This is a genomic window from Streptomyces aidingensis, assembly GCF_900112355.1.
Taxonomy (GTDB): Bacteria; Actinomycetota; Actinomycetes; order Streptomycetales; family Streptomycetaceae; genus Streptomyces; species Streptomyces aidingensis.
Window position 1 is genome coordinate 730,805 of sequence record NZ_FOLM01000001.1, and the last position, 56,998, is coordinate 787,802.

The 56,998-nt window shown below is 73.4% G+C and carries 49 protein-coding genes (2 of these 49 cut by a window edge); 20 read left to right on the forward strand and 29 right to left on the reverse strand.

Annotated features, from left to right (window positions below):
- The 4 genes from BM242_RS03250 to BM242_RS03265 all read left to right on the forward strand — a co-directional run.
- Positions 1-480, forward strand: partial view of a DedA family protein gene (locus BM242_RS03250; protein ID WP_175541229.1) — the 3' portion only. The gene continues 210 nt to the left of window position 1, outside the view; the window shows 480 of its 690 coding nt (coding positions 211-690); its start codon lies beyond the left edge, outside the window; it ends in the stop codon at positions 478-480.
- Between the two features lie 134 nt (positions 481-614).
- Positions 615-2,279, forward strand: a complete 1,665-nt coding sequence (gene ettA, locus BM242_RS03255; RefSeq protein WP_093837025.1) for an energy-dependent translational throttle protein EttA — start codon at positions 615-617, stop codon at positions 2,277-2,279.
- A gap of 2 nt (positions 2,280-2,281) precedes the next feature.
- Positions 2,282-2,833 (forward strand): acyl-CoA thioesterase, encoded by a 552-nt coding sequence (locus BM242_RS03260; protein ID WP_093837026.1) that lies wholly within the window; start codon positions 2,282-2,284, stop codon positions 2,831-2,833.
- A complete protein-coding gene (locus BM242_RS03265) occupies positions 2,830-3,519 on the forward strand; it encodes a DUF8185 domain-containing protein (protein ID WP_093837027.1) in 690 nt (229 codons plus the stop codon). The genes BM242_RS03260 and BM242_RS03265 overlap by 4 nt, the downstream gene beginning before the upstream one ends.
- Before the next feature lie 36 nt (positions 3,520-3,555).
- Here the strand turns inward: BM242_RS03265 and BM242_RS03270 are convergent, their stop codons facing one another.
- On the reverse strand, positions 3,556-3,969 hold the full coding sequence (locus BM242_RS03270; protein ID WP_175541230.1) for a globin: 414 nt from the start codon (positions 3,967-3,969) through the stop codon (positions 3,556-3,558).
- 160 nt (positions 3,970-4,129) lie between these two features.
- Here BM242_RS03270 and BM242_RS03275 point away from each other — a divergent pair, with 160 nt between their 5' ends.
- Positions 4,130-5,944, forward strand: a complete 1,815-nt coding sequence (locus BM242_RS03275; protein WP_139238248.1) for a hypothetical protein — start codon at positions 4,130-4,132, stop codon at positions 5,942-5,944.
- A 74-nt stretch (positions 5,945-6,018) separates the two neighbouring features.
- Positions 6,019-7,263: an acyltransferase family protein gene (locus tag BM242_RS03280; RefSeq protein WP_093837029.1), complete on the forward strand. Its 1,245-nt coding sequence runs from the start codon at positions 6,019-6,021 to the stop codon at positions 7,261-7,263.
- A 13-nt stretch (positions 7,264-7,276) separates the two neighbouring features.
- Here the strand turns inward: BM242_RS03280 and BM242_RS03285 are convergent, their stop codons facing one another.
- The 6 genes from BM242_RS03285 to BM242_RS03310 all read right to left on the reverse strand — a co-directional run bounded on the left by BM242_RS03285 (position 7,277) and on the right by BM242_RS03310 (position 15,900).
- Positions 7,277-8,413 (reverse strand): ABC transporter permease, encoded by a 1,137-nt coding sequence (locus BM242_RS03285; protein WP_245833772.1) that lies wholly within the window; start codon positions 8,411-8,413, stop codon positions 7,277-7,279.
- Positions 8,410-9,138: an ABC transporter ATP-binding protein gene (locus tag BM242_RS03290; protein WP_093837030.1), complete on the reverse strand. Its 729-nt coding sequence runs from the start codon at positions 9,136-9,138 to the stop codon at positions 8,410-8,412. The genes BM242_RS03285 and BM242_RS03290 overlap by 4 nt, the downstream gene beginning before the upstream one ends.
- Before the next feature lie 95 nt (positions 9,139-9,233).
- Positions 9,234-10,322, reverse strand: a complete 1,089-nt coding sequence (locus BM242_RS03295; RefSeq protein ID WP_093837031.1) for an FHA domain-containing protein — start codon at positions 10,320-10,322, stop codon at positions 9,234-9,236.
- 20 nt (positions 10,323-10,342) lie between these two features.
- On the reverse strand, positions 10,343-11,773 hold the full coding sequence (locus tag BM242_RS03300; protein ID WP_093837032.1) for a vWA domain-containing protein: 1,431 nt from the start codon (positions 11,771-11,773) through the stop codon (positions 10,343-10,345).
- 20 nt (positions 11,774-11,793) lie between these two features.
- Positions 11,794-13,737 (reverse strand): PP2C family protein-serine/threonine phosphatase, encoded by a 1,944-nt coding sequence (locus BM242_RS03305; RefSeq protein ID WP_093837033.1) that lies wholly within the window; start codon positions 13,735-13,737, stop codon positions 11,794-11,796.
- Positions 13,738-13,740: 3 nt separating this feature from the next.
- Entirely contained in the window at positions 13,741-15,900 is a 2,160-nt protein-coding gene (locus BM242_RS03310; protein ID WP_425443797.1) for a serine/threonine-protein kinase, read from the reverse strand.
- A gap of 10 nt (positions 15,901-15,910) precedes the next feature.
- Between BM242_RS03310 and BM242_RS31095 the strand changes: the two genes are divergently transcribed.
- Positions 15,911-16,249: a hypothetical protein gene (locus BM242_RS31095; protein WP_425443798.1), complete on the forward strand. Its 339-nt coding sequence runs from the start codon at positions 15,911-15,913 to the stop codon at positions 16,247-16,249.
- A 79-nt stretch (positions 16,250-16,328) separates the two neighbouring features.
- Here the strand turns inward: BM242_RS31095 and BM242_RS03315 are convergent, their stop codons facing one another.
- The 4 genes from BM242_RS03315 to BM242_RS03330 all read right to left on the reverse strand — a co-directional run bounded on the left by BM242_RS03315 (position 16,329) and on the right by BM242_RS03330 (position 21,187).
- Positions 16,329-17,555 carry a hypothetical protein gene (locus BM242_RS03315; protein ID WP_093837034.1) on the reverse strand — a complete coding sequence of 409 codons (1,227 nt, stop codon included), beginning with the start codon at positions 17,553-17,555 and terminating at the stop codon, positions 16,329-16,331.
- 149 nt (positions 17,556-17,704) lie between these two features.
- Positions 17,705-18,796 carry a glutamate ABC transporter substrate-binding protein gene (locus tag BM242_RS03320; protein WP_245833773.1) on the reverse strand — a complete coding sequence of 364 codons (1,092 nt, stop codon included), beginning with the start codon at positions 18,794-18,796 and terminating at the stop codon, positions 17,705-17,707.
- Positions 18,797-18,813: 17 nt separating this feature from the next.
- The gene (locus BM242_RS03325) at positions 18,814-20,259 is read right to left on the reverse strand and encodes a hypothetical protein (RefSeq protein ID WP_093837035.1); all 1,446 of its coding nucleotides are present in this window, start codon (positions 20,257-20,259) and stop codon (positions 18,814-18,816) included.
- Positions 20,260-20,518: 259 nt separating this feature from the next.
- Complete coding sequence (locus BM242_RS03330; protein WP_093837036.1) at positions 20,519-21,187, reverse strand: GNAT family N-acetyltransferase; 669 nt, start codon at positions 21,185-21,187, stop codon at positions 20,519-20,521.
- Between the two features lie 350 nt (positions 21,188-21,537).
- On the opposite strand from BM242_RS03330, the gene BM242_RS03335 reads away from it, so the two are divergent.
- The 4 genes from BM242_RS03335 to BM242_RS03350 all read left to right on the forward strand — a co-directional run bounded on the left by BM242_RS03335 (position 21,538) and on the right by BM242_RS03350 (position 25,423).
- Positions 21,538-22,092, forward strand: a complete 555-nt coding sequence (locus BM242_RS03335; protein ID WP_093837037.1) for an HNH endonuclease — start codon at positions 21,538-21,540, stop codon at positions 22,090-22,092.
- A 287-nt stretch (positions 22,093-22,379) separates the two neighbouring features.
- Complete coding sequence (locus BM242_RS03340; protein WP_093837038.1) at positions 22,380-22,718, forward strand: hypothetical protein; 339 nt, start codon at positions 22,380-22,382, stop codon at positions 22,716-22,718.
- Entirely contained in the window at positions 22,715-25,165 is a 2,451-nt protein-coding gene (locus BM242_RS03345) for a 4-alpha-glucanotransferase (RefSeq protein ID WP_093837039.1), read from the forward strand. The genes BM242_RS03340 and BM242_RS03345 overlap by 4 nt, the downstream gene beginning before the upstream one ends.
- A gap of 24 nt (positions 25,166-25,189) precedes the next feature.
- Complete coding sequence (locus tag BM242_RS03350; RefSeq protein WP_093837330.1) at positions 25,190-25,423, forward strand: hypothetical protein; 234 nt, start codon at positions 25,190-25,192, stop codon at positions 25,421-25,423.
- A gap of 28 nt (positions 25,424-25,451) precedes the next feature.
- On the opposite strand, the gene BM242_RS03355 is transcribed toward BM242_RS03350, so the two are convergent.
- Positions 25,452-26,189, reverse strand: coding sequence for an LppU/SCO3897 family protein (locus BM242_RS03355; RefSeq protein ID WP_139238249.1), 738 nt, complete (start codon positions 26,187-26,189; stop codon positions 25,452-25,454).
- 143 nt (positions 26,190-26,332) lie between these two features.
- Positions 26,333-28,912 (reverse strand): aminopeptidase N, encoded by a 2,580-nt coding sequence (gene pepN / locus BM242_RS03360; protein ID WP_093837041.1) that lies wholly within the window; start codon positions 28,910-28,912, stop codon positions 26,333-26,335.
- A 240-nt stretch (positions 28,913-29,152) separates the two neighbouring features.
- On the opposite strand from pepN (BM242_RS03360), the gene BM242_RS03365 reads away from it, so the two are divergent.
- Both BM242_RS03365 and BM242_RS03370 read left to right on the forward strand, forming a co-directional pair.
- On the forward strand, positions 29,153-31,021 hold the full coding sequence (locus BM242_RS03365) for a vWA domain-containing protein (protein WP_093837042.1): 1,869 nt from the start codon (positions 29,153-29,155) through the stop codon (positions 31,019-31,021).
- A gap of 31 nt (positions 31,022-31,052) precedes the next feature.
- Positions 31,053-31,886 carry a hypothetical protein gene (locus BM242_RS03370; RefSeq protein WP_093837043.1) on the forward strand — a complete coding sequence of 278 codons (834 nt, stop codon included), beginning with the start codon at positions 31,053-31,055 and terminating at the stop codon, positions 31,884-31,886.
- Between the two features lie 163 nt (positions 31,887-32,049).
- Here the strand turns inward: BM242_RS03370 and BM242_RS03375 are convergent, their stop codons facing one another.
- Positions 32,050-33,351: an FAD-binding protein gene (locus BM242_RS03375; protein ID WP_093837044.1), complete on the reverse strand. Its 1,302-nt coding sequence runs from the start codon at positions 33,349-33,351 to the stop codon at positions 32,050-32,052.
- Between the two features lie 191 nt (positions 33,352-33,542).
- On the opposite strand from BM242_RS03375, the gene BM242_RS03380 reads away from it, so the two are divergent.
- Entirely contained in the window at positions 33,543-34,346 is an 804-nt protein-coding gene (locus tag BM242_RS03380; protein WP_093837045.1) for a sulfite exporter TauE/SafE family protein, read from the forward strand.
- Positions 34,347-34,442: 96 nt separating this feature from the next.
- Here BM242_RS03380 and BM242_RS03385 read toward each other — a convergent pair whose 3' ends face one another.
- From BM242_RS03385 to pepN (BM242_RS03445), 14 genes are all read right to left on the reverse strand, one after another.
- A complete protein-coding gene (locus BM242_RS03385) occupies positions 34,443-36,530 on the reverse strand; it encodes a CotH kinase family protein (RefSeq protein WP_093837046.1) in 2,088 nt (695 codons plus the stop codon).
- A gap of 79 nt (positions 36,531-36,609) precedes the next feature.
- Positions 36,610-37,446 (reverse strand): polyphosphate polymerase domain-containing protein, encoded by an 837-nt coding sequence (locus BM242_RS03390; protein ID WP_093837047.1) that lies wholly within the window; start codon positions 37,444-37,446, stop codon positions 36,610-36,612.
- 35 nt (positions 37,447-37,481) lie between these two features.
- Entirely contained in the window at positions 37,482-38,117 is a 636-nt protein-coding gene (locus BM242_RS03395) for a DUF4956 domain-containing protein (RefSeq protein ID WP_093837048.1), read from the reverse strand.
- Positions 38,118-38,454: 337 nt separating this feature from the next.
- The gene (locus BM242_RS03400; protein WP_093837049.1) at positions 38,455-39,285 is read right to left on the reverse strand and encodes a hypothetical protein; all 831 of its coding nucleotides are present in this window, start codon (positions 39,283-39,285) and stop codon (positions 38,455-38,457) included.
- Positions 39,286-39,736: 451 nt separating this feature from the next.
- A complete protein-coding gene (locus tag BM242_RS03405) occupies positions 39,737-40,183 on the reverse strand; it encodes a hypothetical protein (protein ID WP_093837050.1) in 447 nt (148 codons plus the stop codon).
- A gap of 78 nt (positions 40,184-40,261) precedes the next feature.
- A complete protein-coding gene (locus tag BM242_RS29165; protein WP_175541231.1) occupies positions 40,262-40,402 on the reverse strand; it encodes a hypothetical protein in 141 nt (46 codons plus the stop codon).
- Between the two features lie 133 nt (positions 40,403-40,535).
- The gene (locus BM242_RS03410; RefSeq protein WP_093837051.1) at positions 40,536-40,817 is read right to left on the reverse strand and encodes a hypothetical protein; all 282 of its coding nucleotides are present in this window, start codon (positions 40,815-40,817) and stop codon (positions 40,536-40,538) included.
- 84 nt (positions 40,818-40,901) lie between these two features.
- Complete coding sequence (locus tag BM242_RS03415; RefSeq protein ID WP_093837052.1) at positions 40,902-41,744, reverse strand: helix-turn-helix domain-containing protein; 843 nt, start codon at positions 41,742-41,744, stop codon at positions 40,902-40,904.
- A 122-nt stretch (positions 41,745-41,866) separates the two neighbouring features.
- Complete coding sequence (locus BM242_RS03420; protein WP_093837053.1) at positions 41,867-42,646, reverse strand: DUF6879 family protein; 780 nt, start codon at positions 42,644-42,646, stop codon at positions 41,867-41,869.
- 267 nt (positions 42,647-42,913) lie between these two features.
- The gene (locus BM242_RS03425; RefSeq protein WP_093837331.1) at positions 42,914-43,096 is read right to left on the reverse strand and encodes a DUF397 domain-containing protein; all 183 of its coding nucleotides are present in this window, start codon (positions 43,094-43,096) and stop codon (positions 42,914-42,916) included.
- A 2-nt stretch (positions 43,097-43,098) separates the two neighbouring features.
- Positions 43,099-43,335, reverse strand: a complete 237-nt coding sequence (locus tag BM242_RS03430) for a Scr1 family TA system antitoxin-like transcriptional regulator (RefSeq protein ID WP_342746935.1) — start codon at positions 43,333-43,335, stop codon at positions 43,099-43,101.
- A gap of 176 nt (positions 43,336-43,511) precedes the next feature.
- The gene (locus BM242_RS03435) at positions 43,512-46,883 is read right to left on the reverse strand and encodes a S8 family serine peptidase (RefSeq protein ID WP_425443799.1); all 3,372 of its coding nucleotides are present in this window, start codon (positions 46,881-46,883) and stop codon (positions 43,512-43,514) included.
- Between the two features lie 284 nt (positions 46,884-47,167).
- On the reverse strand, positions 47,168-48,223 hold the full coding sequence (locus BM242_RS03440; RefSeq protein ID WP_093837055.1) for a hypothetical protein: 1,056 nt from the start codon (positions 48,221-48,223) through the stop codon (positions 47,168-47,170).
- Between the two features lie 173 nt (positions 48,224-48,396).
- A complete protein-coding gene (pepN, locus tag BM242_RS03445; protein ID WP_093837056.1) occupies positions 48,397-51,042 on the reverse strand; it encodes an aminopeptidase N in 2,646 nt (881 codons plus the stop codon).
- Positions 51,043-51,194: 152 nt separating this feature from the next.
- On the opposite strand from pepN (BM242_RS03445), the gene BM242_RS03450 reads away from it, so the two are divergent.
- The 4 genes from BM242_RS03450 (at position 51,195) to BM242_RS03465 (ending at position 54,118) form a co-directional block, all read left to right on the forward strand.
- On the forward strand, positions 51,195-51,842 hold the full coding sequence (locus BM242_RS03450) for a mycothiol-dependent nitroreductase Rv2466c family protein (RefSeq protein WP_093837057.1): 648 nt from the start codon (positions 51,195-51,197) through the stop codon (positions 51,840-51,842).
- Between the two features lie 235 nt (positions 51,843-52,077).
- Entirely contained in the window at positions 52,078-52,710 is a 633-nt protein-coding gene (locus tag BM242_RS03455; RefSeq protein WP_093837058.1) for a biotin transporter BioY, read from the forward strand.
- A gap of 63 nt (positions 52,711-52,773) precedes the next feature.
- The gene (locus BM242_RS03460) at positions 52,774-53,262 is read left to right on the forward strand and encodes a ribose-5-phosphate isomerase (protein ID WP_093837059.1); all 489 of its coding nucleotides are present in this window, start codon (positions 52,774-52,776) and stop codon (positions 53,260-53,262) included.
- A 31-nt stretch (positions 53,263-53,293) separates the two neighbouring features.
- A complete protein-coding gene (locus BM242_RS03465) occupies positions 53,294-54,118 on the forward strand; it encodes an Fpg/Nei family DNA glycosylase (RefSeq protein WP_093837060.1) in 825 nt (274 codons plus the stop codon).
- Positions 54,119-54,181: 63 nt separating this feature from the next.
- On the opposite strand, the gene BM242_RS03470 is transcribed toward BM242_RS03465, so the two are convergent.
- Positions 54,182-55,420 (reverse strand): GNAT family N-acetyltransferase, encoded by a 1,239-nt coding sequence (locus BM242_RS03470; protein WP_093837061.1) that lies wholly within the window; start codon positions 55,418-55,420, stop codon positions 54,182-54,184.
- 129 nt (positions 55,421-55,549) lie between these two features.
- Between BM242_RS03470 and BM242_RS03475 the strand changes: the two genes are divergently transcribed.
- Together BM242_RS03475 and BM242_RS03480 are read left to right on the forward strand one after the other, a co-directional pair.
- Complete coding sequence (locus BM242_RS03475) at positions 55,550-56,698, forward strand: PP2C family protein-serine/threonine phosphatase (protein WP_093837062.1); 1,149 nt, start codon at positions 55,550-55,552, stop codon at positions 56,696-56,698.
- Between the two features lie 166 nt (positions 56,699-56,864).
- Positions 56,865-56,998, forward strand: partial view of a hypothetical protein gene (locus tag BM242_RS03480; protein WP_139238250.1) — the start only. The gene runs 337 nt beyond the window's last position; only the first 134 of its 471 coding nucleotides appear in the window; the start codon lies at positions 56,865-56,867; its stop codon lies beyond the right edge, outside the window.

A 56,998-nucleotide genomic window follows, 5' to 3' on the forward strand; every position in this document is an offset into this window, starting at 1 on the left:
ATCGTGGTGGCCGCGATCCTGGGCGACCAGGCCGGTTATGTCTTCGGCCGCAAGGCCGGGCCCGCACTGTTCCGGCGGCCCGACTCGCGACTGTTCAAGCAGGAGAACGTGGTCCGGGCGCACGCCTTCTTCGAGCGTCATGGCCCCAAGGCGCTGGTGCTGGCCCGCTTTGTGCCCATCGTGCGCACCTTCACCCCGATCGTCGCCGGGGTGGGCAGGATGCACTACCGCACCTTTGTCACCTACAACGTCCTCGGCGCGGTGCTGTGGGGAGCGGGGGTCACCCTGCTGGGCGCCGCGCTCGGCCGTATCGCGTTCGTGCGCGACAACATCGAGCTGATGCTGGTGGGCATCGTCCTGCTCTCGGTGACCCCGATCGTCGTGGAGTTCCTCCGCGCCCGGCGGGCGGCCCGGCCGGCGGCCCCTTCCGCGCCGTCCGCGCCCTCCGCCGTGCCGTCCGGCGGCGGTACGGAACGGTAGTCCGCCGGGGGGCCGCTCACCCTCGGTGAATCCCCGGACCGGGGACGGGTGGGGCATTTCCGCTGCGGACGGGGCATGCGGCAGGATGGAACCGATTGCCCGCAGCCCGCTGAACTAGTGCCGGACGGTTTCTCTTGGCTGAGTACATCTACACGATGCGCAAGGCGCGCAAGGCGCATGGCGACAAGGTGATTCTCGACGACGTCACCCTGGCCTTCCTGCCCGGTGCGAAGATCGGCGTCGTGGGCCCCAACGGCGCCGGCAAGTCCACCGTGCTCAAGATCATGGCCGGTCTGGAGCAGCCCTCCAACGGCGATGCCTTCCTCTCGCCCGGCTACACCGTCGGCATCCTGCTCCAGGAGCCGCCGCTGAGCGAGGACAAGACGGTCCTGGAGAACGTCCAGGAGGGCGTGGCCGACACCAAGGCAAAGCTCGACCGGTTCAACGCCATCGCCGAGGAGATGGCGACCAACTACACCGACGAGCTGATGGAGGAGATGGGCCGGCTCCAGGAGCAGCTCGACCACTCGAACGCCTGGGATCTCGACGCCCAGCTCGAACAGGCCATGGACGCCCTGGAGTGCCCGCCGGGCGACTGGCCGGTCACCCACCTCTCCGGCGGCGAGCGGCGCCGGGTGGCGCTGTGCAAGCTGCTGCTGGAACAGCCCGACCTGCTGCTGCTCGACGAGCCCACCAACCACCTGGACGCCGAGTCCGTGGCCTGGCTGGAGCAGCATCTCGCCAAGTACCCGGGCACGGTCGTGGCCATCACCCACGACCGCTACTTCCTGGACAACGTGGCCGAGTGGATCATGGAGCTGGACCGCGGCCGGGCCCATGGCTACGAGGGCAACTACTCCAAGTACCTGGAGACCAAGGCCGCCCGCCTGAAGGTGGAGGGGCAGAAGGACGCCAAGCGGCAGAAGCGGCTCAAGGAAGAACTGGAGTGGGTCCGCTCCAACGCCAAGGGCCGGCAGGCCAAGTCCAAGGCCCGCCTGGCCCGTTACGAGGAGATGGCGGCCGAGGCCGAGAAGACCCGGAAGCTGGACTTCGAGGAGATCCAGATCCCGCCGGGGCCGCGGCTGGGCAATGTCGTGGTCGAGGTGGACAAGCTGGAGAAGGCGTTCGAGGACAAGGTCCTCTTCGACGGCCTGTCCTTCTCCCTGCCGCGCAACGGCATCGTCGGTGTGATCGGTCCCAACGGCGCCGGCAAGACCACCCTGTTCAAGATCATCCAAGGGCTGGAGCAGCCGGACAACGGCAAGGTCAAGGTCGGTGAGACGGTCTCGATCTCGTATGTCGACCAGTCGCGGGAGAACATCGACCCCAAGAAGACGCTGTGGGAGGTCGTCTCCGACGGCCTGGACTACATCAACGTCGGCAAGGTGGAGATGCCCTCCCGGGCCTATGTCTCGGCCTTCGGCTTCAAGGGGCCGGACCAGCAGAAGCCGGCCGGGGTGCTCTCCGGCGGCGAGCGCAACCGCCTCAACCTGGCGCTCACCCTCAAGCGCGGCGGCAACCTGCTGCTGCTCGACGAGCCCACCAACGACCTCGATGTGGAGACGCTCTCCTCGCTGGAGAACGCGCTGCTGGAGTTCCCCGGCTGCGCCGTGGTCGTCTCCCACGACCGGTGGTTCCTGGACCGGGTGGCCACGCACATCCTCGCCTACGAGGGCAACTCGCAGTGGTTCTGGTTCGAGGGCAACTTCGCGTCCTACGAGAAGAACAAGATCGAGCGGCTCGGTCCGGACGCCACCCGTCCGCACCGCGCCACGCACAAGAAGCTCACCCGGGGCTGACCGTGCGGCACCTCTTCGCCTGTCACCTGCGCTGGTCGGACATGGATGCCTTCGGGCACGTCAACAACGTCGCCTTCCTGCGGTATCTGGAGGAGGCGCGGATCGACTTCCTGTTCCGGCTGGCGCAGGAGGCGGCGCCGTCCGGCTCCGCCGGTGCCGCCGGCGGCTCGGCGGACGCCGGGCACGCGGCCGAGGTGGCGGACATGGCGGCGGACGCGGCCGGGGCGGCGGGGCGCGGCGGCGCATACGACCCGGCCGTGCCGTTCTCGGGCGGCTCGGTGGTGGCACGGCACGAGATCGACTATCTCCGGCCGCTGGTGCACCGCCACCGGCCGGTGACCATCGAGACCTGGGTGACCAAGATCGGCGCCGCCTCGGCGACGGTGGCCTACGACGTCCGGGACGAGGACGCCGTCTATGTCCGGGCCTCGACGGTCATCGTCCCCTTCGATCTGGAACGCCAGGCGCCGCGCCGGCTGACCCCCGAGGAGCGGGCCTTCCTGGAGCGCTACCTCGACGACTCCGCGACCGGGCGGGGGCGACGGCCGGCATGACCCTGCTCACTCTCGCCCGGCCGGAGCAGGCGGCGGGCTTCGCCGCCTTCCTCGGCCGGCAGCTCCGCTGGGACCGGGCCGCGGCGGTACGGCTGCGCGGCGCGGACGGCGTCCTGGCCGCCTTCACCCGCCCGGCCCGCTTCGACGTGCTGGCCGTCCTCCCGCTGCCGCTCGCCGGCACCGGCACCGGCGCCGACCCTGTGCCGGCCCCCGCCGAGGAGCTGGACATCACCGTCTCGGCCGGCGAACTGCTGGAGGCGGTGGACGAGGAATCCGGCACGGTGACCGTGCCCGGCGCCGTCACCGGACCGCCCTGGGCGGGGCTGCTGCCGCCGCGCGGCGGCTGGCGGCGGCTGGCCGAGCTGCCCGGCGGGCAGGTGCGGGACGCGGCGGCCTCGGTGGTCGCCGAGTTCCGCAGCCGCACCGAGGCCCTGCTGCCGCAGCAGCGCACCCGCGCCGCGCTGGACGGGCTGGCCGAGGAGGTGTGGTCCCGCCCGCTGGCCGCCACGCCGCTGCCGCTGCGGGCGGTGCACGCGGCGCACGCGCTCGGCTTTCTGCGTCCGGACGGCCCGCCGGTGGCGGTGCTCGCGGCCGGCTCCTGGCTCCGGCTGCGCACCCCGCACGGCTCCACCGCCCTGCGCCGCACCACCCGCGGCCCGCTCACCCTGACCCCCCTCCCCGGCTGACCCGCGCCCGGGCGCGGGCGTGGGTGCGGGCGCGGATCAGCCGGGGGTGTTGATCATGGAGCCCGCGGCGAAGACCAGGTAGTTCCAGAGCTGCTTCGCCGGCCCCGGATCGAGGCCGAGGCTGTCCACGGCCTCCCGCATATGGCGCAGCCAGGCGTCGTGCGCCTCGCGGTTGACCGCGAAGGGTGCGTGCCGCATCCGCAGCCGCGGGTGTCCGCGCTGCTCACTGTAGGTGCGCGGGCCGCCCCAGTACTGGATCAGGAACAGCCGGAGCCGCTCCTCGGCCGGGCCCAGATCCTCCTCCGGGTACATCGGCCGCAGCACCGGGTCCTCGGCCACTCCCTCGTAGAACCTCCGCACCAGCCTGCGGAACGTCTCCTCACCGCCCACCTGCTCGTAGAAGGTGGCGGTCGGCACACTGCCGCGCGGGATACGGGGGTCTTCGGTCACCGTTTACTCACCATCCGGTCGGCCGGCCTCGTCTCAACGTCTCCATGGTCTCAGAAGCCCGGAGCGCCCGGGCCCGGGGAGGTGGACGGACGGTCCGGCCGGGCTCTACGATCCGCACAGCGGGCCGGGGGGCGGCCCGGGGGCCGGGTCTGGGGGGATCGTGGTGTCGGGACTTCGGGTCCGCCGTGCGGCAGCACTGCTGCTGGCGGCGGCGGTGCTGGCCGGATGCAGCGGTCCGGGCGGAACGGACCGGGACGAACCCTCCGCGGCCCCGGAGCCGGGCGGCTCCGCCGAGCCCACGCCCGGCGGCGGCCGGGACCCGGCGGCGGCGCCGGAGACGGTCTGCGACATCGTCTCCGCCGAGCTGGCCGCCGGCCTGCTCGACGTCGGGCAGGACCGGCTGACCGGTGACTGCACCGCCAACCCGGAGGCCGGCGTGCACGCCTGGCGGCTCTGGACGGTGCGGGACCAGGACCAGGACCAGGACCAGGAGCAGGAGCAGGAGCCGGTGGAGGCCGCCCTGTCGGTGTTCGTGACCGACGCCGGGTCCCCGGCCGGCAGCGGCGAGTCGTTCGACACCTACCGGGCGCGGGCCGCCGAGAACCAGCGGTGCGAGCTCGGCCTCGCCGCCGGCATCCGGCCGTGCTACTTCACCGACGACTCGTTCGTGGTCCTGCTCGGCACCTCCCCTCAGCAGGAGCAGGTGCTGGTCAGCTCGCTGGGCGCGACGGCCCGGATCGATCCGGCCGAGCCCGGCTACGAGGTCAGCGGCGACGCGCTGCGCGAACTGTCCGAGCAGGTCGCGGACCGGCTCGCGGCGGGCGGAACCGTGCCGGACGCCGAGCCGGTCCGGACCACGGAGGACTCGCCGCTGGCCGGGCCCGGAGCGGCGCCGGATGACCGGCCCGCGGCCGGCACTGTCGACAAGTGTCTGCTGTACTACGACGGCCCGGCGGACTGCACCAGCGACAATCCCGAGATCGAGGTCGGCTTTGTCTCGCTGTCCAGCACCGAGGGCTGCTCGTTCGACATCGGCTTCGACTTCGGCGACGGCACCACGGCGCGGCACCGGGCGTCCGGCGGCCCGCCCGGCCGGACCAGGCTCCAGGACCACACCTACCGGGAGACGGGCACCTATCGGGTCTCCGCCACGGTGAAGGTGCTCGACGGCGGCTGCTCCGGGTTCGACGCCGGGTACACCTTCCGCCACCAGGCCGCCGCCACCCCCGCCACCTGCGCGTACAAGCTGGACGAGGACCGGGGCCGGGCCTATCTGTTCAGCATGCTTCCGGTGGGGGAGCTGAAGCGGCCGGACGGCGGCCCGGCCGGCGGCTTCCCGCACGACGACACCGACGACGGAAACAACGTCTTTGTGGACGAGGCCGGGGTCCGCTGGCACCTGTTCGCACCCGGCCTGTCCGTGTACCACCAGCCGGCCGGCTGGACCGAGGAGGCCACCCCCGGTTCGGCGCCGTTCCTGAAGTTCGTCACCGACCGGGACAGCACCGGCGGCTCCTTCGAGGCGGTGCTGATGCCCGACGGGGTGGTGGCGGGCGCGAGCTGGGACCAGATCCAGGGCCGCACCTTCACCTACTCCGACAACTGGCTCACCTACGGCCAGGGCATGCCGACCTACAACCTGATCGACGCGGACCGCACCTCCTACCTCTCCCTGCCGTCGATCGGCCACTACTTCAAGGACGTCCTGCCGCACGACGCGAACCTGTCCGGCCCCGACGCCAAGGACGACCGCTATGTCCGCCCCACCCGGTTCCTCGACCCGCGCACGGACGACTGGCGCACCTTCCGGGAACGCTTCCTCCGGGTGCGGGAACTGATCGAGGACGACGGTTACCGGTTCCCGGACGACGGCTCCGACGTGCTGCACGCGCCGGACGGCGGCGACACCCATGCGGTGGCCGCCGATCTGGCGGCCCTGGCCCGGGAGATCACCGCCTGCGCGGACGGGGAGTGACGCCGCCGGCGAAAGGCCGGTCGCCGCCCCCCGGGCATGGCGCAGCAGGCCGGGGAGGCCGGAGACTGTCCGGCATGACGACCTTACGCGGCGGGCAGACGCCGACGGGGGAGACGCCGGCCGGGGCGGCGGCCCCGCCCGAGCGGCGGAGCGAGCTGGACGCCCTGCGGGCCCTGGTCGTGATCGGGCTGGTGTTCTTCCACTCCGCCCTGGTCTTCGACAGCCGGGACGACTTCTACATCAAGAACGACACCACCACCGATGCCACCATGATCGCCGCCGGTCTGGCCGTGGTCTGGGCCATGCCGCTGCTGTTTCTGATCGCCGGGGTGGGCTCCCGGCACTCGCTGCGCCGCCGCGGCCCGCGCGGCTTCGCCGCCGGACGCCTGCGGCGCCTGGGCGTCCCGCTGCTCTTCGCGCTGCTGGTGCTGCTGCCCGTGCCGCAGTGGCTGCGGCTGCGCGCCGCCGACCCCGGCTACCGGGAGAGCTACCCCGAGTTCTGGCCGCGCTTCTTCGATGTGCACCTGGAGGCGGCCGAGTTCCCCTTCGTGGTGCAGGGCGAGCACTTCGAGACCGGGCATCTGTGGTTCGTTGCCCTGCTGTTGAGCTTCGCGCTGCTGCTGGCGCTGCCCGCCGCCCTGCTGCCGCCCGGGCGGGGCGCCGCCCTGCTGGGCGCGGCGGCCGGCGCCGCGACCCGGCGCCGTGGCCTGCTGCTGCTCGCCGGTGCCTCGCCGTTGGCGCTGATCAGCGCCCTGCTCGGGCTGGAGGAGGGCTACGGCGGCTGGCACCGTCTCGCCTACCTGCTGTTCTTCGGCTACGGCCTGGCCGTGGTGTCCGACGAGCGGTTCCGGGCGGTGATCCGCCGGGACGCGGCCCGGGCGGCGGTGCTCGCCGGGGCGCTGTTCGCCCTGGGCATGCCCGGCTTTCTGCTCACCGACGAGCCGTTCACCGAGTTCTCGCCCCTGGCCGTGGCGGCGCGGGGGCTCTACGGGGCCACCGGCTGGTGCGCGGTGGTGGCGATCCTGGGCCTGCTGGACCGCGGAGGCCGGGCCGCCGCCGCGTCCGGCGGCGGCCCGGCCGGACCGCTGCGGGACTGGTGGCGGCGGGTGTCCGGGTACCTGGGGGACGCGGTGCTGCCGCTCTACGTACTGCACCAGCCGATCGTGGTCGCGGTGGCCTACGGGGTGGTCGGCCGGGAGCTGCCCATGGTGGTGAAGTTCCTGGTCATTTCGCTGAGTTCACTGCTGCTGACGGTGGCCGCGTACGAGCTGCTGGTGCGCCGTACGCGGCCGGCCCGGTTCCTGTTCGGGATGCGGTGAGCGGCAGGGCCGCTCAGGCGGCGTCCCAGCGGAAGAGGCGGGCGGCGATGGCGGTGAGCACCGCGGCGAACAGCAGCAGCCCGCCTATGGTGGGCAGTGCCGCCCCCCAGCTCTCGCCGCGCGAGAGCACCGCCATCATGGACTCGTTGAGATACTTCAGCGGCAGCACATGGGAGACCGCGCGCAGCCAGTCGGGCATCTGGTCGGTCGGGAAGAAGGAACCCGACAGGAACGCCATCGGCAGAATGACCACCTGGAGCGCCCCGTTGGCCGCCTCCTCGGTCTTGGCCAGCGCGCCGATCAGCAGCCCCACCGCCATGAACGCCAGGGTGCCGCAGCACACCAGCGGAATCGCCAGCCACCAGGAACCGGTCAGCCGCAGCCCGTAGAACGGGATGGTGGCGATCGCCAGGAAGAGCGCGAGCTGCACCAGGGCCAGCCCCAGGCTGACCCCGACCCGGGCACCGACCACCGACCCCGGCCCGACCGGCGCCAGCCACAGCCGCCGCAGAATCCGCTTCTTCCGCCAGTTCACCAGGGTCAGTGCGGACATGAAGGAGGCGCCCATGGCGATGGCCCACCCCAGCAGCCCGGGGGTGAAGAACTGGATCGGCTTCACCGATTCGTCCTCCACCCGGGCGGTGTGCAGCTCATGGGCGGGCGGCCGGCCGGTGGCGGCCACATTGGCGTTCTGCACCAGGGAGTTGACGATGCCGCCCACCGTGCCCGCGCGGGTGGCGTCGGCGGCCGAGTAGCGAAGCTGCACGGTGCCGTCCTCGCCCTGCCAGATCGCCGCGTCCACCTCCCCCTTGCGGACGTCCTCCAGGGCCTGCGCCCGGTCCGGGACCCGGCGGATCTCCAGCACCTCGGTGACCTCCCGCAGCGCCTCGCCGGACAGCTCGTCCAGCACCTGCACCTCGCCGACCTGGGCGATGGTGGAGCGGGAGGTGGAGTCGTTCTGGAACAGGGCGCCGAACAGCAGCAGGAACATCAGCGGGAAGAGCAGCATGAAGAAAACCGCGGTGCGGTCCCGCACCATGCCCAGGTACATCACCCGGGACAGGCTCAGCAGCACGCCGAGCCGGGTGGGCCCGGGGCCGGTGGCCGAGGGGGCGGCGGGGGCCGGGTCCAGCAGGTCGGCAGGGCTCACTCGCGGTACTCCCGTCCGGTCAGCTGGAGGAAGACGTCCTCCAGGGAGGCCACGCCCAGTTCGCGGATCAGCTCGGCGGGCGGGCCGACCCGCAGGATCTTCCCGTGGTCCATCACCGCCACCCGGTCGCACAGCGCCTCGGCCTCGTCCATGTAGTGGGTGGTCAGCACCACGGTGCGGCCCTCGGCGTTGATGGCCCGCAGCAGATCCCACAGATTGCGCCGGGCCTGGGGATCGAGCCCGGTGGTCGGTTCGTCCAGAAACACCAGCTCGGGATCGTGCACCAGCGCGCAGGCGATGGACAGCCGCTGCTGCTGGCCGCCGGAGAGCCGGTCGTCCCGCACCCCGGCCTTCTCCGCCAGGCCGACCGTCTCCAGCATGGCGTCCGCCCGCGCCGCCGGAACGCCGTAGAGCGAGGCGAAGGTACGGATCTGCTCGCGGGCGGTCAGCTTCTCGAAGAAGGCCGAGGCCTGGAGCTGGACGCCGATCCGGCGCAGCAGCCGGCGGTCCCGGGGCCAGGAGGGCCGGCCGAGCATCCGGGCGGTGCCGGAGTCCGGCTCGCGCAGCCCCTCGATGATCTCCAGGGTGGTGGTCTTGCCCGCGCCGTTCGGGCCGAGGATGCCGTAGAACTCGCCCGAGCGGACCTCGAAGGTCACGCCGTCCACGGCCTGCACGTCCCCGTACCGCTTGCGCAGTCCCTCGGCCGTGATGGCTGCTGAAGTCATGTCCGCGATCGTAATCCGGTCATCCCGCACGGGGCGCCGCGGGGGCCGCCGGGACACCGGGTGACCGCGGCGGCCCGGGACGGGGCCGGGACATTTCAGGCGCGGTAGAGGGTGAGAGTAGTCCAGGCGCCGACATGCACCCGGTCGCCCTCGTGCAACTGCACCGGGATGAACGGCTGGATGGGCTCCTCGGCATGGTTGACCGTGGTGCCGTTGGTGGAGTCCTGGTCGACCACCGCCCAGCTGCCGTCCGGCTGCTCCACCAGGATCGCGTGCTGGTGCGAGACGCCCGGGTCCTCCGGCGCCCGGGAGAGGTCGATGTCCGGGATCTCGCCGGTGGAGTGGCGACGGCGGCCGATGGTGACCTGCGGGCCGGTCAGCGGGATCTGCTGCTCCGGGGCGTAGGCGGGCAGCACCAACTGGGCGGCCTCCGGGCCGGAGCGGCGCATCATCGCGGTGAAGTAGTCGCGGTCCGGGCCGACACTGACCGCCCAGCCGCCGCGCCGCGGGCCGGGGGCGGCCGGACCGTGGCCGGGGCCGGCGGCCGGCAGGGGACCGGTGGACGGGCCCGCGCCGGGCCCGGGCGGATAGCCGTAGCCGCTGCCGGTGCTGCCGTGCGCCGGGGCCGCGGGCGGCGGCCCGGCGGGCGGGGTCGGCGGCGGCAGCAGCCAGTCGCCGCTCGCCTCCGACTGGCCGGGACGCGGACGCGGCGGGGCCTGCTGCCCGCCCCCCGGGTAGCCGCCGCCCAACTGCTGCCCGTGCGCGCCGTGCTGCCCGTGCTGCCCGTGCTGTTCGTGCCGGCCCGGCGGTTCGCCGTGCCCGGTGCGGCCCGGATGGTCCGTGCCGTCCGGCTGACCGGGGTAGCCCTGCGGGCCGGTCTGGCCGTAGGGCCGGCCCGGCGGCGGGCCGTGCTGCGGGGTGGGCGGCAGATAGGTGGTGGGGGAGTTGGTCAGGAAGTTGTACCGGCATTCCTCGCAGAACGGCGCCATGCCCTCGCGGGGCGTCCGGCACTGCGGGCACAGCTCGGCGGCCATGGTCGCCTCGCCGCCGCCCCGGGTCTGGTAGCCGCCGGCCGGCGGTCCGGGAGGCGGGGGCACCGCGCCGCCGGGCGCGGGCATGCGGAGACCGCATACCGGGCACCAGTCCGCAGCCATCGACTGGTGGCCGTTCGGGCACGTCGCCATCGCGCTGCCTCCCCCTCCGCCTATTTCTTCACCCTGACTGTCTTCACCGAGCGCGTTTCCAGTGTCATCTCGTCGGCGTCGGAAACCTTCGCCTTCAAACGAACAGTACCGGTCACCGGGTCGTCAACGTCCACTACCTTGGCAAGCAGCTTCGCGGTGTCCGTATTGCCCAGGCTGTGGGCGAGCTGCACCGCCCTGCCCAGCCTGGCGGTGGCGCCCGGGCCGTCGCCGGCCTGGCGCAGATCCAGCCCCTGCTGGATCGCCTCGGCCAGCTCCGCCTGCCCGGTGTAGTGCGCCACCTGCGGCGATATCCGGGTGGAGGCGGCCGGATCGGCGGTCCACACGGCACGGACCAGACCCCGCGCCAGGACCGTTCCGGTGCCGTCCGGCTCCGTGGCCACCAGCGAGACCCGGCCGGCCAGCATCTCCTGGCCCACCCCGGCCGCCGGGACCCGCACGCACAGGTGATAGTCGCGGGACTCCTCGCCCCAGGAGCCGGTGGGGTAGTCGCCGGTGCGCGGCCCGGTTGCGGTGCGGTGCCCGGTCAGATCCGCCATGAACGGCGACACCTGCTTGAGGAAGACCACCTCGGCCCCGACCGGATGCCACAGCCGCAGGCTGACGCCGGCCACCTCCTTGCCCATGACGGCCTCCATCATGGCGGTGAAGTCGGCCGTCAGCTCCTCGGGGGCGGCCACGATGTCGGCCGAGCCGAGCAGTGCCGAGGCGATGCCGGTGACCTCGGCCACTTCCCAGTCGGTGCCCACCCCGCGGGCGTCGCAGGTGAACCTTCCGGCGCAGTGGTCCAGCGCCCGGCGCAGCTCCTGCGCGTCCTCGTGCTCATTGCGGCCGTCGGTGAGCAGGATGCCGTGCTTGATGGGGGCGGTGGTGGAGGCCAGCAGCCGCTCGGCCAGCCGGAGCCAGGTGCCGATCGCGGTGCCGCCGGAGGGGGTGAGGCGGCGCAGCGCGGACCGGGCCGCCTCCCGGCTGGTGTCGTCGGCGACGGCCAGCCGCCCGCCCCCGGGATAGATCTCCCTGGCCCGGTGGGTGCCGGCCACCACGGCGAACGCCACCCCGTCGCGCACGGTGTCCACGGCGGCCTCGGTGGCGCGGCGGGCGTGGTGCATCTTGGCGGGCGGGTAGTCCATGGAACCCGAGCAGTCCACCATGATCACCACGGCCGCGTCCGGACCCGCTGTGCCGCCGGTGCCGGTGCCGTTGCCGGTGTCGTTGCCGTCGTTTCCGCCGGGGTCCGGCGCGGCGTCGGAGACCGGCTCCGGGGCGGCGGCGCCGGTCCGCGGCCCGGCCGGCCCTGCCGGGGGGTTCCCCCGCCCGCCGCGGATGCCGCCGCCCGAGGCCGTCACGGTGACGATGGCGTTGACCTCGGTGCCGTCCTGCGGCAGGTATGCGTTCTGGTACACCTCGACCGTGAACTGCGGCGGCTGCGGCATGCGTTCGGCTCCTGCTTCGGTCAGCGTGGCTCGGCGCGGGGCATCGGGGGCGGGGCCGCGATGGGCTGCGTCGCGGTGTGCGAGGGCGCGGCGGAGCGGCGGGCCTCGGACTCCTCGGGCGCCAGGCTGATCCCGGCGGTGGGGAACGGGATCACGGCCACGGTGACATTGTCGTGTCCGCCCGAGTCCAGGGCGTAGCGCACGAGCTGCTGGGCGCCGGCCAGCGGCTGCCGGCGGGCCGCGGAGGGCACCACGGCGGCCATCTGGTCGGCGGAGTCGGCGTAGTTCCACAGGCCGTCGGTGCAGACGATCACCACTCCCGGCCGGTCCGGCTTGAACGCGGCGGTGTGCGGCTCGAGTTCGGGATTGTCCGCGCCCAGCCAGGCGGTGATGGCGTGGGCGCGGCGGTCGGCCATCGCCGCCTCCTCGGTGAGCAGGCCGGCCTTGACCATCTGGGCGGCCCAGGAGTCGTCCTCGGTGAGGCGGGTGGCGTGGCCCCGGCCGTCCATCGGCACCCAGTAGGCGCGGCTGTCGCCGACCCAGCCGACGGTGAGCTCCCGGCCCATGGTGATGGCGCTGACGATGGTGCAGGCCGGGGCGTTGCCGGCCAGCGAGGGCTGATTGCCGCCGAGTTCGGCGACGGCCGCGGCGGCGCGCAGCAGCGCCTCGTGCATGGCCTGCTGGCCGGTGACGCCCCGGGGCAGGGAACGCAGCAGGGCCTCGCCGGCCGCCTCGGCGGCGGCGGCGGACGCCTCGTGCGGGCGGCTGGAGGACGAGACCCCGTCGCACACGACGGCGATCACGGCGGGTGAGCCGTCCGGCAGCGCGGTGGCGGAAATGGTGAAGGCGTCCTCGTTGCGGTGGTGGCGCAGCCCGATGTCGCTGACGCCGGCGACGCCCTCCAGCCCGTGCTCGACATGGTCCCGGTCGCCCGGCTGGGACCGGCCGCAGTCCCCGCAGTAGCCGTCGCCGTCGACCGGCCCGGCGCCGCAGTGCACGCACTGGACCGGGACGGTGCCGGGCGCGGGCAGCGAGGTGTCCCGCAGCCGCGGGTCCGGCGCCCCCGGCGCGGGGGCGGTCGCGGGCGGCGGTGCCTCGCCGGCCTGCGGCGCGGCGGCGGCCGGCGGTGGCACCGGCAGCGGCGGCGGCAGCGTGAAGTCCCCCTCGGTGGGCGGGGGCCCGGGCCGGTCCGAGCGCAGCCGCTGTTCGTCGGGCGCGATGCCGCCGGCGGCGCCGTCGGCCGGTCCCCGGGCGGGCGGGACTGCTCCCGGGGCGGCTCCCCGCTGTGGTGCGGCCCGGCCGGCGGGCGTGGTGCCGGCGGGGGGCGCAGGCCATGCCTGGCCGGCCGGTGCGGCGTGGCCTCCGGCGTGCCCCTGGCCCGCGGCGGGCGCCCGGCCCGGTGCGGAGGCCCGGTCCGGTGCCGGCGCTTCGCGCTGTTCCCGGCCGGGGCCCGGGGCCTGGTCCGGTGCGGGCGGCCAGTCGGGTGCCGGGCCGGCGGTGCCGGCGGGCTCCTGGGGGGCGGGGAGGGAGGGCGCCGGCCAGTCGGGGAGGGTGCGCTCCGGGTCGTGGGCCTCCTCCGGCGGCGGGGCGGCCGGCTCGCGGGGCGGGCTGACCCAGTCCGGGACGGTGGGATCGGCGGGCCCGCTCCGGGCCCGCTTGTGCGGCGGGTTGACCCAGTCCGGCACGTCGAAGTCCCCGGCGCCGGCCTCGGCCCCCGCGTCCGGCGGGCCGGCCGGCGGGCGGGGCGGGGCCTGGGCCCGGGGCGGGTTGACCCAGTCCGGGATGGTCAGGTCGGCACCGCCGCCCGGGCCCGGGGCCGGAGCGGAGGGGGCCGCGGGAGCGGCGGGAGCGGTCGCCCCGGGCGGGTTGCGGAGGTCGGTGCCGCAGACGCCGCAGTAGCGGTCGTCGTGTTCCCTGGGCGCTCCGCAGCCGGGGCAGGCGGAGACTCGGTCAAGCTGCGGCATGTGTCACACCCAGGTCCTCGGGCGGAAGCGGTTGGCCGCCTCCACCAGGTCGATCCGTTCACTGCTGCTGGGGGCGAGCCGGGCCAGCACCCGGTAGGAGTGTTCCAGCCCGAGCCGGAGCCCGGTCTCGTCCAGCGGACGGCCCAGCAGCCGCCGGCCGTTGCCGTCCGGCTGCGGGCCGCCGTTTCTCCCGGCCAGATGCCAGTCCAGCGCGGTGCCCAGCACCTCACAGGACAGTTGTTCGCCCAGGGCCGGTTCCAGTCCGTTCTCCCGCAGTTCGGCAAGCTGCCGGGAGGCGGCGAGCAGATCCGGCAGCAGCGGCTCCGACGGCAGCCGCTGCCGCAGCCGCGCCCGGATCGCCGCCACCCGGGACGCCGTCCAGTGTGCCGAGGCCGCGGGCACCGACTCCAGCGCCCGCACCGCGCCCTCCCGGTCACCGCGGGCCAGCCGCACCCGGGCCAGGCCGAATCCGGCGCTGACATGGCTCGGGTCCGTGGTCCACACCAGGTCGTAGTAGTCGGCCGCGTTGTCGAGCTGCCCCAGCACCTCGGCGCAGACCGCCAGCGCCAGCTTGGGCGCCACCTCGCCGGGAAAGGCGTCGTACACCGCGTCGAAGGAGAGCGCGGCGGTCTCCCAGTCCCGGCCGATCAGCGCGGTCAGCGCCCGGTACCACACCACCCGCCAGTCGTCCGGGTGGTCGCTCTCCAGCGCGGCCAGCGCCTGCCCGGCCTCCGGCCGCGGGGGTTCGCCCGCCGCCGCGGACAGCTCCAGCCAGGCGCGCAGTTCGCGCAGCCGCCGCTCCGCGGAGTCCGCCGGTGCGGCGCGCAGCGCGTTCAGCAGATCGGCCGGGTCGGAGGCGACCAGCCCGGCGAGAAACCCGGCGTTCGGGTCCGCCGGATCCACCTTGGGCACCGGCAGGGCCAGCGCCGCCTCCCGCACGTCCAGCGGCACCACCGCCGGGGCGGCGGGCGCGGGCGGCAGCGCCCCGGCGGCGGCCGTGCCCGCGGCGCGTTCCCGGCGGCTCACCGGGCGGCGGCCCAGCCGCGACACGCCGCCGGGGCCGCCGTCGGCGCCGCCGGTGCGGGGCAGCAGTTCGGTGTCGGTGACCCGCAGCTCCGGGCCGAACAGCGGCGAGACCGCCGGTCTCGGCCGGCCGCTGTGCATGGCCGCGATCTCCCGCAGCACCCCGGTCAGCTGCTCGGCCATCTCCTCCGCCGAGGCGAAGCGGCGGTGCGGATCCGGGTCGGTGGCCCGCACCAGCAGCCGGTAGAAGGACTCGTAGCGCCGGAAGACCGCCACCTCCTCCGGCTCGGGCAGCGAGTCCGCGTACTCACCGGTGTAGCCGCGGAAGTCGAAGGTGAGCACGGCCAGGGTACGGGCCACGGTGTAGAGGTCGGAGGCGACCGACGGGCCCAGCTCGGCCACCTCCGGGGCCTGGTAGCCGATGGTGCCGTACAGCGGGCTGCTGTCGTCGTCCATCCGCCGCACCGCGCCCATGTCGATCACCTTGAGCTGGTCGCCCTGCTGGATGGCGTTGTCCACCTTGAAGTCGCAGTAGAGCAGATTGCGGCTGTGCAGATGGCCCAGCGCGTCCAGCGCCTCGATGCCGTAGGCGCACGCCTGCTCCACCGGCAGCGGGTCGCGGTGGCCGTCCGGGGTGCGCCGTTCGTTGGCTATCTCCTTCAGCGACTTGCCCCCCACGTACTCCATGACGATGTAGCCGTCCAGGCTGCCGGTGCGCCGGTCGAGATGCTCCACGAAGTTGTAGATCCGCACGATGGCGGCGTGCTCGATCTCGGAGAGGAAGCGGCGCTCGGCGATGGCGGCCTGCATGGCGTCCTGGTCGCCGGTGTCCAGCAGGCCCTTGAGCACCACCCACCGGCCGCCCACCGGATGGTCGATCGCCAGATAGATCCAGCCCAGGCCGCCGTGCGCGATGCAGCCCACCACCTCGTACTGGCCGCCCACCGTGTCCCCGGGGTTCAGCTTGGGCACGAAGGAGTAGGGGTGACCGCACTTGGTGCAGAAGCCCTCGGTGCGGCCGGGCACATCGCCGCGGCTGCGGCCCACCGGCGCCTGGCAGTCCGGATTGCCGCAGTAGCGCTTGCGCTCGGGCACCTCGGGCTTCTCCAGCACCACCGAGCGCGGGTCGGGGCGCGGCACGGTCGGCACCGTGACGATGCCCGCGCCCAGCCTGCCGCGGCCGGTGGAGGCCGAGGAGCGTGAGCTGCGGACCGCGACCGAACGCGCGGGCAGCCGCCCGGACAGCGCCCGGGAGAGCCGCCCGGAGACCGACCGCCGGGACATCTGGGAGCGCGAGGTGGACCGGGAGGACGAGCGGGAGGACGAGCGGGAGGCGGCGGAGGAGCCTGCCGAGCCGTCCCCTCCCGGGCCGCCCGGCGGATTCTCCGGCGGCCCTTCCGGCGGACCGCCGCCGCCCGGCTCCGCCCGCGGCGGCCCGGCCAGGCTCGCCGCCGAGACGACCGGAGCCAGCCCGCAGGTGTCGCAGTAGCGCTCGCCGCCGCCCATGTCCTCATACGTGCCGGGGCAGTTCGGCCGCTGGCACGACATCGCTTGCTGCTGCGCGTCGTTCAAGCTCGCTCCTCGTCGGCTTCCTTCTCCAGCGCCGCCAGTTCCTCCTGATAACGGGTCACCGCCCGCTCGGCCGCCCGCAGATCGCAGGGAGCGGACCACAGCAGCCGGCGCGCCGTGTCGTACCGCTCCACCAGCACCAGGTCCTCGGCGAGCCGCAGCCGGGCCGCCTTGGCCCGGAAGGCGTCCAGCCGGCCGCGCAGTTCGGCCCGCACGGCGAGCGGCGCGGTGACCGCGGTGAGCGAGGCGCGGGCCCGCTCCAGCTCCTCCTCGGCCCGCCGCTCCAGGGACTCCAGCAGCGGCGACAGCCGGTGCCACTGCGCCCGGCGGCGCAGTTCGGCGGCGGTGGCCAGCTCCTCCTGGAGCGCGGTCGGCGGGCCGCTCACCGCCGGCACCTCGGAGGCGGCGATCTTGGCCAGCACCTCGCCGCGCGCCGCCCGTGCCTCGGCGAGGGTGCGGTCCGCCCGGGAGAGCAGGTCGCGCAGGCGCATCAGCCGGTCCTCGGCGTCCTTGCGGACGTCCAGCACCGCCTCGATCTCCCGCCGTACCTCCTCGATGGTGCGGGCGGCCCGGTCGTAGCGGGCGGTGTCCGGACGGCCGCCGCCGGGGGCGCTGCTGCCCCCGGCCGGCACCCAGAAGGCCAGCGGATCGGCGATGACCTCCTCGCGCAGCGCGGTGAGTTCCTTGGTGACCGACTCCAGGTCGTCGCCGGCCGGGTGCTGGCCGGGCCGCACACCGACCGAGTGGGCGAGCCGCGCCACCCGCTGGAGCTCGGCGGAGAGCAGGTCGATCCGGGCGGGCAGCGCCGACCAGACGGCGTCGGCGGCGGCCACCACGTCCAGGACCGCGGCGTAGCCGGTGTTCATCCGGCGCACCAGTTCCTCCCAGCCGATGTGCTCGGCCAGCAGTATGCCGCCGGTGACCACCATGCAGTCGCCCTCCAGCAGCCGGGACAGCTCCTCCAGTTCGGCCGGGCCCGGATGGCGGCGGCGGGCGCGGACGTCGCGGGCGTCGGTCAGGGTGCGGGAGCAGACCTCGAAGTAGGACCACAGCCGGCCGATGGTCTCCTCGGCGGCGGCCCAGCGTTCCCTGGTGATCCCGCTCAGCTCGGCGCCCTCCAGCAGCCGGCGGCCGGCGTGGTCCTGGAGCGCGAGCAGGGAGCTCTCTATCGCCTCGTGCTCGGCGCCGAGCCGGGCCAGCCTGCGGTCCGCGTCCTCACGGCTCAACACCGTTCACACCTCCTCACAGTCACTCGCGTGACCGATGCACCCTGTGCCGCTTGCCTGTTGTGCCTGTTGTGTCTGCTGTGCCTGTGCTCTTCGTGCTGTTCGTTCGGTCGGTTCAGGTCTTTCCCTCCGGCCCGCCGGTCATCCGGTCAGCCCCGGCCGTAGCGCGGGGCGGGCGGTGCCGGGCTGTCGTCCCCGAGATGCCCGGCCAGCCACCGGTTGTAGGACTGCCGCCAGCCGCTGTCCGTTCCGCCACTCGTCCACTCCTCCAGCACCCGGTTGACCCGGCGGACCAGGTCCGTGTCCTCCAGGTGCATCGCTACCCCGTACGGCTCGATGGTGAGCGGCTCCCCGACGAGATGCATCGCCGGATCCTGGGCGGCGTGCCCGGCGGCCAGCGCGCTGTCCGTCATCAGCGCGTCCGCCTCGCCGAGCTGCACCAGCACCAGGCAGTCCAGATGGTTGGGGGCCCGCACGACGGTCGCGCCCAGCCCTTCGGCGTCCGCCCGCTCCAGCAGATCGGCGGCGGTGGAGCCGTCGGCCCGGCACACCCGCTGTCCGTCCAGCGACTCGTCCAGCCCGGTGATGCCCGAGTCGCGCTCCACCAGAAGCTGCTGGCCGGCCTCGAAGTAGGCGGTGGAGAAGGCGACTTTCTCCCATCGCCGGCAGGTGATGGACATGGTGCGCACCACCATGTCGATCTTCCGTTCCCTCAGCAGCGGAATGCGCTCAGAGGTCGGCACCGCCTTGAAGACGATGTCCGGGTCCGGGCCCAGCAGATCCTCGGCGATGGCCCGCACCAGGTCGATGTCGAAACCGACGATGTGGTTCTCCGGGTCCCGGAACCCCCACAGATAGCTGTTCTGGTCCACGCCCACGATCAGCGCGCCGCGCTCCTGGATGCGGCGTACCGCCTCGCCCTCGTCCGGGCCGAGTGGGGAGGGCGCGAGGCTGTCCGCGGGATCGGTGCCGTCCTCGCACACCTCGCGCTCGGCGGCCGGCCGGGTCTGTTCGCTGGCCGCCTGCTCGGCCTCCTCCACGCCCGGCAGCTCCGGGAAGGGCTCCGGACGGCCGCCGGTGCCGCCGTCCAGCACGGTGCAGACCAGCATCACCGCGGCCAGCGCCAGTCCGGCCGCGGCCAGCAGCAGGGCCCGGCCGTTGCCGGCCCGCGGGGTGCGCCGGGGCCGCCCGGCGGACGGCTCGGCCGGGTGGATCTCCGGGCGTGTCCGGTGCGTCGCCATGGCTGTCGTGCCCCCTCTCACCGGTACTCCGACAACCGGCGGCCGATGCCGAGCACCGCGCCGACGGCACCCGCCAGCCCCAGCGCCACCGCGCCGGCGGTCAGCCCGCCGAGGACCGACCGGCCCTCGGACGCGGCCTGCCGGAAGTCCCGCTGCTCGTGCTCGACCGCCTCGGCCAGGCTCTTGTCGACCGCGTCGAACAGCACCCCGGTGGACTGCTCGGCGCCGATGACGAGTCGCACGGCGCGCTCGTAGTCGCCGCCGGCCTCGGCCCGCTGCGCCTCCTCGTGCAGCGAGCGCCAGTCGGCGAGGTCCCGGCCGACGCTGCCCAGGGCGGTGCGGCCCGCCTCGTCCTCGGCCAGCGCCAGCGCGTCGGCGAGCAGACCGGCGGTGGTGTCCTCGCCGGCCGGCCCGGCGATCAGCTCCATCCGTTCCCGGAAGCTGTCGTCGTAGACCGATCCGGAACCGCGGGCCACCAGGAACAGGTTCTCGTCACCACGGGCCTGGAGACCGGCGATCCACATCTCGTTGAGCACCTGGAGCGAGCGGGCGCCCTGCTGCTCGGCGGTGCCGAGCTGCGAGCGGGCCAGGGTGTGCGCCCCGGCCAGCCAGCCCAGCAGCAGGGCGGTGGCCGCGGTGGCCGCCACCAGGCCCGGGTTCAGCACCCGGTTGGTGCGGCGCAGATGCCGCACCTGGGCCCAGCCCAGTGCGGCCAGGGCCGCGCCGCCGGCCAGCAGCGCGGGCCAGGGCCGGTCGCGGGCCTCGTCCAGTTCGCCGCGGAACCGTTCGGTCTCCAGCAGATACAGGCGCTCGGCCGCGGGCAGCAGCACCTCCTGCATCCGGGTGTTGGCGTAGCGCAGATAGGCGCCGCCCAGCGGCAGGCCGCGCCGGTTGTGCGCCCGGGCGGTTTCCACCAGGCCGGTGTAAACCGGGAGTTGCTCGCTCAGCACGCGGATCTGGGCGCGCGCCTCGGGGGAGCCGGCACTGTGCTGCGCGGCGGCGCCGAGCAGCACGGCGGCGGACCGGACGGCGTCCTCGTAGTCCTCCCGCACCGTGGGCGGCTCGTTGGCGCCGGAGAGAAAGCCGGTGGCAGCGGTGGTGTTGGCGTCGGCCAGCGAACGGTAGATGCCGGCCGCGTCCGCGGTCAGCGGCTGGGTGTCGTCGATCAGCCGGCCGGTGCCCTGGGTGCGCTGGCCGGCCTGCCAGGCGGTGACCGTGCCGAACAGCAGGATCAGCGCGGCCAGTACGGCGCCGATGATGCGCAGCCTGCCGGGCTCGGTGCGGGCCGCGGCGCGCAGCCGCTCCAGGCCCTCGGCGAAGGCGGTGCGGCGGTGCTCGCCCGGCGGCGGCGCCGGGGGCGCGGGCGGACGCGGCGGGGGGACGGCGGGCGGACCGGACGCAGGACCGCCCGGCGCCGCGACTGCCGGTGCCGTCGCGGGCGGTGCGGTCTGCGGGTGTGTCACGGTCCGGGACCTCCCCCTGTCGTCGTCCTCGCCTCCAAGGTCGTCCGAGGCGGGTCCGCGGTTCCCGGCCGCGCCGCCCGGACCGGCCGCGGTACGGGTCTTGGCCAGCAGTATGGCCGGTCGGGGGGAGGACGAGACAGCCGTTGCGCCGATCCGGCCCGTAACGTGTCCGGTTCGCGATCAAGCACGGTGCTCCCGCCTCGCCTTCCGCCGTCCCGGGCGGTGCCCGGCCGTGTGCCCTGGTCCGGGCCGCCGGGGGTCAGGCCAGCCGCATGCCGAGATAGAGCGTGGGCTCCCCCGGACCGGGGGCGCGCAGTTCCCGGAAGCCGAGCCGGTCGTAGAAACCCCGGGCACGGGTGTTCTCCGGGCTCATACCCAGATGGACGCCGGGCACCCGGCGGGCGCGCAGCGCGTCCAGATAGGTCTCCATCAGTTTCCGGCCCAGGCCCCGCCCCTGGCCCTCGGGCAGCAGGTCGATGTGCAGATGGGCCGGGTAGTCGCCGACCAGCTCCGTGGGCAGCATCCGCTCGGCGTGGTGCAGCAGGTCCGCGAGGTGGCTGTCGGGGTCGGCGGCGGGGAGCTCGGGCTGCGGGTAGCGGCCGGCGAACAGCGGCAGCCACTGGTCGCGCAGCCGGCGGAAGTGGACGGTGCTGTCCTCGGTGCCCACGATGTAGCCGATGGCGCGCTCGCCGTTGTCCGCGACGAAGACCAGGCCGGGGTCGAACTCCGCGTAGGGCAGAGCGAACAGGACGGGCAGCACGCCGGGGTCCCGGTAGTGGGGGCGGGCGTCGCCGCCGATGTGCCCGGTGCGGATGCAGATGTCCGCCATCGCCTCGCGGTCGCCGGGGCGGAAGGGGCGGACGGTCACCGGCGGGCGCGGCGCGGCGGGCGGCGGAGAGGGTTCGGAAGGCGCGGACGGAGGCGTCATGCGCGTCATCCTTGGCCAATCGGCGGTGGGGCACAAGGCCCGGGCGGCGGCCGGCCGCAACCGGTCCCGGAACCGGTTCCGGCGCGGCCCGTGGCGGGGCCGCCGGGCCGTGGACGCCGGGCGCGCGAGGGTGGTGCGCGAGGTTGTGCGAGGCGTCCCGGGGGAGCGCGTCACGAGAAGATCAAAAGCCCTCGGCGGCGGGGGAGAACGGGTCGCGGGCGGGGCAACAGTACGGGTGTGGCTCGCGACACTTTCCGTGGATGGTGGCGCCGTCCCCCGTCGTCGGGACACACTGTGGGAGATCGTCACGGCGCGAGCCATGTGCCGCCGACGGAAGTGGAGGCCACCCCGTGCCCAATGTCCTGGTCCTCAATGCCTCGTACGAGCCGCTCGGCATCGTGCCGGTGCGACGCGCACTGATCCTGCTCCTGCACGGCAAGGCCGTGACGCTGGAGGACTCCGGGACGCTGCTGCGGAGTGCTACCGAATCCATACCGGCGCCCAGCGTGGTACGGCTCAAACGCTTTGTGCGGGTGCCGTACCACGGAGCCGTGCCGCTGACCCGGAGGGCGCTTTTCGCCCGGGACGGCGGCCGTTGTGCATACTGCGGCGGTGTGGCCACCAGCGTCGATCATGTGGTGCCGCGCAGCCGCGGCGGCCAGCACGTGTGGGACAACGTGGTCGCCGCCTGCCGCCGCTGCAATCACATCAAGGCCGACCGGCAGGTGGCCGAGCTCGGCTGGAGACTCAGGTATCAGCCCGCGCCGCCCAAGGGCCTCGCCTGGCGCATTCTCGGAACCGGCCACCGCGATCCGCGGTGGCTGCCGTATCTCCGGCCCTATGGCGGCGACGAGGCCCTGGAACGCTTCGAGGCACGTCCGGTCGGTCACCCTCCGGCCGCATAGCGTCACGGCACTCTGGGCACGCACCGTACTCACCGCCCGGGACGGGCGCCGGTGTGCCGCGGCTCCAGCGGGAGCCGAGCGGCGGGTGGTGTGATGCTGGCCGGCACGGGGCCCGAGGCCCGCAAGAACGGCGTCGGAGGGATGTATGGGCGGCAAATTTTGCGTGCATCCCTCGGGTGAAGTGCTTCACCTTCCGCGGACAGCCAGGGATGGCCGGGCGACCATGGGGTAGGCCACCGAGCGGGTGCCGGAACCGGCACCCGCGGAATCGGAACGGAGCACACCGCATGAGCGACCGAAAATCCCCCGCCGCCCGCTACAGCGCGCCCGCCATCACCCTGCCCGCGCAGAACCATGGCGGCGCGCCGCACCGGGCGGCCGACCGGTGCGGCGACCCCGCCGGCACCCCGGCGGACTCCCCCGACGCCCCGCTGCTGTGGGACGAGACGGGCGAGCTGAGCCTGGCGGACCTGTCCGGCCCGGACGACCGCGTCGCCGAGGACGTCCGGCGTCCCCGTCCCCTGACCAGCGAACCCGCGACCGGCGGAGCGGTTCCGCTGACCTCGGAGCGCCCGCTGGCCGCCGAACCCCCGCTCACCGCAGAATCCGTCCTGGAGGCCGGATGACCGCACTCGCCCGGCTCGCCGAGGCGTACGGCGTCGCCACCGCCTACGAACCCTCACCGGGCCACCGCGTCGAGATCGCCGACGACACGGTCATCGCCGTGCTCGGTGCCTTCGGCGTCGACGCCACCACCCCGGGCGCCGCCCGGGACGCCCTGGAGCGCCACGAACAGGAACGGGCGGAGCGGCTGCTGCCGCCCACCCTGGTGTTAAACCCCGGCACCGGCCCCGCCGACCCGCCCGGGCTGCCTCCCGGCACCGAACTGGGGGTGGCATGCGAGGACGGCCGGACACTGCCCTGGTCCTCCGGGCTGCCCCCCGGCTGCCACACCCTGCACGCCACCACCCCCGACGCCCGGGCCGCGCGCTGCACCCTGATCGTGCCGCCCGGCCCGCTGCCCGCCCCGCCCGGCCGCCGGCACGGGCTGCTGGTGCAGCTCTACTCCGTGCTGTCCCGCCGCTCCTGGGGCATGGGCGACCTGGCCGATCTGGCCGAGCTGGCCGGCTGGGCCGGCCGCTCCCTGGGCTCCGGCTTCCTCCAGCTCAATCCCTTGCACGCGGCCGTGCCCGGCGCCTCTGGCGAGGCCACCGATCCCTCGCCCTACCGGCCCGGCAACCGCCGCTTTCCCGACCCGGTGCATCTGCGCGTCGAGGACATCCCCGAATACGCCTATCTGGAGCCGGCCGGCCGCGAGCGGGTGGACGCGCTGCGCACCCGCGCCGCCGCGCTGCGCGAGGCCGTGCTGGACCGCGGCGTGCCCATCGACCGGGACGCGGTCTGGCAGCTCAAGCGGGAGGCCCTGGAACTGATCAAGCGCGATGTCCCGCTCTCGGCCGGCCGCCAGGCCGCCTATGTGGCCTTTCTGGCCGCCGGGGGCCGCTCGCTGGAGGACCACGCCACCTGGTGCGCGCTGGCCGAGCTCTACGGCCCGGACTGGCGGAGCTGGCCCGCCGGGCTGCGCGATCCGCGTTCCGGCCGCACCGCCCGGGCCCGCAACGACCTGATGGAGCGGGTGGACTTCCACTGCTGGCTGGTCTGGCAGGCCGACGAGCAGCTCGCCCGCGCCCAGCGCACCGCCCGGGAGGCCGGCATGCCGGTCGGGCTGGTGCAGGATCTGGCGCTGGGCGTGCACCCCCAGGGCTCGGAGGCGTGGACCTGGCAGGAGGCCCTCGCCCCGGGCGTGACCGTGGGCGCCCCGCCGGACGCGTTCAACGCCAAGGGCCAGGACTGGGGCGTCCCGGCCTGGCGGCCGGATGTGCTGGCCGCCACCGGCTATCTGCCCTACCGGGAGCTGCTGACCGGGCTGCTGCGGCACGCCGGCGGCATCCGGGTGGATCATGTGATGAGCCACTACCGGCTGTGGTGGGTGCCCGAGGGGGCCCCGCCCACCCAGGGCACCTATGTGAGCTACGACGCCGACGCCATGTTCGCCGTGCTGAGCCTGGCCGCGGACCGGGCCGGTGCCCTGGTGGTGGGCGAGGATCTGGGCACGGTCGCACCCGGGGTGCGCGAGGATCTTCAGCGGCGCGGACTGCACGGCACCTCGGTGCTGTGGTTCGAGCGCGACTGGGCGGGCCGGGAACGGCGGGACGCCGCCGACCGGGCGGCCGGCGAGCGCGGCCGGCCGGGCCGGCCGCGGCCCCGGCGCCGTTCGCTGCGCTGGGCCGCGCTGGCCCGGGCCACCGGGGTCACGGGCGAGGACCAGCTCGGCGGCACCCCCCTGACGATGCCCGACGGCGAAGGCGGCGGGCGGGCCGGCCGGAGCGGGCAGGCCGCCGCGGGCGGCGCCGCCGCGCCCGCCCTGCCGCCGCCGCTGCGGCCGGAGCAGTGGCGCGCCGCCTGCCTGGCCACCGTCACCACCCACGATCTGCCGCCCACCGCGGCCCGGATCACCGGGGACGGCACCGGCTGGCTGGAGCTGCGCGAGGAGCTGGGCCTGCTCCCGCAGGACCCCGAGGCGGAGCGGGCGGCGGCCCGCGCCGACAACGACGACTGGCTGCGCTACTTCACCAAACTGGGGCTGCTCGCCCCGGGCGCGGGCGAGGAGGAGCGGATCACCGCCGCCTACCGCTTTCTGGCCCGCACCCCGGCCCGGCTGATCGGTCTGTGGCTGCCGGACGGGGTGGGCGACCGGCGTCCGCAGAATGTGCCGGGCACCTGGCGGGAGTACCCCAACTGGCGGCTGCCGGTCGCCGACCCGGCGGGCCGGCCGGTGACCCTGGAGACGCTGGCCGGGTCCGAGCGGCTGCGGTCGCTGGCCGCCGCGGTCACCGAGGAACTGGCGGCCCGCCCGGCGGAGCCGGAGCCCCCGGACGGCACGGAAGGGACGGAGGGGACGGAGGGCACGGACGGGACGGACGGGCAGAACGCCGCCGCGGCGGCCGGGCCCGGCGGCGTACCGGCGCCCGGGGACCACCCCGGTGGCGCGGGAGCGTCCGGCGTTGGTTAGGTTGGGCGCGTGGTCAACAAGAACATGAAGCGTGCCGCCAGGGCCGGTGCGGTCACCCTCGGCGCAACACTGCTGACGCTGCTGTCCTCCCCCGCCGCCCAGGCGCTCACCCGCGACGACGGCGACGACCCGGGAGAGGGGCTGAGCGTCTTCGAGACGCTGACCGTCTTCGTGGTGACGCCGCTGGTGCTGTTCGGCGTCATCGCCGCGCTGGTGGTGCTCGCCGACCGCAGGACCGGCGGCAAGAGCCGCGCCTGAGCCGTCCCCGGCCGCCGCAGCCGCGCGCTCAGCCCGCCGCTTCCGGGTGGGTGGCGCAGACCAGCTCGGTGTCACCGTTGGTGATCCAGTACCAGTAGGTCGTGCCGTCCTGCGGCGAACGGGCGCAGGGCCGCGCCGGCTCGGTCTCCGGGGCGGGCATCACGCCGGTGATCTCCAGCACGGTGTTGTGCGGCTCGGGTATCGCGGTGCCGGTGGCCGCGCAGTCCAGCCGTACCGTGAGGTCCGCCTCCTCCATCCGGACCCGGCCGTCCGGGGTGTCGGTCAGCCGGGCCACAAAACACTGCCCGGGGCGGAACTCGCGCTGGAAGCACACCGCCGTGGTCCGGCCCCCGGCGTCGGTGTAGAAGAAGTGGGCGCGGCCGGTGCCGTCCGGGCAGTTGTGCGCATTGGCCACCACGCCGGTCACCCGGACGAAGGCGTTGCCGGACGCGCAGGGCACGGGCCGCGGCACAAAGCTGGTCCACTCCGCGCCGGCCTTGTGGTTGGACAGGCAGTCGCCCTTCCGGACCGCGCGGAACGCCTCGGCGGTGGGGTCCGGCGCGGGCGCCGCCGAGGCCCGCTCCGGCTCCGCCCCGGCGCCGCCCGCGGACGCCGCCGCACCGGAGCTGTTGCCGGTCAGGGACGGCACCACGAGCAGGGCGAAAACGGCCAGCACGATACCCAGCATCATGAGCTGCCCGCCGAACACGGTGGTCCGCGCATGGGCGCGCCCGAATCCGCGGCGGGGTGTTCCCCGACCATTCACCAGCCCAGGCTAAGGGCTCCGTGTGACAAAACGAACAGGGGGACACCGAACCGTGCCACGTCACCGCCCCCGACCGTGACCCCGGCCGGACCCCGTCCGCGCCCCCGCCGAGGCGGCGGGGGCGCGGACGGTCCCGCGCCGTCTCAGGCGGTGGCGTCGGCGGCCTGGGCCTTCAGGGCCCGCTCCACACCGGCCCGGTTCTCCAGCACCAGGCGGCGGAGCGCGGCACTGGGCCGCGCCGACTCCAGCCAGGCGTCGGTGGCCGCCAGGTTCTCCCGTGAGATGTCCAGCGCCGGATAAAGCCCGACCGCGATCTGCTGCGCCATCTCATGGCTGCGGCTCTCCCAGACGCCCTGCACCGCCGCGAAGTATTTCTCCGCGTACGGCGCCAGCAGCTCCCGCTGGTCGGCCTGGACAAAGCCGCCGATGACCGCCTCCTGCACCGCGTTCGGCAGCTTCTCGCTCTCCACCACCTTGGCCCAGGCCTCCGCCTTGGCCTCGGCCGTGGGCCGCGCCGCCAGCGCCGAGGCCGCGTGCCGCTCACCGGCCGCGGTGGCGTCCCGGCGCAGCTCGGCGTCGATCTCCGCCTTGCCCGCCACGCCCATGGCGGCCAGCCGCTGGAGGAACGCCCAGCGCAGCTCGGTGTCCACGCTCAGCCCGTCCACCGTGCGGGAGCCGTCCAGCAGGCCGCTCAGCAGGGCGAGCTGCTCCTCGGTGCGGGCGGTGGCGGCAAAGGCCCGGGCCCAGGCGAGCTGGTGGTCGCTGCCCGGCTCCGCGGCCCGCAGATGCTCCAGCGCCGCCCCGGTCCAGCGCTCCAGCCCGGCCGGCCGCCAGTCCGGCGCGGCATACAGGTCCAGGGCCAGCTTGACCTGCCGGTGCAGGGTCTGCACCACCCCGATGTCCGATTCCTTGCCGATGCCGGAGAGCACCAGCTCCAGGTAGTCGCGGGTGCGCATCTCGCCGTCCCGGGTCATGTCCCAGGCCGCGGCCCAGCACAGGGCGCGCGGCAGCGAGTCGGTGAAGTCGCCGAGATGGCGGGTGACCATGGCCAGCGACTCCGGGTCCAGCCGCACCTTGGCATAGGACAGGTCGTCGTCGTTGAGCAGCACCACCGCGGGCCGCGCCCGGCCGTCGGCCAGCTCCGGCACCTCGGTCCGCTCGCCGTCCACATCCAGCTCGATCCGGTCGGTGCGGACCAGCCTGCCGTCCTCGCCCAGGTCGTACAGGCCGATGGCGATGCGGTGCGGCCGGAGCACCGGCTCGCCCTTGGCGCCCTCCGGCAGCGCCGGGGCCTCCTGCCGCACCGCGAAGGAGACGATCATGCCCTCGTCGTCGGTGGTGATCTCCGGCCGCAGGATGTTGATCCCGGCCGTCTCCAGCCACTTCTTCGACCAGGTCTTCAGATCCCGGCCGCTGGTCTGCTCCAGCGCGCCCAGCAGGTCGTTGAGCGTGGTGTTGGCCCAGGCGTGGCGCTTGAAGTAGGCCTGCACCCCGCGGAAGAACTCGTCCATCCCGACATAGGCCACCAGCTGCTTGAGCACCGAGGCGCCCTTGGCGTAGGTGATGCCGTCGAAGTTGACCAGGACGTCGTCCAGGTCCCGGATCTCCGCCATGATCGGGTGGGTGGAGGGCAGCTGGTCCTGCCGGTAGGCCCAGGTCTTCATCTGGTTGGCGAAGCTGGTCCAGGAGTGCGGCCAGCGGCTGCCGGGGGCGTGCGCCTGGCAGGCGATGGAGGTGTAGGTGGCGAACGACTCGTTCAGCCACAGGTCGTTCCACCACTCCATGGTGACCAGATCGCCGAACCACATGTGGGCCAGCTCGTGCAGGATCGTCTCGGCCCGCATCTCATAGGCCGCGTCGGTCACCTTGGAGCGGAAGAGGTACTGGTCCCGGATGGTGACCGCGCCCGCGTTCTCCATGGCGCCGGCGTTGAACTCCGGCACGAAGAGCTGGTCGTACTTGGCGAAGGGGTAGGGGAAGTCGAACTTCTCCTCGAACCAGTCGAAGCCCTGCCGGGTGACCTCGAAGATGGCGTCCGCGTCCAGGTGCTCGGCCAGCGAGGGCCGGCAGTAGACGGCCAGCGGCACGCTGCGCCCGTCCGGGCCCCGCCAACTGCTGTGCACCGAGTGGTAAGGACCGGCGACCAGCGCGGTGATGTAGCTGGAGATCCGCGGGGTGGGCTCGAACTCCCAGACGGTGCCGTCGGCCCCGCCCGGCTCCGGGGACGGCGAGTTGGAGATCACCGACCAGCCCCGCGGCGCGGTCACGGTGAAGCGGAAGGTGCCCTTGAGGTCCGGCTGCTCGAAGCAGGCGAACACCCGCCGGGCGTCCGGCACCTCGAACTGGGTGTAGAGGTAGGTCTGCTGGTCCACCGGGTCGACAAAGCGGTGCAGGCCCTCACCCGTATTGGTGTAGGCGCAGTCCGCGACCACCCGGAGCTCGTTGGCGCCGGCCGCCAGTTGCGGAAGGGCGATCCGGGAATCCGCGAACACCTTCTCCGGGTCCAGCGCCTCGCCGTTGAGGGTGATCTCCCGCACCGCGGGCGCCACCAGATCGATGAAGGTCGGCGCGGCCTCCCGGGCCTCGAAGCGCACGACCGTCTCCGAACGGAAGGTCCCGCCCTCGGGCGCGCCGGAGATGTCCAGCGCGATCTCGTATCCCTCCACACGGAGCAGCCGCGCCCGTTCGCGCGCCTCTTCCCGGGTCAGATTGGTGCCAGGCACTTGTGGTGACTCCTTTGACATACGCCTACACGCGGATAACGGGTTCTGTCCGGCGTCCGTGCAGTGGACGGCTGCCGCCGTGACGTCATCCTTCCACGACGACCCGGTACGGGGCGCGCCGAAATTCCGGGCCCCGGCCGTGGAACTCCGGCCCGTCCGGCGGCGTCTGTACGCTCGTACGACTGTTCCCCACGCTGTGCGCACGATTCCCAACGGTCTCTTCGGACAGGGGGTTTGCCGATGGCGAGATCCTCGGCGGGCGGGCGGCGGCTGCCGCTGTGGATCGGCACCACGGTGGGACTGGCGGCCGTTCTGGTGGTCTTTCTGGCGGTACGCGACGGCACCGGTGACCGGGCGGGCGACTGTGTGGCACTCCAGGTCAGCTCCTCCACGGAGAAGGACGACCTGCTGGCCGAGCTGGCCGAAGAGTACAACGACACCGGCCGCACCTTCCCCCTGGGCACCGCGGACCCCGGCGGGGAGGACAGCCGGGACAGCCAGGCAGGCAAGGACGGGCCGGACGGGGCCGGCTGCGCCGAGGTGACGGTCACCGGCACCACCTCCGGCCTGGCCATGCAGGCGCTCGCCGAGGGCTGGGACGAGCGGCGCACCGGCGCCGCCGAGCCCCAGGTCTGGTCCCCGATCTCCTCCCTCTGGCTGGACCTGCTGCGCGAACGCGCCGCCGCCGCCGACCGCGGCGGGGTGCTGCCCGACGCGGCGCAGGAACCGGCCTCCATCACCACCAGCGTGCTCACCATCGCCATGCCCCGCCCGATGGCCGAGGCCCTGGGCTGGCCGGAGGCCGAGATCGGCTGGGCCGATGTGCTCTCCCTCAGCCAGGACCCGGAGGGCTGGGGCTCCCTGGGCCACCCCGAGTGGGGGCCGTTCGCCCTCGGCAAGGACAATCCGCACTCCTCCACCTCCGGCCTGACCGCCACCGTGGCCGCCTTCTACGCCGCCACCGGCCTGTCCAGCGATCTCACCGAGGAGAACCTGGCCGACCCCGAGGTGCGGGAGTTCGTGGCCGGTGTGGAGTCCGGCGTCCTGCACTACTCCGACGACGCCACCCTCTACATGGCCAACCTCTACCAGGCCGACACCGAGGGCCGGGCCATGGGATACGCCAGCGCCGTCCTGGTCCAGGAGCAGCTTGTCCACCTCTACAACAAAGGCGCCCCGACCGGCGACCCGGCCCAGATGACCGAGGAGCGGCGTCCCGAGGTGCCGCTGGTGGCCATCCACCCGCACGACGGCACCCTGATGCTGGACCACCCCTTCGTGGTTCTGCCCTCCGCCTCCGCGGAGCAGCGCGCCGCCGCCGCCGACTTCCGCGAATGGCTGCTGGAGCCCTCACAGCAGGACCGCTTCGCAAAGGTGGGCTTCCGGGACCACCGGGGCGCGGTCGGCGAGGATCTGGCCGAGACCGTCTCGGTCGATCCCGCCGCCCGGCTGTCCCTGATCGAACCGCCCTTCCCGCAGGTGCTGACCGCCATCCTGGACGCCTGGGACGATCTGCGGAAGAAGGCCCGGGTACTGCTGGTGATGGATGTCTCCGGCTCCATGAACGAGCCCGCGGGGGACGGCCGCAGCAGGCTGGAGGCGGCCAAGGAGGCGGCCGTCGCCTCCCTGGACCTGCTGCACGAGGAGGACGAGGTGGGCCTGTGGGCGTTCTCCACCGAGACCGACGACTTCCCCGACACCCCCTACCGCGAGGTGCTGCCGCCCACCCCGCTGGGCGAGGGCCGGGAGGCCGTCGCCCGGGCCGTCCAGGGCCTGTACGCCGAGGGCGGCACCGCGCTCTACACCACGGTCCGCGCCGCCCAGGAGACCATGGTCGCCGACTTCGAGTCCGGCCGGATCAACGCCGTGGTGCTGCTGACGGACGGCCAGAACGAATACCCGGCCGACAACGACCTGGACGCCCTGCTGCGCGACGTGGACGCCGGGGAGCGGGAGCGGACGGTGCGGATCTTCCCCATCGCCTTCAGCGAGGCGGCTGACTGGGAGACCCTGGGCCAGATCGCCGAGGCCTCCCGCACCCGGGCCTACGACGCCCGGGACCCGGCCACCCTCGACGAGGTGATGCGCTCCGTGGTCAGCAACTTCTGAAGTCCCCCGGCAGAAGCGGAGCGGCAGCGTCATGAGCGACCGAACGAGCGACCGGGACCCCGGCGGCATGTCCCGTCCCCCCGCGTCCCGCCGGCCCGGCACCGATCCGGCGGGCCTCGCCGCCGCGTTCGCGCTGGGCGCGGCGGGCGCCGCGGCCGCGGCCGTCGCCGGCGGCGGCTGGGCGGTGGCCGTCCCGGCCGGGGCCGGCATCGCCGCCCTGGTCTGGCTGGTCAGCACCGGCACCTCCCGGCTCACCGGCTCCCGCCCCGGCCCGGGCCCCGGGCACCGGCCCGCCGCCCCGGCCGGCCGCCCCCGGGACCCGGTGCCGCAGGACGCCCTGGCCTGGCTGTACCGGGCCACGGTCGCCGCCGACCGGCTCACCGGCCATGCGGCCGAGGTGCCCGCCCTGTCGGAGGCCGCCGCCTATGTGCAGGGTGCCGTCGAGCGGCTCCACGACCAGGGGCAGGCGGTGGCCGTCATCGACGCCGAGGCCGGCGGCCCGGACTCCCGGGCGCTGCGGCGGGACCAGCGCCGCCTGGCCGAGCAGGCCGCCGCCCTGCCGCCCGGACCGCTGCGCTCCGCCAAGGAGGCCTCCGCCCGCGCCACCGCCGAACGCGCCGAGGCCCGCTCCCGTCTGGAGGAACTGCGCGAACTGCTGCTGGCCACCCTGGAGTCCACCACCCTGCGGATGGAGGCGGCGGCCGACCGCGGTTCGGTGCTGGTCTCCCTCCAGGCGGCCGGCGAGGACGCCGCGGGCCGCCTGGACCGGGATCCGCTGGGCGACGAGCTGGAGGCGGTCCGGGCCGGTCTGGACAAGCTGGAGGAGATCACCCACGGCCTGCTGGACGGCGGAGGCCCGCCGTGAAACTCCTGCTGCCGGCGCTCGGCCAGTCCGTGACGGCCCTGGGCACCCTGGCCGCACTCGGCTACCTGGTCCTCACCGGCCCCGGGAGCCTCGCCGCGCTGCTGCCCGCCGTCGTGGCGCTGTACGACCGCCGGTCTTTGTGTGACGGGCCGGGCCCGGCCGCTCACTCCAGCAGGGCGGAGACGAACTCGTTGCGGAAGATGCCGTACGGGTCGATCTCGGCGGCCAGTCGGCGGAAGTCCGGCATCCGCTGGTAGCAGGCGGCGACCGTGGCGGGGACGCGGGTGGTGATCTTCCCCCAGTGCGGCCGGGCGCCCAGCGGCATCAGCGCGTCCTCCACCTCGGCCAGCACCGGAAGCACCGCCTCCGGGTCCTTGCGCCAGGTGAAGTGGAAGGCCACCGAGTCGCGGCCGTGGCAGGGGCTGAGCCACTGCGCGTCGGCGGCGATGGTGCGGATCTCGGACACCAGCAGCACCGGCGCGACCCGCTCGCCGAGCCCGGCCAGCGCGGCGATGGCGCGCGGCGCGGCGGCGCGCGGCAGGAACAGCTCGGACTGGAGCTCCTCGCCCCGGCTGGGGGTGAATCCGGGCCGGAAGTGCGGCAGCCGCTCGTGCCAGGGGCCGGGCACCCCGCCCTGCACGGTGCAGTACTCCGCCGGCATGCCGGGCACCGGATGCCAGGGCCCGTCCGCCGGGCGCCCGCCCAGCCAGTCCGGCTCCGGACCGCCGGCGCCGATGGTGCCGCCCGTGCCGCCCGTGCCGTTTTCGGTGCCGGTGCGCTGCTTGAGCACCACCGTGCCGGGCGTGCCGGGCGCCCAGCCGGTGAAGACGGAGACGCTGTACGCGGCGCCGAAGACCTCGTCGAACCGCTCGGCCACCACCGGCAGCGCCACGTCCCGGTGCACCCACTGGGCCACCTCGAAGGCCGGTTCCACGTCCAGGGTGAGCTCGGTCACCACACCCAGCGCGCCCAGGTTCACCACCGCGCCCGGGAAGCGCTCGGGATCCGCCGCGCGGCTCAGCGTCAGCTCCTCCCCGCCCGGGGCGATCAGCCGCACCGAGGACACGGCGGCGGCCAGGCCGGGCCGGCGGTCGCCGGAGCCATGGGTGCCGGTCGCCACCGAACCGGCCACCGAGATGTGCGGCAGCGAGGCCATATTGGCCAGCGCCAAGCCCTCGGCGTGCAGCGCGGCGGCCACCTCGGCGTAGCGCATCCCGGCCGAGACCGTCACCGAGGACCGCTCCCGGTCCAGCTCGAACACCGGGGGCAGGCCGTCCACCCGGACCAGATCGCCATCGGTGGCGGCTATCAGATTGAAGGAGTGGCCGCTGCCCAGTACCCGCACCTTGCGGGCCACCGAGACGATGCGGCGCAGCGCCTCGCGGGTGGCCGGCCGGTGCAGCCGGGCGGCGTCGAAGGTCACATTGCCCGCCCAGTTCTGGGCGGGGGCACCGGCGGTGAGCATGTGCGGTCTTCCTGATCTGCTCGGGTACGGGGGGCATGAGGGCGTGGGGCCGGGTGAGGGCCGGCGGCGGGCGGTGGCGCGAAGGTATGCCGCAGACTGTATGACGAAACCGCCTGCCCGCCCAGAGCGGCCCCGAGCCGCCCGGCGGCTTGCGGCAGGCGCCGGACGGCCGTCGGATAGGGTCCGGAGCGATGTTCGACCTCTCCCTGCCGGCGCTCGCGGCACTGGCGCTGGCCGCGCTGCTGGTCGGCTTCGCCAAGACCGCCATCGGCGGCGTGGCGGCGCTCAGCGTCGCGATCTTCGCCGCCGTGCTCCCGGCCCGCGAATCCACCGGTGCCCTGCTGCCGCTGCTGCTGGTCGGGGACGTCTTCGCGGTGCGCGCCTACCGCCGGCACGCCAACTGGCCGGTGCTGCTGCGCCTCTTCCCCTCGGTGGCGGCCGGGGTGGTGCTCGGCACGGTGTTCGTGGCGCTGGTGGACGACACCGTGATGCGGCGCACCATCGGCGCGGTGCTGCTGGTGATCGTCGCCGTCCACCTCTGGCAGAGCCGCCGGGCCCGCATCGGTGACCGCCCGCCGGCCGTACCGGCCACGGCCACGGCGCGGGACACGGCGCGGGACACGGAGGCGCCCCCGGCCGTGCCGCACCGCGCCCGGACGCTGGTCTTCGGCCTGCTGGCCGGCTTCACCACCATGGTCGCCAACGCGGGCGGCTCGGTGATGGCGCTCTATCTGCTCTCGGCCGGTTTCGCCATGCTGGGTTTCCTGGGCACCGGCGCCTGGTTCTTCTTCATCGTCAACCTTTTCAAGGTCCCGTTCAGCGCTGGGCTGGGGCTGATCGACGGGCAGTCGCTGCTGCTGGACGCCGCGCTGGCCCCGGCGGTGGTGGCCGGGGCGCTGGCCGGCCGGGCCGTGGTCCGCCATCTCGACCAGAGGCTCTTCGCCCGGCTGGTACTGGGCTTCACCACCCTGTCCGCGCTCAATCTGCTGCGCTGAACCGGTGCGCGGGCGGGCCGGCCGGCCCGCCCGCGCACCGGCCCGCCGGGCGGGTGCGGGTCGCGGGGAGGTCTCCCGCGCCCGCCCGGGGGCCGATCACCGCACGGTGATCGCGGTGGGAGCGGGATTGCTGCCGGAGAAGGTGCCGTTGAAGCCGAAGCTCACCTGGCCGCCGTCCGTCACATTCCCGTTCCACTGGGCATTGGTGCAGGTCACGGTGGTGCCGCTCTGGGAACAGGTGGCGTTCCAGGACTGGGTGAGCTGCTGGCTGCCGGGCCAGGTCCAGCTCACCGTCCAGCCGCCGAGCGAGCCGCCGGAGCAGGAGATCACCACCTCGCCGGTGAAGCCGCCCGGCCATTCGTTGGCGTTGCGGTACGCCGCAGAGCAGCCGTTGCCCGTCCCGCCGGTGGTGCTGCCGCCGGTGCTGGTCCCGCCGGTGGTGCTGCCGCCGTTCGTGGTCCCGCCGTTCGTGGTCCCGCCGTTCGACGTGCCGCCGTCGGTGGTGCCGCCCGTCGTGGTGCCGCCCTGCCAGGCGGAGTCCAGCCAGGCCGTGCGTTCGGTGAGCCAGTTGCGCATGTGCTGGATCTGGCCCTGCCAGGTGCTCGCCGTCGGGGTCATGAAGAAGCCGACCGTGGGGCTGGTCAGATTGGGCCACTTCTGGAAGTTGCGCTGTGCGGCGTTCACCAGCGGCCGGGTCAGCGCGTCGATCCGGGCGCCGAGCTGCTGGTCCGACAGCACGCCCTGGCGCAGCTCCTGCCAGCGGGCCCGCAGCGTCCGGTCGAAGGCCGGGTCCGCCGTCAGCCGGGTGAACCAGTCGTGTGCGGCCGGCTGCCGGGTCTGTTCGTACTGCCAGCCCTGGGTCTGCTGGTTGTTGAAGAAGCCGCCCACGCCGAAGGCGAGGTCGTAGTCCCACAGCGGCCCGGCGAAGATCTTGCCCTCCCGGTCCTTGTAGAAGTACTGGCTGCGGATGTAGGAGTCCATCTCCCGGGACAGCTCATTGATGATGATCTGGTCGGCAAAGGACTGGACGTCGATATAAGCGGGATAGCCGGTCTGCGGATCGGACGGACGTGAACCGCGCAGCGCGGTGTGGAACTCCCGCAGATGCTGGGCCAGCCAGGTGCGCTGCTGCGTGTTGAGCTCATCCGGGTCGTGGACCTCCAGATACTGCCAGCAGTCGGCGGTACCGCCCGGGCAGTCCAGAATCGGCTCCTCGGCGGCCATCCATTCGAACTTGAAGATGTAGCCGCCGGAGATGGCGGGCAGGGTGGTGTCGTCCTCGTCCAGGGACTTCAGATCCAGCCGGTTCTTCTGGTTCTTGATGGTCTCCACCAGCATGTAGACGCCCTGGTAGTCGTCGGTGCCCATCGGCTGTCCGTCGAGGTTGAGGTAGAGCTCGACAAAGGCGTACCGGGGTGCCTGCATGCCCATGGCCCGGCCCAGGTCGTAGACGAAGGCGTCGTGGATCAGGGTCTTGTCGGAGAACGGGCCGCGCAGCACCCAGTCGGCCTCGGCCGGCATGCCGAGCACCGGCAGGTCGAGGTCGTCGTCCTCGTTGTCCCGCAGCTCCAGCCGGTAGGGCGCCTTCTCGAAGGTCGAGGAGGACTGGCCGCGCAGATGGAAGCCGGCCCGGGTGGCCAGGGCGGGGGCGGCGGAGAGCGAGGTGGTGCCGCCGGCCGGCTGCGGTTCCATGACCATCGTCGCCACGTCGGCATACTCGCGGTCCGGCTTGCCGCCGCCGTAGGCGTCCATCACCAGCAGCGGCAGGTCATGGCTGGTGCTGACGTTGTGGGCGATGTACATGGCGGTTCCCGGGTCGCCGGAGGGGGTGCCGTTCACAAACGCCTGGGCGCGCAACTGCGTGGTGGTGGTGAACCGCAGCGGGGTTCCGCCGTACAGCGGCGAACCCGCCGTCGGCAGCGTGCCGTCGGTGGTGTAGCGGATCTGCGCACCGCTCACGGCGGTGCTGAGCCCGACCGACACCTCGCCCCGGAACGTTCCGCTCGGCACGGAGAAGACGATGTCCCCGGTCAGCTCGGCATCTCCCGCCGCCAGGGCCTCGGCGTCGGCCTCGGCTCCGGCCTCGGCCTCGGCGCCTGCGGCGCCGTCCGCTGCTTCCGGTGACGGCCCCGGGCCGGGGGCGGCGGGCGCGCCCGCCGCCCCCGCCGCCCAGATTCCTGTCATGACTATGACAAGCACAGCGGCCAGTGCGGCGACCGTGCTCGTGCGTTTCCTGCGCAACACAGAACTGCACCTCGATTCGTCAGGAGAAAACGGCGGACACCACCGGCTCCCCGGCCGCCTGCACCGCGGCCGGCGCGGCCGGCGCGGCGCCCGGAGCCGCCGGGACCCGGCGGACGACCGCCCGGGCGAAATCCCGGCGCAGCGTCCGCCGCCACGGCCCGGCGGGAAGCTCCGGGCGCAGCGCGGCCAGGCCGGTGGCGTACTTGGAGATCCGCCCGGGCCGGTAGTGGGCACGCCACAGCAGCCGGTCCACCCGGGAGGCCGTGGAGCCGGTCTTGGTCTCCACCACGGCCATGCCGGGCAGCAGCAGCTCCTGCTCGCCGTCCCGCCACCGCAGGCCGGTGTCGATGGTGACCCGGCTGTCCGTGTCCGGGAGACAGAGCGTGGCGCGGTGGTAGCCGGTGCCGAGCACGGGCGAGAGCCGCAGCCCCTCGGGCGGCGGCTCGCCGGGCATCCGCCGCTCGGCCAGCACGCCGTCCAGGAAGGACCGCCCGGGCTCCACGGTCGCGTGATGACGCGGGTCGTAGGGCAGCCGCTGCTTGACCGTGGAGCCGCGCGGGCCGCAGGTCTTCACCTCCAGCCAGCACTCCCCGGACTGCTCGTACACCCGGGTGCGGATCTTGAACCTGCGGCGGCGGCGGTGCGCGGTGAGGTGGAAGCTGCGCAGGTCGGGGGTGTCGAAGTAGAGCGAGCGATAGGCGAAACGGCGCCTGCCGTCGATCTCCAGCACCCGGGTGTCCGGCGGCAGCTCCTCCAGCAGGGCGTGCAGCACGGACAGCGGCAGCACATACTTGCGGTCGATCCGGGTCTGGAGCATCGCGCGGGCCATCAGCTCCTCCAGCCCGATCGGCGCCATCCTCTCCAGCGCGTCACCACCCGGCCGGCGGCCGGTCACGACCGCCCCGCCACGGCGGCGGCCGGCGGGTGCGGCGGACGGGGCGGGGGCGTCCCCGGGCCGCCGTGCTGCGCCCGGACGCCGTGCAGGGGCCGGTAGCGCACATCGACCACGGTGGTGTCGTTCACCAGATCCACCCGCTGCACGCTGACGGAGTGCACGCGGGCGCCCAGGGTCTGCTCCAGACGCGCCACCAGGGAGGTGTGATCGGTGACCGCCGAGTCCAGGACCAGCACCTGGCGGCGGTAGCGGCGCATCAGCCGGGGATGGTCGCCAATGTAGAGGACGGCCAGGACCAGCACCATCAGACCCAGCGAACGCCAGATGTTGTCCGTCTGCATGGCCCCCAGCAGGCCGAGGGCGAGGGCGGAGAAGTAGTAGGCGACTTCGTGCTGCTCCAGCTCGGTGGAGCGGAGCCGGATGATCGACAGCACGCCGAACAGGGCGAGCCCGAGCCCGAGGCCGGTACTGGCGCCCACGGCGGTCAGCGAACTGGCCACCGCCAGCACACCGACGTTCACCCCGAGACAGGCGACCACCAGATCGCGGCGCCGGTGCCGGGGGTAGTAGACGCCGAAGACCAGCAGGCTGACCGCGGCGATATCACTGAGGAACAAGGCGACTTGCGCCATGCGCTGTCCTTCCGCTCGGTGAAGTGGGGGGTCCGCGCGGGTGAACGGAAACTTATCGAGAAGTTACCGAAACGCTAAGTTCCGCACCATGCACACCGCCACTCACTTCCGGCCGAACTCACCTCCCGTTCACCTTCGCACGGGACTGCGCATGCCCCTGCTCCGCTTGCCGTCGCCCCAGCTCAGCCGCGTCACCCCGGCCCGGCGCCGGCGCCTGCCCCCGGCGACCGGAAACAGGGCTTCCGGCTCCGAAAACTTTCCGGAAAAACCTGCCGGAAGCCGTCCCGGGGAGGTGCCGCAGCGGCATCCGACCCGGGACGGCGGACGGAAACCGGGCTCAGAAGCCGAGCTCCGTCCAGGTCAGGCCGTGACCGGCCGGGCGTACGGACTTCACCCCGGCGATGTCGTCCGGGGTGACGCCCGCCGCGGCGAGCGGCGCCGCCTCGATGTAGTAGTAGCGGTAGGCGGTCCCGTAGAACGACGAGGACCGCCGGATGGCGAGAGCCTCGACCTTGCCGCCCTCCTTCAGCCTGAAGACGGCCCGCACCTCCTCGAAGCCCTCGGCGCTGATCCCGCCGAGGATCTCCTCGTCCGGGCTGTCGGCCGAACCGCGGATGTCGTCGGCGTCGTGGAGCGTGCTGGTGCCGGTGCCCTGTGCGGTGCCGGCCGGGCCGTCCGCCTCGACGTAGTAGGCGCCGCTCCGGGCCGCCGCACCGGCCGGAAGCAGGCCGTATGCGAACGCCTGGATGGTGCTGATGTTGTTGTCGCGGACCTGCGTGGACGCGACGGTGGCGGTGATGCCGGTGAGGTCGGTGCCGGTCTGCGGAAGCAGATAGGTGCTGCCGTCCGCGGAGAAGGCGGGGCCGAAAACCTGCCCGGCATCGGTCTCCAGCGGGGCGTACTCGACGCGGGGCAGCGCCGTGGCGACGACCACGCCGTCGACCCGGACCGTCACCTCTTCCGAGCGGGAGAGCGTCCGGCCGTCAGCGGCCGCGGTCCAGGGATCGGCGGTGGCCAGCGTCACCACGCGCAGCGGAGTCCCGGCCGGGATGGTCCCGCCGGGGGTGAGCGGAAGGCCGGTGATCTCGATTGCCAGGGTCTCAAGGTCGGTGACGGGTGCGGAGGCGGCCCGGGCCGGTGCACCGGCGGCAACAAGGACTGAGGTCATGAGGGCTGCACTCGCGGCGGCTGCCACGCTGCGCCCGATGGCTGTACGGAATAAAGCCATGCGCTTGGTTTCCTCGCCGTGGTCCTACGGGTTCACGCCGCGGCTCCCACCGCGGCCGTCCCATGCTCGACGGCCGGGCCGGCGAGAGCCATGACGCAGCCCTTACCGACCCCTTACGAACCTCTGACGGCCACCCCGGCCCCAGCCCGGGGCCCGGCCGGTCCGGTATCCGGATGTCCTCCCCCGCCACGCCTCCCGGGCGAAACCAACGAAGACCCGGCCCCGCTCCGCCCCTCCAGCCGCACCCGTATACGGGCCCTGGAGAAGCCCCACCACCCTCCTGTACTGCCTCGTGTGCTGCTTGGTGGCCGGTTGTGAGGGGCTGGTTCCAGGGCGGGATCGTGTTGTTGCCGGGCAGGGGCCGTTTTTGAGGAGTGGGTTCTCGGGGTTGTCAGTTTGCTGTGGTGAGGGGGCAGGGCAGGGTCGGTTGGTTGTGATGGGGGGAGCAGGAGATGAGGTTGCCGGAGAAGAAGCGTTCTCCGGTCAGGTAGTGGCCCCAGACGGCGCATTGGCCGTGCCGTAGTTCGGTGAGGGTGCGCCGGCGGAGGTGCGTGAGCCGGGTCTGTTGCTCGTCGCCCCATGGGTGGAGCAGCTTCGGCAGGTGTGGGGCGAATTCGTCGTGGAGCCAGGCCGCCGCCTCTTCGGGGTCGTGGAAGGTGGCCCGGATCTGGCGGGCCGGGCGCAGCAGCCAGTGGGCCAGCTCGTTGGGCGGTACCTCGGCGGCCTCGAACACGGCCCGGTGGGCGGGGTCGAGCGGCGGCTGCGCGGGGCGCCGGGGGCCGTCCTTGTGCAGGGCCCTGGCGGGGCCGATCCACAGGTAGGCGTGGTGGTGTGGCATGGGGTGTGGGCCTTCGGCGGGCAGGGGTGGGTGCCCCGGCTGACGGGACGGTCGGCCGGGGGCGTGGGTTGGTCGAGGTCAGCGGCGTCCACAGCCGTCTGCGTCGCCGCAGTCGGGGTGCTCGGCCGGCGGGGTGGTGTCGTCGGTGTCGGGCATCTGGTCCTGCTCGTCGGAGGAATGGAGAACAACGAGCGGGCCGGTTGAGCGGTGTGCGGGCATGGCAGGATCACCTCGTGGCGCACTGAAGGGGGTGCCGGGGTACGGCCCCGGGGCCGTGGTGTGCTTCGCGCCCGGCGGGTGTTGCCGCACCCGCCGGGCCACACCAAGTCGGTGTGGCGGGACGGAAGCCGCTTCATGTGCCGCTGTGGCGGCGCCGGCTGTCCTCCAGGCAGGCGGTGATCAGGGCGTCGCACAGCTTGCGGGCGGTCGGCAGCGGTACGCTGCCCAGATAGACCGAGGGCGTGCCGTCCACCGCGGCCCGGCCCTCCACCTGCGGCCAGCCCTCTGGCTCACCCGCCCTGATCCCCAGCTCGCGCAGCGCCTCGCGCAGCAGTCCCGCCGTGTTGTCCGCCGTTCGCTTCCCGGCCAGAAAGACTTCCGCCTGCCGCGCCGCGGCCTCACTCTCCGTCGTCATGACACAGACCGTAGAGCGCCGGACACGCTGTGCGCTGCCATGATTCCCGGTTATTCCCGGTTGGCCATAGCTTCGCGGTATTTCTCAGCGAGGGGCGAGGCTGCGCTTCGCACGGGCGAGCAGTCGGTGCGCCTCCGGGCCGTACACGGCCGATGCGCGCAGCGACTCCCATACTCGGAGATAGAGACTGACGTTTTCCGCGTCATCCAGCCACAACTCCGCGTGCCAGTCCTCCACGATGACAAGTCGATCGTCGTGAATCCAGAACGCATTGGCCGGCGGGACGGCGAGTTCCGCGTTGAACGGCACGATCCCGAGCGAGACAGCATCAAGCGAGAGCGCAAGGACCAGACGGTCAAGCTGAGCGGCAAGTGCCTCCGGCGGGCATACCCGGGCGTACAGCGCGGCTTCTCCTTGAAGGATGTGGAATTGCTTTCCCGGTACACGGAGAAGTTCCTGGCGCTGTATCCGCGCCCGTACCGCTTCCTCGGTGTCCCTCGGGGACCGGTGAAGTGTGGCGTAGCGCGTGAAGATGTTTCTCGCGTAGTCCGGGGTCTGGAGGACTCCGACCACCATGGCACCCTCCCAGCCGAGAAACCGGGTGGTGGATGATTCCTCAGCGTTGAGAGTTTCCTGAACTGCTCGGTGTCCCGCCGCCAGTTGCCGCCGCCATGAACGGGTATGCGTTTCGAGACCGCGAAGACGAGCCGTCAGTTCTTCCACGGCATCCGGCTGACCAGTTCCCTGTGTCCAGGCATGCAGATCGTCGGCGGTGGCTGTTTGGCGGCCGGTCTCAAGCTTACTGATCTTTGACTGTGACCAGCCGAGCCGCTGGGCCAGGTCGCGGCCGGTGATACCGGCCTGGTTGCGCAGCTCGCGCAGCCGCGCACCGAGTGCTCGACGTCCCTGCTGGAAATCAGTGGTCACCCGTGGGACGGTACCGCGCCTGAGGCCGCACCGCCCGTGCCGTGCCGCTGGGCAGGGCTGGACCATGGGGAGCGTGGATCCCCTCGCTCCCCATGGGACCTCTCGGGCGCTTCGTCATGCGATCAGGGTGCCGACGTCCCCAGGGAAGCCGTGTCCTTGTGCTCGGCCGGGATCCCGGCCTCGAAGACATCGAAGGAGACAGCAGTGTGCCAGGCCGCATCGCGGATCTGGCATGCCCTCAGCACGCGGAGCGGTTCGCTGGTCATCTCCACTCCGGTCAGGTTGTCATCGTCATCGAAGTGCAGCAGGGCGATCCAGCGGGAATCGAACAGCCAGAAGTCCTCGTTGGGCAGCGTCAGCCGGTTGGCGTCCGCTCGCCACAGGTTTCGGATGTCCTCACCGACTTCGGAGTTGCGGCGCGCGTTCTTCAACAGGTAGAGCTGGCCCATCGTCGGCGGCTCGTCGACGATCCGTACCCGTTCGAACCGTTTGCCGAGGGCGGACTGCTCCCGGCGGGAAGCGCACCAGGGATCGTCAGGGTCGAGCAGGATGTCCTCACCGGCCAGGAACCGCCGGTAGTCCTCGCTCTCTTCATCCGAGCGGTACCGCCGGCGGGTCTCCAGGCGCCACGCGGTGTGCTGGAAGTCGGTGAACATGCTCTCGAACTCGTCGAAGCTGACGAAGTTGGGAGACCGCAGCACATCCTTGGGGGCGAAGTCGGCGAAGACCGCGCGGGGGACGGCGACCGCCGCTTCGCCGGGCTCCAGGCTACGGAGCTGAGCGATCGACTCGTGGTCCGAGATCGCATCGCCCTGGACGACGATCCGGTCCGAGTCAACATCCTCGTAGAAGGCAGGACATCCGTTCTTGCCGGAGTTCGAGCCGGTGAAGCGCAGCCGCATGACTGATTGCCCTTTCGTCTCTGGTTGGTACTCAGCGCCAATGCTGCACTACGCAGCGTGCCGTGCAGGGCGTGATTCTCGAATATTCGCCAGCCACCCGGGGGGCCGGTCTTCACCGCGGCAGGAGCGGCAGTTGCTCCTGGAGAGCGCTTGTGGGGACAGTATGGTGCTGGGCCGTATCTCGGGGCTGGCAGGCGGCAGAACCTCTGCGGGGTCTCTGACGAGCCCGACCCCGAGAGTCCTGGACCTTGCCCGGAGGGCGTCTGTTCAGGGCAGCCGGTTGGTCTTGATGGCGGTGAGCAGGGCGGAAAGACGGCCGGGGGTGGTGGTGAGGACGGTCTCGGGGACGGCGCTCTCGCGCAGGCGTATGACTCGGCCCGTGGTTCCCGCCTGGACGCAGGAGTTGCCCTCTTGGCAGTAGGAGGAGGTCTGCCAGTCCGTGCTGCCCATGGTCATGCCCTTCTCAGGTCGTCCGCGACATCCGAGATGAAGGCGCGGGACCGCTCGGGGCTCAGGGCCACTTGTTCCATCCGGTCCAGGAGCGCGCGGTATTTGCGCAGTTGCGCCTCCGCATCGATGAATACCGTACCGTGCGACTGGTCGAGTTGAACGGTGCCGTGAGCGACGGCAGCCGTGTGGCATAACACCGGTAGGGCTGGGATTCGTGTGGACGGGGTGGCGGCGGACACACTCCGGGTGCTGGCGAGCCGGGCCGCCGGAGCGGGGATGTCCCTTGAGGTGTACGTCCGGCGAATCCCGGAGAGTGAGGCCGCTGCTTCCTCCCCGGAAGGCGAAAGGCCGGACGGCCCGGCCTGCTGCGCGTAGAGCGCGCGGGGGCCGGGCCGTCTGGGTAGTGGGGACGGGATTACTGGGCGATGCTGGTGATGAGGACGTCGCCGCTGCCGGCGGCGGTGCCTCGCTCGTTGCGCAGCTTGATCGAGGCGAACAGGTCGCGGCCCTCGGGCAGTTCGGTGCCGGCGGCCAGGGTGAGGCCGGCGCTCAGGGCGCCGGATTCGCCGTTGCCGAGGCTGATGCTGCCCTCCGCGCTCACCGAGCCGAAGACCGGGCTGTAGTACCCGTCCGAGAAGTCGTACTCGGTGCTGCCCTCCGGGACGCTCCAGCCGTGGACCTCGACCGTGTAGGTGCCCGGTTCGGGGTCGGTGAAGGAGATGTACTCGTCCGAGGTGGCGGACGTGGACTGGTCGACCAGTTCGCCGTCCCGGTAGACGTACAGGTCCAGGTCGGCGCCGGTGTCGGCCGGGTTGGTGATCTCCACCTCGAAGAACGAGACGGAGTCGTCCAGCACGACCTCGTCCACGATCACATACTCGTTGTCGCCGACCGTGGGCCGGGCATTGAGCACCGAGCCCAGGTCACCGCCGTCCACCGTGCCCGTCACCGGGGCGAAGTGGTTGGCGATCTCCCAGGACAGCGGGATCTCCTCGCCGACCGGGGCGTCCTCGACGACGGTCTCGGCCGGGTCGAAGGTGGCCCCGTAGACGGTGGCGTCCAGGGTGTACGGCTGGTCCAGGTACGGCGAGGTGCGGCGGGCGTCCACGTTCAGCTCCCAGACACCCGGTATCGGGTTGTCGTAGGAGCGCACGTCCGGCCGGCAGGTGTTCCGCGGGTCCTCGTAGTTGTTGTAACAGGAGAAGACCTGCGTGTTGTCGACCGGGTAGCCGTACGGGTTGTTGGCCAGCCAGCGGGCCTGGCTGCCCTCCGCCAGGCCGCTCATGGCGACCTCCAGCGTGCCCGCGCCCTCCGGCACCCGCACGTAGTACGGCTCCGGGTTGTTGCGCTTGACCGAGTCGCTGAACTGCGCGGCGAAGTCCGGCGAGTCCAGGTCCACCGGCACCACGATGGTGGCCAGCGTCTGGAGCGCCTTGCCGCCGGTGCGCAGATCCCGCAGCTCGATCAGGGCGGAGTGCACGCCGGTGGACTTCGGCCTGGCCTTGATCTTGACCGTGGCGGGCTTGTTCTTGGACAGCCAGACGCCCTTGGGGCCGGCCACCGAGAAGGTCTTGCCCGCGTTGTTGGTCAGGGAGACCGGGTGGTAGACGGGGTAGTCGGGGCCGGTGGTGCGGGTGAAGGTGACCTCGTAGGTCTCCGACTCGCCCACGCCCGGCGCGGTCTCCCGGTCGTAGATGCCGGTGCCGGTGTGCGGGGTGGCCAGGAACTCGGAGAGCACATGGTCCACCGGGGCCTGCACCTGGTACTCGTACGGCGTGACCCGCAGCACCTCGCTGATCCACAGCCGGTACCAGGCGCCCGGGGTGTTCATCAGGCCGCCGCCCTGCTCATACGCCTGCTCGCCCTTGATGCGCTTGGCCGAGGAGGCGATGGCGGTGCGCAGCTCCGCCGGGGTGACGTCCAGGCCGTAGCGCTCGGCCGCGGACAGCAGCAGTGCCACCGCGCCCGCCGCCTGCGGCGAGGACATCGAGGTGCCGTTGGCCATGCCGTAGCCGGGCGGCAGCTCGTAGCCGGCCTGCGGCACCGGCGAACCCTCCTGCCACATCGGGATGGCCGAGATGGCCGCGCCCGGCGCCACGATGTCCGGCTGGAAGTCGCCGTCCGCGCGCGGGCCGCGCGAGGAGAACGGGAAGAGGGCGTAGTCGACGTCGACCACCGAGCCGTAGTTGGCCTCCCAGGTTTCCTTGGAGACCCCGGCGCCCACCGCCAGCACCTTGTCCGCCAGGGCCGGGTCACCGATGGTGTTGATGCCCGGGCCCTCGTTGCCGGCCGAGATCACGAGCTGCACGCCGTAGGTGTCGATCAGTTCGGTGTAGAGCCGGGCCCGGGCGTTGTTGCCGTCGTTGAGCACCGGCAGGCCGCCGATCGACATGTTCACCACGTCCACGCCGCGGTTGACCACCAGGTCGATCATGCCCTCGGTCAGCGCGTAGGAGGAGCAGCCGGAGCCGAAGATGCAGGCGCGCGAGGAGACGATCTGGGCGCCGGGTGCCGCGCCCTGCATTTCCCCGCCGAACAGGCTGTGGCCCGCGGTGATGCCCGCCACATGGGTGCCGTGGTAGTTGTCGATCACGCCGATGTTGACGAAGTCCCGCTTCTGTCCGACCCAGGAACCGCCGTAGGGGTCCATGGGCACGTCCTTGCGGATCTCCACGACGAACGGGATCTCCTCGACGATGTCGGTCGCCGGGTCGTCCTCGCCGAAGGTGGCGACGTCGTAGTCGTCCGCGTACGGGGTCATGGCCTCGTCGTCGGAGAAGTCGCCGTTGTTGTTGATGTCGACGGTGACGGAGCCGGCCGCCGGGTCGTAGAGCAGGCCCCAGAAGTCGGTGGTGTCACCGTCCAGGTTCATGTCGCCGTTCATGTCGCCGCCGGCGGTGGCGGACTCCCGGAAGACGTTGAGGTAGTAGTCGCCCTCGGGGACGGTGTACTCCCGTCCGGCGTAGGTGACGGTGCCGCCGGACACCTCGCTCACCATGGGACGCCAGGTCAGGTCGCCGTCGAAGATCGGGTCGGTGGCGGTGACCCAGTCGACGATCTTGCGCTCTCCGGTGGTGGTCTCCTGGAGCGCGGGGTGGAAGAGATCGACGCCGGTGTCGATCACGCCGATGGTGATGCCGCGGCCGTCCGCCGAGGGGTGCCGGTCGATGAAGTCGACGGTGCCGATCTCATTGGTCGGCATGTAGGGGTTGTCGGCCGGGGTGTCGGCGTCCGGGCCGGTGTAGTCGCCGCCGCCGTCCTGCTTCTTGCCGTGCCGGTCGGTGCCGACCAGACCGGGGATCGGGTCGGGCACCTCGATCATCTCGCTGACGTCGATGGCGAAGACGTCGGAGTTGCCGCTGGCCTTGTCCAGCAGCTTCTTGGCCTCGGCGGTGGTGACGTTGGCCCGCACATAGCCCACCGAGTCCTCGGTGTAGCCGATCGAGGTCCCGGCGACGGCGTCCAGGTCCTTGGCGACGTCGCCGGTCTCGCCGGGTTCCGCGGCGATGAGCAGGGTGACGTGGGGGTCACCGGCCTCCTCGGCCGCCTTGATCAGGCTGAGGTCGGCGGCGGTGTACTTCTCCTCCTCCGCGGGCTTGTCCAGCGCCGGCTGAGGGGTCTCCTCGGCGGCGGCGAAGGCCGGGACGGCACCGGTGGCTGCCAGTGCGACGGCGACGCCCGCCGCGAACGCGGCGCGGGACAGCCGGCGTCTTGCCCGGGGGAGGCGGGGGTACCTCCCATGCCCGGGGGGCACGGGGGAGGATGCTGACGGCTTTATCCGTGTCATGACCATCCTTGTTCGGTATCCGGGACAGGATGGCCGGTAATCATACGGAACTGCGCTGTAGTTGTGGGGCGTTGGAAGAAAGTTGACGGATTTCTGCCGAATGTGCGGATGTTCCGTGGCTCCACAACCGGGTGAATCGGTCATTGGGTGCGCCACGATCCTTACCCCGGACCACCGCCCGCCATCACCGCAGCCGCCGATTCGTTACCCGCGCCCCCCCGAGTCCCCGAGTCCTCGAATCTCCGAGTACCCGGTGCCGCCGGTCTTGGGGAGGGGCCGCCGGGCTACCGGGGCAGCACCACCACATGGACGGGCGGTTGCCAGTCCCCGTCCGGCCCGCCGCCCCCGCCGTACCGGCCCAGCAGCGCGGCCCGCACCACCTCGGCCTGCTGCCCGGCGGCATCGCGCAGCATGCGCGGCGTCAGATGCACCAGGATGATGCCGGCCCGCCCCAGCATCGCCCGCTTGCGGGCGTAGTGGTGCCGGCCGTCGTCGGGGCCGCCGTCCGGGCCGTGCGCACGGGAATCGATCTCCACGGCGACCGCCTCCTGCGGCCAGTAGGCGTCCACCCCGCCCAGGAACGGGCCCTCGGGCAGCCGCAGATCGACGTTCCAGAACGGCTCGGGCAGCCCGGCGGCGCGCACCAGCCGGATCAGCCGCTCCTCGGCCGGCGCCCGGCCCTCGGCCATCAGCACCTCCACGACCGCGCGCACCGGGCGCCGGGACAGCAGCCGGGCGCGGTCCAGTTCCCGTACCAGGGCGGCGGGTCCGCAGTGGCCCTCCCGCACGGCCTCGGTCAGCAGGCTGCGCACCGCGGCGGGATCGGGGGTGCGGCCCACGGCGTCGGCCAGTGCGCGCGCGACGGGGGCGACCGGGAAGCCGTCCCGCCGCTGGGGCCGGGGAAGGTGGTGCGAACGGACGATGCGGGCGCAGCCGGTGGAGCGCAGCCGCCGGGTGCGCGGCACCAGGATGTCCATCCGGTCCAGGGCGGCGAGCGGGGGAGCGGTGGTGAAGCCGTGCAGGGCGAGCGCGGCCAGGCCGGTCACCATGGTCTCGCCCTCCCGGCCGCCGGTCCAGCGCAGCGCGGCCTGGAGCAGTTCCTCGCCGCTGGGGCGGCCGGAGTGCAGCAGGCAGACCCCCGGCATGGGCATCTGCCAGGGGCCGCCGGGGCGGCAGCGGGCGCTGGTCTCGGCGGGAGCGATGCCGTGCCGGCGCAGTTCGCGGACGGTCAGCACGCGGTGCCGGGCGTTGTCCAGCAGCCGCAGCGGCACGGGGTGCGGGGGGAGAGGGGAGCCGGGGGTGTGCGGGGTGTGCGGGGTGTGTGGGGTGTTGTTGCTCATGCCGCCCCGATTCCCGTCTCCGCCGCCGCTCCCAACCTTTGTTACGGTTCCGTCGACAAAGCGGGACAAGACAGCACTAAAGCACACTCGTTCGGATGCCGATAACGGCTGCCGCGTGGCTCCGCCCCCGCCGCGTGGCTCCGCGGCGGGGGCGCGGTGCGGGGGCCCGTGGTTCAGGCGGGGGCGGTGTCGTGGGTCTGGGCGCGCAGGGCGCGGGCCAGGTCGTCGCGGGACTCCAGGACCAGGCGGCGCAGGGCCGGGGCCGCGCCGGGGTGGCCGGCCAGCCAGCCGTCGGTGGCGGCCAGGGTGGCCGCGTCCGCCCCCGCCATCGGGAACAGCCCCCGCACCACGGCCATGCCGATCTCGATCGAGCGCTCCCGCCAGATCCGCTCCAGCGCCTCGAAGTAGCGCGGCGCGTAGGGCGCCAGCAGCCCGGCCTGGCCGGGCCGGGCGAAGCCGTCGATCGTCGCCTCGGTCAGCGCGTTGGAGAGCTTGTCCGACTCCACCACCTCGGCCCAGGCCCGGGCCTTGACCTCCGCGGAGGGCCGGGCCGCCAGGCAGCGCACCTGGTGCCGGGTGCCGGAGGCGGTGTCGTCGCGGGCCAGTTCGGCGGCCAGCCGCCGCTCGTCCGCCCGCCCGTGGGCGGCCAGCGGCAGCAGGAACGTCCAGCGCAGTTCCTGGTCCACCTCCAGGCCGTCGATCCGGGCGCCGCCGTCCAGCAGGTCCTGGAGCAGCCGGAAGTCGGCGTCGGACACCGCGCAGTCGGCGAAGAACCGCGCCCAGGCGAGCTGGTGGTCACTGCCCGGCACGGCGGCCCGCAGTTCGGTCAGCGCCGCCCCGGCCAGCGCCACCGCCTCGGCCGGCCGCCGCCCGGGGGCGGCGTAGTGCTCCAGCGCCGAGCGCGCCCAGGCGTGCACCATCTGGAGCACCCCGATCTCGGTCTCCGCGCCGCCGAAGTCCCGCACCAGGGTGAGGAAGTCGCGGGCCGGCATGATCGCGTCCCGGGTCATGTTCCACAGCGCCGACCAGCACAGCGCGCGGGCCAGCGGATCGGCGATCTCGCCCAGATGGCCGCGCAGGGTGGCCAGCGAGCGTTCGTCGAACCGGGCCTTGCAGTAGGTCAGATCGTCGTCGTTGACCAGGATCAGATCCGGCCGGGGCCGGCCGGCGAGCGCGGGCACCACCGTGCGCTCGCCGGTGACGTCCGCCTCCGCCTGGGCGTACCGCACCAGCGCGCCGCGCTCCGGGTCGCGCCGGTACAGGCCGATGGCCACCCGGTGCGGGCGCAGCACATCGGTCTCGGCGCGCGGCGGGTTGGGCCCGTCGAAGACCGGGGCCTCCTGGGTGACGGCCAGTTCGCTGATCCGGCCGTCCGGGCCGCAGACCGCCTGCGGGGTCAGGGCGTTGACCCCGGCGGTCTGCAGCCAGGCCCGTGCCCAGCCGCTCATGTCCCGCCCGGAGGTCTCCTCCAGCACCTGGAGCAGGTCCTTGAGCGTGGTGTTGCCGTAGGCGTGGCGCTGGAAGTAGCGGCGGGCGCCCTCCAGGAACGCCTCCTGGCCGGCGTAGGCCACGAGCTGCTTGAGCACCGAGGCGCCCTTTGCGTAGGTGATGCCGTCGAAGTTCAGCTTGGCGTCCTGGAGGTCGCGGATGTCCGCGGTCACCGGGTGCGTGGAGGGAAGCTGGTCGGCCCGGTAGGCCCAGGCCTTGCGCCGGTTCGCGAAAGTGATCCAGCCCTCGGTGAAGCGGGTGGCCCCGACCAGCGAGAAGGCGCCCATGAAGTCCGCGAAGGATTCCTTGAGCCACAGGTCGTCCCACCACTCCATGGTGACCAGGTCGCCGAACCACATGTGGGCCATCTCGTGCAGCAGGGTGTTGGCCCGGCCCTGGTAGGCGGCCCGGGTGGTGCGGCCCCGGAAGACGTACTCCTCGCGGAAGGTCACGCAGCCCGGGTTCTCCATCGCGCCGATGTTGTACTCCGGCACGAACGCCTGGTCGTACTTGCCGAAGGGGTAGGGGTAGCCGAAGTGCTCGTGGAAGAAGTCCAGCCCCTGCTTGGTGACGGTGAAGATCTCGTCCGCGTCGAAGTGCTTGGCCAGGCCGCGGCGGCAGAGCGCGCCCAGCGGGATCTCCAGCGCGGTGCCGTCCGGCAGCCGGCGGGTGTAGTGGTCGCGCTCGTAGTGGTAGGGGCCGGCCACCACCGCGGTGATGTAGGTGGAGATGGGGCGGGTGGCGGCGAACCGCCAGGTGGCGTGCGCGCCCACGGTGCCCTCCGGGCCGGGCAGCGGCTCCGGCTCGCCCTCCTGGGCGCCGTTGCTGAGCACCGTCCAGTGGGCCGGCGCGGTGACCCGGAAGCGGAACGGAGCCTTCAGGTCCGGCTGTTCGAAGTTGGCGAAGACCCGTCGTGCGTCCGCCGGTTCGTACTGGGTGTAGAGGTAGGTCTCGCCGTCCTCCGGGTCCACGAAGTGGTGCAGGCCCTCGCCCGTGCGGCTGTAGGCGCAGCGCGCGTCCACCACGAGTTCGTTCTCCTCGGCCAGCGCCGGCAGGGCGATCCGGGAGCCGTCGAAGACCCGGTCCACGGGGAGCGGGCCGCCGTTGAGCGTGATGGAGTGGACGTGCGGGGCCAGCAGGTCGGCGAAGCTCGACGCGCCCGGCTCCGCGCAGCCGAACCGGATGGTCGTGGTGGAGCGGAAGGTGCGCGGGCCGGAGGCGGGGGGAGCGTCGGTGGCGGACCGCAGGTCGAGCGCCACCTCGTACCCGTGCACGGTGAGCAGCCGGGCTCGCTCGCGGGCCTCGTCACGGGTCAGGTTCTCTCCGGGCACGGACCGACTCCCTCGTCTTTGCAGATCTTCGTGTGTGCGCGCAAACGTCGGGTCAGCATCGCATGACGCGGTGACACGGTGCACGGGGAATGTGACGGGCTTCGCCATGGTTGGTTTCGGCTGACACGCATCGGTGTGCGAAGGAGAGACACATGACGGAGAGCACCACCGGCCGGGCCGTGACCGAGGCGGACTTCTGGTTCGACCCGCTCTGTCCCTGGGCCTGGATCACCTCGCGCTGGATACGGGAGGTGGAGCGGGAACGGCCGGTGCGGGTGCGCTGGCATGTGATGAGCCTGGCGGTGCTCAACGAGTCCCGGCTGGACGAACTGCCGCCCTCCTACGCCCGGCTGATGCGCGAGGCCTGGGGGCCGGCGCGGGTCTGCACGGCCGCCGCGCAGCTGCACGGCGAGGAGGTGCTCGGCCCGCTCTACACCGAACTCGGCACCCGCTTCCACAACGAGAAGGCGGAGCGGACCCCGGAGACCCTGGCGGCGGCGCTGGCCGCGGCCGGGCTGCCGGAGACCCTGGCGGACGCCGCCGGTTCGCCGGAGTGGGACGAGCCGCTGCGGGCCTCGCACGCCTCCGGCATCGAGCTGGTCGGGCAGGAGGTGGGCACCCCGGTGATCGCCGTGCCCGGCGCGGACGGCCGGCCCAACGCGTTCTTCGGCCCGGTGGTCACCCCGATTCCGCGCGGCGAGGCCGCCGCCCGGCTCTGGGACGGGGTGCTGCTGGTGTCCTCCACGCCCGGCTTCTACGAACTCAAGCGCACCCGCGACGCCTCGCCGGTCTTCGACTGACGCGTCTTCGGCCCGCCACGCGGTGGGGGGAGTCCACAACGCCGGGCCCGCCCGCGTTGTGGCGGGCCGACGGCGACCGTGGCACCCCCACAACGGCGCCGCGGGCAGCGTTGTCACCAAGCTCACGCCCCGCCCGGGCGCCCGCTCGGCTAGCGTCGGATGGTCCTTTCCGGATACATGTACGCACGTTTGCGGACGCCGCCCGCGCGGTGCCCGCGGAAGGGGAGCTCCCCGCATGAGCACAGCAGTCGTCACCTCCGCCCGGCCCGGAGCGGTCCTCGCGGACCTGCTGCCCGCCGCCACCGCCGCCCGCGCCCGGGTCCGGGACGCCGCTCTGGTGCTGGGCGGGGCCGCGCTCACCGGCGTGGCCGCCCAGTTCTCCGTGCCGGTGCCCGGCTCCCCGGTGCCGGTCAGCGGCCAGACCTTCGCGGTGCTGCTGGTGGGCGCCGCGTACGGGCCGGTGCGCGCCGCGCTGTCGCTGCTGCTCTACGCCGCGGCCGGGATGGCCGGAATGCCGTGGTTCGCCGAGGGCGCCTCCGGCTGGTCCATGCCGACGCTCGGCTACATCATCGGCTTTGTGGTGGCGGCGGCGGTGACGGGCGGCCTGGCGCGGCGCGGCGGCGACCGCACGGTGCTGCGCACGGCCGGCACCATGGCCGTCGGCAGCCTGATCATCTACGCCTTCGGGGTGCCCTACCTGGCCCTGGACACCGGCATGTCGCTGACCGCGGCGGCCGATGCGGGCATGGTGCCGTTCCTGTTCGGCGACGCCCTCAAGGCCGCGCTGGCCATGGGCCTGCTGCCGGTCGCCTGGCGGCTGGCCGGCCGCGGCGGCCCCGGGGGCGCCGGCCGCCCGGGCAAGGACTGAGCTCGCGTCCGCGCGGCGGCCCCGGCCGCCGGGACCGCCGCGCGCGCATGCCAGACTGACGCCATGCGTGTCTACCTCGGCTCCGACCACGCCGGATACGAACTCAAGAACCACCTCGTCGACTGGCTGAAGCAGCACGGGCACGAGCCCGTGGACTGCGGCCCGCACCTCTACGACGCCCAGGACGACTACCCGCCGTTCTGCCTGCGCGCCGCCGAGCGCACCGCCACCGACCCCGGGGCGCTGGGCATCGTGATCGGCGGCTCCGGCAACGGCGAGGCCATCGCCGCCAACAAGGTGGAGGGCGTGCGCTGCGCCCTGGCCTGGAGCGAGGAGACCGCCCGGCTGGGCCGCGAGCACAACGACGCCAATGTGGTCGCCATCGGCGCCCGGATGCACAGCGCCGACGAGGCCACCTCCTTCGTGGCCGTCTTCCTGGCCACCCCCTACAGCGGGCAGGAACGCCACACCCGGCGGATCGAGATGCTCACCGCCTACGAGACCGACGGCACCATGCCGCCCGTCCCCGCCCACCACCCCCGGCAGGACTGAGCGGCCCCCACCACACGGGAACGGCCGGAAGATGCCAGAAGGACACACCCTCCACCGGCTGGCCGCCGCCTTCCGCGAACGGTTCGGCGACGGCCGGCCGCTGCGCGCGGCCAGCCCGCAGGGCCGCTTCGCCGGCTCCGCCGCACTGCTCGACGGCCGGCCGCTGACCGGCGCCGAGGCGCACGGCAAGCATCTGTTCCTCGGCTTCGGGCCGGCCGGCTGGGTGCACATCCACCTCGGGCTGTACGGCAAGGTCTCCTTCGGCACCGGCCGGGCCCCGGAGCCGGCCGGCCAGATCCGGCTGCGGCTCACCGGCCCGGACGGCTGGGCGGATCTGCGCGGCCCCAACACCTGCGCCCTGCTCACCGGCGCCGGGAAGGACGCCGTCCACGCCCGGCTCGGCCCGGACCCGCTGCGCCCGGCGGACGACCCGGACCGCGCCTGGCGGCGCATCTCCCGCAGCCGCACGCCCATCGCGGTGCTGCTGATGGACCAGTCCGTGGTCGCCGGGGTCGGCAACATCTACCGGGCCGAGGTGCTGTTCCGGCACGGCATCGACCCGCGCCGCCCGGGGCGGGCGGTCGGCCGGGCCGAGTGGGAGGCGCTGTGGGCCGATCTGCGCCTGCTGATGCGGGAGGGCGTGCGCACCGGACGCATCGACACGGTCCGCGCCGAGCATCTGCCGGAGGCCATGGGCCGGGCGCCGCGGGTGGACGCGCACGGCGGCGAGGTCTATGTCTACCGGCGGGCGGAACAGCGCTGCCACATCTGCGCGCAGCGCGTCCGCGCCACCGAGCTGATGGGCCGCAACCTCTTCTGGTGCCCCGGCTGCCAGCCCGAACGCATGGTCGTCTGACCGGCCGCCGGCCGCCGGCCGCCCGCCGTCGGCCGTCGGCCGGAAGCGGCGCGGGCCGGGGGCTCAGAAGCCGTGCGGCAGCCAGGGCGCCACGGGGGCGGTGAAGGCCGCGGAGACGGCGTCCAGCGCGCCCGGCCGCAGCTCGGTGACGCGTCCGGCCCGGCCCAGGGCCGCCAGGCCCACCCCGCCCAGATAGGCCGAGCCCAGCTCCCGGACGGACAGCCGCAGCTCCGCCGCGTCCGCGGTGCGCTCGCAGCGCGCGCCCGAGGCGTCCCCGGACAGCCGCCAGCGTCCTTCGTTCCAGGGGCAGAACGGGTCCGCCACCTCCAGCACGGTGTCCACCCCGCCCGGGTAGCGGCGGGCGGCCAGGGCCGCGCCCACGTCCACCGGCCGCAGATACAGGTCGTCCCGCACCTGCACCCGGCACACCCGGATGTCGGAGACCAGGTACTGCCAGGGGTCGTCCACCGGGCGGCGCCGCATGGTCACCCCGGTGGAGAGGTCTATCGACAGCAGATACCGCCACAGCGCCGCGTACGCCGCGTGGTCGTCCGCCTCCAGGGAGAACAGCGACACCCTGAACGCCGCCGTGCCGCCCGGCCCCTCGGTGTGCTCCCGCACCGAGTAGCGGGCATAGCCGACCGCCTCCCCGTCCCGCTCGGCCAGCACGCAGTGGCGTGCCGAGCCGCCGTCCCGCTCGCTCTCCGGGTCCAGCGTCTCCGTCTTCTCCCAGCCGGGGGCGCGGGCCGGCATCCCGGGGCGGCGCGCCACCTGCCGGGCGTACACCGCCTCGGTCAGCGGCAGCGCCTCCTCGGAGGGCACCAGCCGCAGCGTCACCCCCTCGGTGCCCGGCGGCAGGTCCAGTGTCACCACCCGGCCGGGTATTTCGGCCAGCAGCCGCCAGGTGGCCACCCCGTAGCCGAACCGGCCGTAGATGGCCGGCTCGGAGGCGGTCAGCACCGCCAGCGGCTCCCGGCCGGCGGCCCGCACATCCTCCAGATGGCGGCGCATCATCCGGGTGAGGAGTCCCTGCCGCCGGTGCGTGGGCAGCACCCCCACCATGGTCAGCGCGGCGGCCGGCACCACCGCCCCGCCCGGCACGGAGACCCCGAAGGAGAAGGCGCTCAGCGTGCCGGTGTACTGCTTGCCGTCCCACACGCCCAGCGAGCGCTCCGGCTCGGTCAGCTCCCGCCACAGCGCACGTTCCTCAGGCGCCTCCGTGATCCCGCCGAAGGCGGTCTCCAACGTGGCGTACCACTCATTCCAATCGGCCGGATCGGGCACCCGCAGCTCGCTCGTCATGCGACCATCGTGAACAACTGACCGGTCACCCCGCGAACGGATTTTCCGTGGGGCCGGACCTCGTAATACTTCAACGCGCAACCGGGCGGGAATCGACGTGCCGCCGAACGGTGGATAGGGTCGCAAGACATGGCAGGCGGCGGCAGGAAAACTCCCAGGACCCGGACATTGCGCGCGCATCGGGCGCTGCACCGGGTCCGCGTCGGAGTGCGCCGGTCGGCGGTCGACTACTTCCGCGGCGAGGGCTCCGACTGGGCCCCGCTCGTGGTGCTGCTGCTCACCGTGCCGCTGCTGGCCATGGGCACGCTGCGGGTTCCGGAGTGGTGCCCGCCGGCCGCGCTGGCCCTGCCGCTGGTCATCGGCGGTCTGGTGCTGCGCCCGGCCAGCCTGCTGGCCCTGTACGCGGGCACCGCCCTGGCGCTGATCGTGGAGACGGCGCTGATCGATCCGGAGCCGGGCGCCGAGCCGGTTACCCCGGGGACGATTCTGCTGGTGGCGGCGGTGGCGCTGGTCGGTCTGCTGGTGGCGCAGTTCCGCAGCCGGGTGGGGGTGCCCTGGCGGCGCGGCGGCACCATGCTGTTCGACCTGCGGGAGCGCATCAGGGCGCAGAGCGCGCTGCCGGCGCTGCCGCGCGGCTGGCACCGCGAGATGTCGCTGCGGCCGGCCGGCGGGCAGTCCTTCTCCGGGGACTTCGTGGTGGCCGCGCGCACCGGGCCGGGCGGCCGGGTGCTGGAGGTGGTGCTCACCGACGTCTCCGGCAAGGGCATGGACGCGGCCTCCCGCTCGCTGCTGCTCTCCGGGGCGTTCGGCGGCCTGCTGGGCTCCCTCCCGCCGCACGGCTTCCTGCCCGCGGCCAACGGCTATCTGCTGCGGCAGCGCTGGGACGAGGGCTTCGCCACCTCCGTGCATCTGGTGCTGGACCTGGAGACCGGCGAGTTCGAGCTGTTCTCGGCCGGGCATCTGCCGGGCGTGCAGCTCTGCGCCAACAGCGGCAAGTGGAAGCAGGTGGCCGCCGAGGGGCCGCTGCTGGGCGTCTGGGAGGGCGCCGAGTTCCTGCCGTCCGGCGGGCGGCTGCGCCGCGGCGATGTGCTGATGCTGTTCACCGACGGCCTGGTGGAGCGCTCCGGCCGGGATCTGGAGGAGGGCATCGACCGCCTGATCGGGGAGGCCGAGCGCTATGTCGCCACCGGCTTCCGGGGCGCGTCCTGGCACCTCATCGAGTCCGTGGCCCGCGATGTCAACGACGACCGCGCCCTGGTGGTCATCACCCGCGACTGAGCCGCCGCCGCGCGCCCGGCGCCGCACCGGGGGCCGCGCCGGGGCCGCGCCGGCCGACTTGACATACCCCGTTCGAGCGCGTGGTCACCCGGCGGCCCGACCCTGTGTACTGCCGGTGTCTGTGCCCGGCCGCCGCCGCCGGCGGGCCGCCATCGAGGAGCAACGCGTGGAGACTGCTGTGGAGCCGACGAACTCCCCTGCCCGGACCGATCCGCGGCCCGGCCGCGGCGGCCGGGAGGTCCGCGGCCCGGTGATCGTCCTGGTCAGCAGAGTGCTCGCCGTTCTCGCCCTGGCCGTCAC

Excerpts from the sequence above, each read along its gene's own strand:
- BM242_RS03265 (WP_093837027.1), top strand. The coding sequence starts at position 2,830 with ATGACCCTGCTCACTCTCGCCCGGCCGGAGCAGGCGGCGGGCTTCGCC.
- BM242_RS03280 (WP_093837029.1), top strand. The coding sequence starts at position 6,019 with ATGACGACCTTACGCGGCGGGCAGACGCCGACGGGGGAGACGCCGGCC.
- BM242_RS03290 (WP_093837030.1), bottom strand. The coding sequence starts at position 9,138 with ATGACTTCAGCAGCCATCACGGCCGAGGGACTGCGCAAGCGGTACGGG.
- BM242_RS03295 (WP_093837031.1), bottom strand. The coding sequence starts at position 10,322 with ATGGCGACGTGCCCGAACGGCCACCAGTCGATGGCTGCGGACTGGTGC.
- BM242_RS03300 (WP_093837032.1), bottom strand. The coding sequence starts at position 11,773 with ATGCCGCAGCCGCCGCAGTTCACGGTCGAGGTGTACCAGAACGCATAC.
- BM242_RS03305 (WP_093837033.1), bottom strand. The coding sequence starts at position 13,737 with ATGCCGCAGCTTGACCGAGTCTCCGCCTGCCCCGGCTGCGGAGCGCCC.
- BM242_RS03320 (WP_245833773.1), bottom strand. The coding sequence starts at position 18,796 with ATGGCGACGCACCGGACACGCCCGGAGATCCACCCGGCCGAGCCGTCC.
- BM242_RS03330 (WP_093837036.1), bottom strand. The coding sequence starts at position 21,187 with ATGACGCCTCCGTCCGCGCCTTCCGAACCCTCTCCGCCGCCCGCCGCG.
- BM242_RS03340 (WP_093837038.1), top strand. The coding sequence starts at position 22,380 with ATGAGCGACCGAAAATCCCCCGCCGCCCGCTACAGCGCGCCCGCCATC.
- BM242_RS03345 (WP_093837039.1), top strand. The coding sequence starts at position 22,715 with ATGACCGCACTCGCCCGGCTCGCCGAGGCGTACGGCGTCGCCACCGCC.
- BM242_RS03350 (WP_093837330.1), top strand. The coding sequence starts at position 25,190 with ATGAAGCGTGCCGCCAGGGCCGGTGCGGTCACCCTCGGCGCAACACTG.
- BM242_RS03365 (WP_093837042.1), top strand. The coding sequence starts at position 29,153 with ATGGCGAGATCCTCGGCGGGCGGGCGGCGGCTGCCGCTGTGGATCGGC.
- BM242_RS03370 (WP_093837043.1), top strand. The coding sequence starts at position 31,053 with ATGAGCGACCGAACGAGCGACCGGGACCCCGGCGGCATGTCCCGTCCC.
- BM242_RS03375 (WP_093837044.1), bottom strand. The coding sequence starts at position 33,351 with ATGCTCACCGCCGGTGCCCCCGCCCAGAACTGGGCGGGCAATGTGACC.
- BM242_RS03380 (WP_093837045.1), top strand. The coding sequence starts at position 33,543 with ATGTTCGACCTCTCCCTGCCGGCGCTCGCGGCACTGGCGCTGGCCGCG.
- BM242_RS03385 (WP_093837046.1), bottom strand. The coding sequence starts at position 36,530 with ATGACAGGAATCTGGGCGGCGGGGGCGGCGGGCGCGCCCGCCGCCCCC.
- BM242_RS03390 (WP_093837047.1), bottom strand. The coding sequence starts at position 37,446 with ATGGCGCCGATCGGGCTGGAGGAGCTGATGGCCCGCGCGATGCTCCAG.
- BM242_RS03395 (WP_093837048.1), bottom strand. The coding sequence starts at position 38,117 with ATGGCGCAAGTCGCCTTGTTCCTCAGTGATATCGCCGCGGTCAGCCTG.
- BM242_RS03400 (WP_093837049.1), bottom strand. The coding sequence starts at position 39,285 with ATGACCTCAGTCCTTGTTGCCGCCGGTGCACCGGCCCGGGCCGCCTCC.
- BM242_RS03405 (WP_093837050.1), bottom strand. The coding sequence starts at position 40,183 with ATGCCACACCACCACGCCTACCTGTGGATCGGCCCCGCCAGGGCCCTG.
- BM242_RS29165 (WP_175541231.1), bottom strand. The coding sequence starts at position 40,402 with ATGCCCGCACACCGCTCAACCGGCCCGCTCGTTGTTCTCCATTCCTCC.
- BM242_RS03410 (WP_093837051.1), bottom strand. The coding sequence starts at position 40,817 with ATGACGACGGAGAGTGAGGCCGCGGCGCGGCAGGCGGAAGTCTTTCTG.
- BM242_RS03420 (WP_093837053.1), bottom strand. The coding sequence starts at position 42,646 with ATGCGGCTGCGCTTCACCGGCTCGAACTCCGGCAAGAACGGATGTCCT.
- BM242_RS03425 (WP_093837331.1), bottom strand. The coding sequence starts at position 43,096 with ATGGGCAGCACGGACTGGCAGACCTCCTCCTACTGCCAAGAGGGCAAC.
- BM242_RS03435 (WP_425443799.1), bottom strand. The coding sequence starts at position 46,883 with ATGACACGGATAAAGCCGTCAGCATCCTCCCCCGTGCCCCCCGGGCAT.
- BM242_RS03440 (WP_093837055.1), bottom strand. The coding sequence starts at position 48,223 with ATGAGCAACAACACCCCACACACCCCGCACACCCCGCACACCCCCGGC.
- BM242_RS03450 (WP_093837057.1), top strand. The coding sequence starts at position 51,195 with ATGACGGAGAGCACCACCGGCCGGGCCGTGACCGAGGCGGACTTCTGG.
- BM242_RS03455 (WP_093837058.1), top strand. The coding sequence starts at position 52,078 with ATGAGCACAGCAGTCGTCACCTCCGCCCGGCCCGGAGCGGTCCTCGCG.
- BM242_RS03460 (WP_093837059.1), top strand. The coding sequence starts at position 52,774 with ATGCGTGTCTACCTCGGCTCCGACCACGCCGGATACGAACTCAAGAAC.
- BM242_RS03465 (WP_093837060.1), top strand. The coding sequence starts at position 53,294 with ATGCCAGAAGGACACACCCTCCACCGGCTGGCCGCCGCCTTCCGCGAA.
- BM242_RS03470 (WP_093837061.1), bottom strand. The coding sequence starts at position 55,420 with ATGACGAGCGAGCTGCGGGTGCCCGATCCGGCCGATTGGAATGAGTGG.
- BM242_RS03475 (WP_093837062.1), top strand. The coding sequence starts at position 55,550 with ATGGCAGGCGGCGGCAGGAAAACTCCCAGGACCCGGACATTGCGCGCG.